This window comes from Mycobacterium sp. (assembly GCF_049608025.1).
In the GTDB taxonomy this organism is placed as follows: Bacteria; Actinomycetota; Actinomycetes; order Mycobacteriales; family Mycobacteriaceae; genus Mycobacterium.
In genome coordinates this window covers 92634-148886 of record NZ_JBMYXC010000002.1, presented here as the reverse complement: position 1 = coordinate 148886, position 56253 = coordinate 92634, and the positions used below count along the sequence as shown (strand labels likewise).

Here is a 56253-nt window from a genome sequence, read left to right as displayed (position 1 = left end):
CAACGGTGTGATCGGGAAGTACGGCAGGCCCAGAATGCGCGCCAACAACTTCACGTCGGCGACCATCGGGTAGATCTCTTCGGAACCGACGATGGAGCACGGCACGATCGGCGCTTTGGTGCGAAGCGCCGCGGACACGAATCCGCCGCGGCCGAAACGCTGGAGCTTGTAGCGGTCCTTGAAGTGCTTTCCCAGACCCTTGTACCCCTCGGGGAAGACGGCCGTCAGTTCCCCGGCCGCCAGGAGTCGGTGGGCATCGTCGGCGCACGCCATGGTGTGACCCGCCTTGCGGGCGGCCTGACCGACCATCGGCATGTCGAACACCATGTCGGCTGCCAGCAGGCGAAGATCACGCCCCGTCGGGTGGTTGTCCCGCACCGCGACCGACGTCATCAGCCCGTCGAACGGCAGGACACCGGCGTGGTTGGCCACCACCAGCGCAGCACCGGACTCCGGCAGGTTCTCAACGCCGCTGACTTCGACGCGGAACCATGATTTGAACAACACTCTGAGCAAAGGCAGGAATATTGCGTCGTTGAGGTGTGGATCGAAGCCGAACTCGTCGACGTCGTAGTCCCCCACCATGCGTTTGCGCACGAACTCCGCGACCGCGGCGATGCCCTTGGCGAGCTCGTTGGGCACCCCGGCCTCGGGCGGCCCCTCCGCGCCAACGCCTCGGTGCTGATCGATTTCGCGTACCACGGCGGCGATCTGCTCGGCCGACGCGTGGTTGCCCGGTTCGGCCAGCAGCGACGGATGTCGACGCGAACGATCGACACGCAGCGCCGTCGTCCGGCGCGCAGCTCCGCTGCGTCCCGAATTCGAGTGCAGCGGAATCACTTTCGCTCGTGGTTCACCCGCCACTGGCATTTCCTCTCGCCATCCTGCTTTTCGAAGTGAAGTCTAGCGCCCCCAGCGCTGAGCCGCCGAAACCGCGCGGTCCTCGGCGGACCGGATCCAGCGCGGATCGATGATAGGCGTCAGTCCACGCCCGCGCACATAGTCGTCGAAAGCTTCGGCCGTCGTCCACTTGGTCTCGTAGCCGAGTTCGCCGCGCATCCTCGTAGTATCCATGACGCGCCCGTAACTCAGATAATCGAGTTGCTCGCGATGGAATTCTGTGTTGCGGGCCGCGCGCCACAGCGAATCCGCGGCCACCAAGGTCGAACGCGGGACCGGCAGCGCCAGCCGCCCCGACCTTCGAATGGCCTGGCTCATCATGATGATTCCCGACGCACCGACATTGAAGGTGCCCGCCTTACCGGCCACCGTGGCCCGCTCCAGCGCGCCGAGCGCATCCTGCTCATGCAGGAGCTGCAGTCGCGGGTCCTGGCCGATGATCGTGGGCACCACCGGACCGGCGAGGTAACGGGACAGGGCGGTGTCCATAGCCGGACCGATCATGTTGGCCAGCCGCAGGATCGTGACCGCAATGTCGGGTCGGCGCCGACCGAGGCCGCGCGCGTAACCCTCGGTGTCGATGCTGTCGCGAGCGAACCCCTCCCCGGGCGGCCGACGACGGCTGCTGCTCTCGGTGAACAGCACCGGGTCCCGGGAGTTGGAGCCGTATATCTCCGATGTCGACTTGAGGACGACGCGGCGCACCGCCGGCGCCTTCTGGCAGGCCGCGAACAGCTGAATAGCACCCATCACGTTGAGCTCTTTGAGCGCCGTCCGGTCGCCGGCGCGGGGCGAGTAGGACGCGGCCGCGGCGTGCACCACGGTGTCGACGTCCCCGTTGCGGATGACTTTGGCGATGAACGGGTTGCGAATGTCAGCGCGGACGAACTCCGCTCGACCCATCCTGCGGAGCAGATCTTTGCTCGGCGCGATCGCGTCCACCGCGATGACGCGATTGATCAACGGGTTCTGGACCAAGCGCGCGACGAGATAGCCGCCCAGGAATCGGCATGCGCCGGTAACCAGAACGACCTTGGGATAGTCGAGTGTGTCGGGAACGTCCGATCCCCCGGAGTTTCCCCCGGATCGGCCCGCAGAATCCATCGGGACAGCCTAACGATGGGCCGGAGGACCTACTTGCCGAGTTTTCTACGCTGCACCCGGGTGCGACGCAGTAGCTTGCGGTGCTTCTTCTTCGACATGCGCTTGCGCCGCTTCTTGATGACAGAACCCATGAACTCCGCTACCTAAAGTTGTTGTGACGATCTTTCGGACACCGTTGGTGTCGATGTCAGTCTCGACCAGTCATCCTACCCGGGCGGCCCGGGTTAGCGAAAAACGGATGCGCTGGCATCCGCAAACAGGGTCAGCCCGCGTCGAAGTACGAACTCTCAAGCATGTCGTGAACTGCCTTGGCATGCACGCGGAACGAACGCCCCACCCGCACTGCGGGCAGTTCGCCGTTGTGCACCAGTCGGTACACGGTCATCTTGCTGACCCGCATGAGGCTCGCCACCTCGGCCACAGTCAGAAATTGCGCTCGAGGCGGCTGGTCTTCGGTCTGCCCGGCATCAGGAGCCGACTTTCCGTTGGCCGAATCCCGCGCCGACGGCCCGTTCATAGACGTCATCGCAACCCAATCCATCAGGCGCAGGCAGTTCCAGCGGCTTCCCCACCGTTGGCACCAACCCGTGCTTACCAATGGGAGAATAGCGTGGCAGGTGGGGTTTCTGCGACGGGTGTGGGGTAATCAGTTCGAAATTGATTAACTACTCAAGTGTAATTTCCGAGCCGCTCAGAGCGCTGTTTGGCGGCATTCACCGCGTTGGCCACAGCTGCCCGCAAACCGCCTCGTTCGAGTTCGCGCAGACCAGCGGCGGTAGTGCCACCCGGCGAGGTAATGGTGGCGCGAAGCTGGGCGGCCGCGGTATCGGCCGCCAGCACCATCTCCGCGTCGCCGTCGGGTGGGGCGGCGTCGTGGCGATCGAGGAGCATGGCGGCCGATCCCGCCATCGTGTGCATCGTCAGCTTGGTGGCCACCGACCGGCTCAGGCCGGCGTCCACCCCGGCATCGACGAGCGCCTCGACCATCAGAAAGAAATACGCGGGCCCCGACCCGGACACCGCGGTAACGGCATCGATCTGGGCCTCGTCCACGGTGAGCACCTCACCAACCGCCCGGAAAAGCGTCGAGACCTCCTTGACGTGCTCGTCGGTGGCGAATCGGCCCGAGGCAAGCGCACTGACTCCGCCACGGACCTTCATCGGCGCGTTGGGCATGACCCGCACGACCGCCGAACCGGCGGGCAGCTTGTTCTCGTAGTAGGCAGTGGTGATCCCGGCCGCGAGCGTGACGACAACCTGCTCGGCAGCATTACTCTCCAGTTGGGCCGCGGCCGCGGCGATCTCGCCCAGAACGTCCTCCACATCCGCGGGCTTGACCGCGACGACAACGTAGGCGGCCGTGCCGACCGCGTCCGCGACTGTCGTCACCAACACCGAGTACTTCTCTGAGAGGTACTTCGCGCGCGCAGGATCCTGCTCGGCCACGACCAGGTCCTTGACCTGTCTTCCGGCGCTGAGCAGTCCCTCCAGGAGCGCCTCGCCGATACTTCCACCGCCAATGATCGCGATTCTGGCCATGCCGGAAAGCATTGCACGGCGGCGCCGGGATCAGACGCCGGGCCACCTCACGCGTTGGGCGGCACCATCGCCAGTTGACGACTCTGCACGATGATGCGCCCCTCGCAGTCGACCACGGTGTGGTCTTCGTCGAACCACTGCTGACCGATCTGGGTCGTGGAGCACATCACCCGCAGCCAGCCGTCGGCCGGCAGCGCACGCAGGTAGGCCGTCAGCTGCACCGTCGGGGCCCACCCGTACCTATTGACGGCCCAGGTCACCGGGGCCGACACGTCGGAGCACAGGAGGGCGAACAACAGGTCCGGGGCGGCGCCTTTGGGCCGCACCCAGTACTCGATCACCGGCGGTCCGCCGTCCGACCGGGGCGCAAAAGTCGTCAGCGACGGCCTGATATCGCAACCGTGCGCCAGGTGTACGACGTCGGCCATCCGATGGCCCGGCCCGATCGGTTCGAGGCCCGGCGGCGGGTCCGGAGTCATCAGGGACACCACCGGGTTGACCGACAGGAGGGGCGGCACGTGGTGTTCGGGGGTGCCCATCGTGATCGCGACGCGCAGGGCGGTCCTGGTCTGCTCTCGGGGCGAGCGCCCATCGCCGCGTTCGCGTTGCTGCAGCGTTACGTCGACAAGGCCCACCCGCCGGCCACGCTTGCGCACCGTCGTTACCACCTGCATAGGGCCCGGATCTGGCGCCGACAGGAAGCTTCCCGACACCGCGATCGGTTCGGCGCCGTCGGAGCCGAACTCGGCGCGGGCCGCGTTGGCGCACAGCGCCAGCATCGCGCCGCCGTGCACCTTCGGCCCGATCGTCCAGTGTTCGTTCAGCACGCCCTCGTACACCCCGTCGCCCGCTGAGGTCAGCGTCATCGCGTCGGCGAACAGGGCGGAACTGGTCATGTGGCGGCCTCGGATTTCAACGGAGCAGATGCGCCCTGGCGAACTGCAACGACTCGGCGAGTAACGCCTCGCGCTCGGCGCCGTTCCGGGCGCCGGAGGTGGTTACTTCGAGGATGACATGCCCGGCGAACTCCCCGGCGGCCAGTGTCTCGCAGATCTCCACGGTCGGCTGGGTGCCGCGGCCCGGCACGAGGTGCTCATCGGCCGACGCGCCACTGCCGTCGCACAGGTGCAGATGGACCAGCCCGCCACCCATTCGGCGGGCCATGTCGACGGCATCGGTGCCCGCTGTAGCGGTGTGGGACAGATCCAGCGTGTAGTGCGCGTGGCCGCCGTCGAGGGGGTCATAGGACGGCGCGAACGCCGAGATTCCCGGACCCGGGTTGCCGCCTCGCTTGCGCATGCGTTCGATCGAGGTCTGCCCCGCCCCGAAGAATCTGTCGGCGCGGAACGGGAACATGTTCTCCACCGCGACCATCACCTCACCGGCTGCCTCGAGCTCGGCAACCTGATCAGCGAACCCCTCGGCATAGCGGCGCTGCCAGCGAAATGGTGGATGGACAACCACCGTCTGCGCCCCGAGCTGCTCTGCGACGCGAACGCTGCGTTCGAGCTTCAGGATCGGATTGGCGCCCCACACCCGTTGGGAGATCAGCAGGCAGGGAGCGTGGACCGACAGCACGGGCATCCGGTAGCGCTTCGACAGCTCCGCTATGGCCGCAACGTCTTGGCTCACCGATTCCGCCCACACCATCAACTCGACGCCGTCGTAGCCCAAACGGGCGGCGTAGTCGAAGGCGGCTTCGGTCCTCAGCGGGTAGACCGAAGCCGTGGAAAGACCGACCTTGATGGCGGGGCGCACGGTGCTCTATCCGGTCTCTTCTGACTCAGGCAAGATCCGTCAGCCCGATTGCAGTAGCGCCAGCGGGCCGAGTGTGACCAGCGCGCCGACGGCCACCGCGATCAGCGTGCTGCCGATGTCCTCGGTCTTGCGCACCACTCGCACGGCAACCACCAGACCCAGGATCACCAGCACCGACAACACCAACGCGACGATATTGTTCCACCTCCACAGTTGATCGAACGCGACGAACAGACCAGCGCCGAACAAGACCGCGAAGATGCTCTGCCCCACGATCCACAGTCCGTGTACGAAGGCCGACATCCGCCGCGGTTCGCCGTACTCACCGTCTCGCCCCTCGTCGAGATCCTCCGAGCCGTCAAGGCCCCCCACCTCGGCGAGGTCGACGTCTTTTTGGGCGGGATGAATCCCTCGCCGAGCGAGATCGTCGGCGACGGTCTGGCCGCCGAACAACGGTTCCTGGGTGGATCGCAGGTAGGACGGCAACTCCTCACCGTCGTCGGTGAAGGTTGCGGCATCGTCGTCGAGATCCCCGAGTTCGGGGGGCAACAACAGATCTGCCTGTGCGCGGAGACGATCGGTCTCATCGCCGTCCTCAGGTGGGTCCGGATTCATCTGCTCGGCATCTGCAGCCGCGGAATCCTCGGGCGTATCGATGGACTCCTCGGGCTTCTCCGCCGAGTCGGTGAACTCCGCTGACTCCGTGGCTTCGGTTTCCTGCTCGGCTTTCTTCGACTTCTTTGACTTCTTTGACTTCTTGGCCGACTTACGGCCAAAGCCGAAGCGCCGCGGTGGCGGCTCGGAAGCGACCGGGTCGGGATCGCCGCGATGCTCGACCGTTGCCGCAAACTCGGCGACCGCGTCGGCATAGTCGTCGTCGACATCGTCGCCGGCAGATGCCTGCGCGATCACCTCATGGCTGTCGGTGTTCCCATCCTGCTCCGGGACCTCGAGGTTGTCGGTGTCCTGTTCAGGGACTGCGGAAACCTCCAACTCCTCGTCGACCTCGTCGACCGTGTCCTCGGGGCCCTCGACGGCGAGATCCTCAAGGCCCTCATCGACCGTCACCTCGGGGCCCTCGACGGCGAGATCCTCGGGGCCCTCGTCGACCGCATCCTCGGGGCCCTCGTCGGCGAGTTCCGGCCGAACAGTCTCCGCCTCGGCATCGATGTGGTCGACCGCTCCGTTGGCCGACGGGACCGCATCCGTGTCGGTCTCTTCGATCTGCTCTTCTACCGCGGTCGCCGGCGCGGACGGATCGGGATCGTCGGGGCCGATGATCGGAATCTCACCGGTGAGTTCAGCGACGGTGACGGCATCGGTGTTACCGCGTCGGCGGCGGCGTTTACGTTTGCCGCCGACCGGGGGTGCACCGATCGAACCGTTCTTGGCCAGCAACTCAGCGACCGAGATCGGCCGGGTGCTGCTGTGGCTGTCATCTGATCCAGTCATCGCCTGTCGCCTTTGAGCGTCGTTGCTTCACTGTCCAGCATTGCGTAAGGGCACCCTCCGCGAGGCCGATTCCCCGCCGCCGCCGGCCTTGGCCGCTTTCCCAGCGCCGCCGACCTTGGCCGATTTCCCGGCGCCGCCGACCAAAGCCGTCCCGTCGGCCTCGCTGTCGAGTTTCCGCAGAATCAATCCCTCTCGCAATGCCCAGGGACAGATGTCCACGCTCTCGATACCGAGTACTTTCATGCTCGCCTCTGCCACCAGAGCGCCCGCGACGATCTGCGGCGCCCGATCGGCGCTCACCCCTTCTAGTTCCGCACGGTCGGACGCGGTCATCCTAGAGATGAAATTTATGAGTTGCCGAAGACCGGACGCCGTCAGCGTCCGTTTGACCCGCGGTCCTGCCCCCGAAGGCGCCGCACCGGTCAACCGAGCCAGCGAGCGGAACGTCTTCGACGTGGCCACCGCCAGATCGGGATTGCCCGCCTCGGCGATCGCTATTCCAGCCTCCGACAGCTCGGTGGCCAGCCAGTCACGAAGCATGGCCACCCGCCGACGGCCCGGGGGATCGTCCGGCAGCCATTCCCGCGTCATCCGGCCCGCGCCGAGCGGCAAGGACAAGGCAATGTCGGGCTCTTCGTCGACGCCACTGGATAGTTCCAGCGATCCGCCCCCGATGTCGATGTTGACGATGCGTCCGGCGCTCCAGCCATACCATCGACGGACCGCCAGGAACGTCAGCCGGGATTCATCGACACCGCTGAGCACCCGCAGCGCCACTCCGGTCTCAGCCTTCACCCGGGCCAACACGTCCTCGGAGTTCTTCGCATCGCGCACCGCGGACGTGGCGAACGCCATCAGTTCCGAGCACCCCGAGCTGGTAGCGATCTTCGCGAACTCGTCGATGGTGCCAACCAGCTTGTCGGCCCCCCGGCGCGTGAGCTTTCCCGAGTTGTCGGTGGCCTCCGCCAGCCGCAAAGAGGCTTTGGTGGAACTCATCGGCGTCGGGTGCCCGCCGCGGCGTGCGTCCACCACCAAGAGATGGACGGTGTTGCTGCCCACGTCCAGCACGCCTAATCGCACTCAACCAACCTAATGGGTCTACCGTGGAAAACCGTGACTGGATCACCTGGTGAGGTCGAATTGGATTTCGCCCGCGAATGGGTGGAGTTCTACGATCCCGACAATCCCGAGCATCTGATCGCCGCGGACATGACGTGGCTGCTGTCCCGCTGGACCTGCGTATTCGGCACCCCGGCCTGCCAGGGCACTGTCGAAGACCGGCCTGACGACGGCTGCTGTTCGCATGGCGCTTTTCTGTCTGACGACGACGACCGCGCCAAACTCGACAACGCCGTCACATTGCTCACCGCCGAGGATTGGCAATACCGCAAGAAGGGTCTGGGAAAAAAGGGCTATCTCGAAATGGACTCCTACGACGACAAGCCCAACCTGCGCACCCGAAAGCACAAGGGCGCCTGCATCTTCCTCAACCGTCCCGGCTGGCCCGGAGGCATCGGCTGCGCCTTACACAGCAAGGCACTCAAGATCGGCGTGGAACCCCTGACCCTCAAACCGGAAGTCTGCTGGCAGTTGCCGATCCGGCGCAACCAGGAATGGGTCACCCGCCCTGATGGCACCGACGTGCTCAAGACGACGATCACCGAGTACGACCGGCGCGGTTGGGGCGAAGGCGGCGCCGATCTGCACTGGTACTGCACCGGCGACCCGGCGGCCCACGTCGGCGCCAACCAAGTCTGGCAGACCTACGGACCCGAGCTCACCGAATTGCTGGGCGAGAAGGTCTACGCAGAGCTGGCCGCAATGTGTAAGCGCCGCAACGGTTTAGGCCTCATCGCCATCCACCCGGCCACCCGCGCAGCCGATTAGCCGGGATTTCGGTGCACTTCGTCACGCTGAGGATGACGAAGTGCACACAGGTTCCCGGCGAGAGGGTCTCATCCCTCCAGTTTGTAACCCAGGCCGCGCACTGTGACCAGAAGCACCGGGTTTGCCGGGTCTGACTCGATCTTGCCACGTAACCGCTTGACGTGAACGTCGAGAGTCTTGGTGTCACCGACATAGTCAGCTCCCCAAACGCGGTCGATCAGCTGACCGCGGGTGAGCACTCGACCACTGTTTCGCATCAAATACTCCAGGAGATCGAACTCCTTGAGCGGCAGGGTAATCGAGACCCCTTTGACACTGACCACGTGCCGCTCCACATCCATTCGCACCGGGCCGGCCTCAAGCACACCGTCACCGACGCCGGTGTCGTCGGCGTCAGCGCCGCGCCGCAGCACCGCCCGAATGCGTGCGATCAGCTCACGTGCCGAGTACGGCTTGGTCACATAGTCGTCCGCGCCGAGTTCAAGTCCGACGACCTTGTCAATCTCACTGTCCCGGGCGGTCACCATAATGACCGGCACGCTCGACCGCGACCGCAACTGCTTGCAGACGTCGGTGCCGCTCATCCCCGGCAGCATCAGATCCAGCAGCACGATGTCTGCGCCCGCTCGCTCGAATTCAGCTAGCGCAGAGGGTCCGTCAGCCACTATCGTCGCCTCGAAGCCCTCCTTGCGAAGGAGGAACGCCAGGGGATCGGCCAACGACTCCTCATCCTCCACGATCAGCACACTGGTCATCGATGTACTAGTCCTCTCGTTCGTCGTGATCATCAGAGTCGTCCCCGTCGAAGTAGTCAGGATCGAAGTAGGCAGGGATGGAAAGAGTGAAGGTCGAGCCGGTACCCGGCTGACTCCACAGCCGAATAGTGCCGTTGTGATTGGCGGCGACGTGCTTGACGATCGCCAGCCCCAGCCCGGTGCCTCCGGTTGCCCGGGTCCGAGCCTGGTCGACGCGAAAGAATCGTTCGAAAACCCGCTCCTGATCGGCGGGGGCGATCCCGATGCCGCGATCGGTGATCGCAATTTCGATACTGTCGCCGCGTCGGCGCCGACTCACCGACACCGATGATCCGTTCGGTGAGTATGCGATCGCGTTGGAAACCAGATTCGCAATCGCGGTCACCAGCAATCCCTGGTCGCCGAGTACCCGAAAACCCGTAGGCTCATCGGTGTTCACCGCGATGTCGGCGTTGTCGGCTGCAACCTTGTGGCGTGACAGCGCCTCGGCGACCACGGTGTCGACGTCGACGTCCTCGAGGTCGGGTAGTCGCTCGGCGCCCTGCAACCGCGACAGTTCGATCAGCTCGCCCACCATGTCGGCCAGCCGATGGGACTCGGTGACCATCCGGTGGGCGAAGCGGCGGACCGTTTCGGGGTCGTCGCCCGAGGCCAGGATGGCCTCGGCCAGCACACCCATCGCCCCGACGGGTGTCTTGAGCTCGTGGCTGACATTCGCTACGAAATCCCTGCGCGTCGCTTCCATCCGGGCGTGCTCGGATTGGTCGTCCACGTAGACCACCGCGAACCGCCGGTCATCCTCGGTCAGCAACCGGACATGGCCGCGCACGGACAGCCCGGACCTGCCCGGCCTGCTGCGTTTGCGCGGAGGCAGGTCGACTTCGCCGTCCTCACCGGTGGCCAACGTGCGCTGGGCGGCCAGCCAGGCACGATCGTCGATCAGCCGGTCGTGCACCAAGCCCAGTTCGGTGGCACGTTCGTTGGTGTAGACCACGTCACGATGGGTGTCGACGACCACTATTCCCACCGGGGACTGGGCCACCACGTGCTCGAGCAGCTGCGAGACGGTGATGCCGGACTGGGGAGCGGCCCGCCGATCTCTGCGTTCCCGCAGGCGGGGGGCAACCACCGCACCGAACACCACTCCGATCGACAATGCGAGCAGTGCCACGATCGCTGCAAGCAGCAGCGCCGATATGACACTCACGCGAAAAGCGTACGCATTCGATGCACGTCATCCCAGCCGCGCGCGGCCAATTCGGGACACGTCACAGAACCGAACGCAGATGTTCGGGCTGGTGTCCCCCACTGTTCACGCATTGTTCTGTTCACTCGGTGGTCTCCGGTGTGGGACACCGGTGCAGATCGGCCGCCTATTTGGCGCCCTGGGCGGCCACCGCCGCCGCGCCCGCCGCCGCAGCCTGGGGATCCAGGTACACACCCCCGGCAAGAGTCGGAGACAGGTTCTCGTCCAATTCGTAGCGCAACGGGATACCAGTGGGGATGTTGAGGCCGACCACGGCCTCGTCAGACATCCCGTCCAGGTACTTGACCAGCGCACGCAGCGAATTGCCGTGCGCGGCGATCAAGACCGTCTTGCCCGCCTTGAGGTCGGGAACGATCACCTCGGTGAAGTAGGGCACGAAACGCTCGACGACGTCCTTGAGGCATTCGGTCACCGGCGCCCCGGAAATGTCGGCATAGCGCGGATCGCTGTCCTGGCTGAACTCACTGCCCGCCGCAATCGGCGGCGGCGGGGTGTCGTAGCTGCGCCGCCAGGCCATGAACTGTTCCTCGCCGTACTTGGCCTTGGTCTCGGCCTTGTCCAGGCCCTGCAGGGCCCCGTAGTGACGTTCGTTGAGGCGCCAGTCCCGGTGCACCGGGATCCAGTGCCGGTCCGCTTTGTCCAGTGCGACGTTGGCGGTGGTGATCGCGCGCCTGAGCAATGAGGTGTACACCACATCGGGAAGTCGGTCCTCGAGCTTGATGAGCTCACCCGCCCGGACCGCTTCAGCCATGCCCTTTTCGGTCAGGTCGACGTCTACCCAGCCGGTGAAGAGGTTCAGCGCGTTCCACTCGCTCTGGCCGTGGCGGAGGAGGATCAGCGTCGAGGTATCTGCCATGAGCCGAATCATCTCACGATCAGCTTCCGGTGCGCTGCCCGTGCCGCGGACCGCGGATCAGTTCTCGTCGTGGTCCTCGATGAGATGCTCGAAGGCTCGCAGATTGGTCAGCGATTCGCCGCGCGACACCCGCCATTCCCACTCTTTCTGAATGGACGACCGAAAACCCAACTCCAGCAATGTGTTGAAGTCCGTATCGACCGCCTCAAGTACCTGCCCAAGCACCCGGTCGATCTCCTCGGCGGTGACCGAGTACAGCGCCATCCGGCCGACGAGATAGATGTCGCCGGTGTTGTCCAGGGTGTATGCGACCCCGTACAGCCTGCGATTGCGCTTGAGCAGGAACCGGTAGACGCCCTCGTGGTTCTCGTCGGGTTTGCGGCAGACGAACGCCTCCACCCGCAGCGAGTGCTCGCCGACGGTCAGGATGGTGTTGGTCTTGAGCCGGCGCTCGCCCGGCAACTCGACGACCAGTCCGGGCAGGCTCCCGCGGGCACCCTTGTGAAGGGTGTACCGCAGATCGTGCTCTTTGAGGGTCTTCTCGATCAGGTCCTGAACGTGACCACTCATGCGCGCACACCCCGCCGCATCGAGAAGCGGCGTCCGCTTCGTCGCGCCCGGTGCGGGCCATGATGGCGAGCACGGTGGTCGGCCATCGCCTGCCCATAACTGCCCAGCAGTGCATCCACGGTGTGCGCCCACGAGAAGGTGGCAGCGTGCTCGAGGGCCGCGCGCCGCATGGCCGCTGGATCTCGACCGACGATGCCGCCGATGGCCTTCGCCCAATCCTCGGCGTGGTGTCCCTGCACCAGCGCACCGCTCACACCGTCGCGCACCGCCACCGAAAGTCCGCCGACGGCAGCCGCCACCACCGGCGTGCCACAGGCCTGCGCTTCGACGGCAACCAGACCGAAGGATTCCGAATAGCTCGGTACCGCAACAACGTCAGCGGCCTGGTAGACCCGCGCGAGGTCGTCGCGGGACTGGGGCGGAAGGAACGTCACGCGGTCGGTGATGCCCAACTCCGCGGCGAGTTGCACCAAACCGTCGGGGGAGGCCGGGCCGCCGGCGGCGGAGCGCGGAATCAGACCGGACCCGGACGGCCCGCCGGCGATCAGCACCTGGATCCCCGGCAGTAGCGCGGCCGCGCGCAGCAACACGTCGGGAGCCTTGAGCGGCTGAATGCGCCCCACGAACGCCACGACCGTCGCCCCGGCGTCCAAAGCGCCCAGACCAAGCGCGGCGCGGGCGCGCTGCCGATCACCGGGCGCGAAGTTCTGCAAGTCGACTCCCGGATGGACGACATCGATACGGCCCGGATCGGCCTGATGCAGCGAAACCAATTGCTGCGCTTCGTGTTCAGTGTTGACGACGAGCCGATCAGCCTCGTCGACCACCTGCTGTTCCCCGACCGACCGTAGCGGCGGTTCGGGTGAGTCGCCTTCGGCGAGCGAGGCGTTCTTCACCGCGGCGAGCGTGTGGGCGGTGTGCACCAGCGGCACCGCCCAGCGGTCGGCCGCCAGCCATCCGACCTGTCCGGAGAGCCAGTAGTGAGAATGAACGACGTCGTAGTAGCCGGGCTCGTAGGTGGCTTCCGCGCGCAGCACACCCGCGGTGAAGGCGCACAACTGCGTCGGCAGGTCGTTCTTGTCCAGCCCTTCGAAGGGTCCGGCCACGACGTTGCGTACCAGAACTCCGGGGGCCACCCGGACGATCGGCTGGTCGGCTGACGAGGTGGCCCTGGTGAAAATTTCCACGTCAACGCCACGCCGGGCCAATTCCAGCGCCGTCTGCAGCACGTATACGTTCATGCCACCCGCGTCGCCAGTGCCCGGCTGGGCCAGCGGAGAGGTATGCACAGAAAGCACCGCAACCCGGCGTGGCTCGGGCAGTCCGCAAGGCGGACCGGGCAGATCGGTCGCTAGACGCACACCGTCATGTTTACACCGCCGCCTCGAGTCCGCCGCTCACGCACTCACCTCGAGCCCGCGACGGGTCGGTGGACGGCGGGACTACCCGACCGTTCCGGCTGGTCGCCGCCAACTCGGCTGCGGCGTTTAGGGTGACGTACATGACGACTCCCTCAGATGGCCGCAGGGTCGCCGTGGTCACCGGAGCCAGCGCCGGAATCGGCGCAGCGACCGCAAGAACTCTTGCTGCACAGGGGTTTCATGTGATCTGCGTGGCCCGCCGCGAAGCTCCGATCAAGGCTCTGGCCGCCGAGATCGACGGGACAGCGATTGTGACCGACGTTACCGATACCGCCGCGGTGGCGGCTCTGGCGGGCCGACTGGACCGGGTGGATGTGCTCGTCAACAACGCCGGCGGGGCACGGGGGATGGAATCGGTGACCGACGCCGACACCGAGCACTGGCGCTGGATGTGGGAGGCCAACGTATTGGGCACACTGCACGTCACCCGCGCGCTGCTGCCCAAGTTGATCGACTCCGGCGACGGGCTGATCATCACCGTCACCTCCATCGCTGCGGTGGAGATCTACGACAACGGGTCGGGCTACACCTCCGCCAAGCACGCGCAGGGCGTGCTGCACCGCACCCTGCGCAGCGAGCTCCTGGGAAAGCCGTTGCGGTTCACCGAAATAGCACCGGGGATGGTCAAGACGGACTTCTCCTTGCGCCGGTTCGGCGGCGACGCGGCACGCGCGGAGAAGGTCTACGAAGGCGTGACCCCGCTGGTGGCTGACGACATCGCCGAGGTGATCGGATTCGTCGCCGGCAGACCCTCACACGTCGACCTGGATTTGATCGTGGTCAGACCGCGCGACCAGGTCAGCGGAGCCAGCGGACCCAGGTTCAACCGGTCCTGATCCGTGACAGCGCCTTAGCGGCCGGGCCGGCCATTGGCCGGCTTCGGCGCATCCGAGGGCGTCGCGGGCGCAGCATTGGGGAGGTGATCCGGGCCCTGCGTTCCGGACAACGCCGACATCGAAACCCAATCGTCCCAGTCCACGGTCCAGTCCCAGATATCGCCGTCGGCGTAGGAAAGCTCGATACTGGTCCCTGTGACCTCGACGGGGTCACCGTACAGCGCGCTCTCGAAGTATGCCTGGGCATCCTCGGTCGACAAGTTGATGCAGCCGTTGGTGACATTGCTGTTGCCCTGGGCCCCGGCGCTCGACGGGTTGGCGTGGATGAACTCGCCGTTGTTGGAGATCCGCACGGCGAACCGCTCGCGAACATTGGCGTAGCCGGCAGCGGGGTTGGTCATGTAAAAGTCTTCGTACTTCTCGGTGACGACATGGATGCCGCTGCGGGTGACGTTGCGATCCACGTCCGCCTCGCCATAGCTGCACGGCAGGGTCATGATCACGCCCTCGTCGGTGATCACCTCCAGCTGATGGGACGGCGCATCGGCCTTCACGACCTGCCGGCGTCCGACAGTGAAGTCCAGCGTCGAATCGGCTGCGCCGTACGCGCCGTCGCCGAACGGCACGCCGTAGAGCTTGGCGTCGACGTGCACGGTGGTGCCCGCGGGGTAGTACTCGCGGCTGCGCCAGTGCACCCGCGACCCGGCGACCTCGTCGGGCAGCCACGCCCAGCTGCCTTCGACTTCCGGGGTGGTCGTTACCGAAAGCGCCTTCTCCACCAACGGCCTGTCCTCCTCGGCGATGGAGGCGTCGAACTGCATGATGACCGGTGCCGCGATACCGACGGTCCGACCATCGGTCAACTGAAACTGGCCGTGGACCTGATTGTCCGGGCTGACCGTGGTGAACGATCCGGCCACCGGTACCGCCGTGCCGTCGTTGCCGACGACAGCGCCGCCCCACGTGTAGGAAACCCCATAGCCCAACGGCTCGGTAATGGTGAACGTGGTGCGGTCCTGGTTGAGCGTGCCCTTGACAGCCTTGCCCCCGGGGTTCTTCAGGCTGATGTCCTGGAACCGCCCGTCCTTGACCTGAACGCCGATCCGCGCCGTCGGCACGACGCCGACCGCCGAGTCGGCGGGATCGTAGGTCAGTGTCGGCCGCCCCGACGCGTCTGCGGAGGGCTTGCCGCCGTCGTTCATACAGGCGGCGAGCGCACCTGGTGCAACCAACCCGACTGCGATGGCGGCCAGGGCACGCCGTCTGGTGACCGACGGCCACGGGTTCATGGAGCTCACGTGAAGCCAGGGTACTTAGATATCGCACCCGATCAGTACTGGTTCGGGTGTGAGTTTGATCGCGAATGCCGCTCGGACACCGTCGCGAACCGTCCTGGCCAGGGCAAGGATGTCAGCTGTGGTCGCGTGGCCACGGTTGGTCAGCGCCAGGGCGTGCTTGGTGGACAGCCGGGCGGGCGCCGAAGCTGCCGGAAAACCCTTGCCGAAGCCGGCGCGCTCGACGAGCCAGCCGGCCGCCAATTTGACCCCGTCGGCGGCGGGATAGTTCGGGATGGGGCCCTCGACCGCCCCGCAGAGACGCTCGAACTCGGCGTGCGTCACCACCGGGTTGGTGAAGAACGACCCGACGCTCCAGGTGTCGTGGTCGGCCTCGTCGAGCACCATGCCCTTGGCGGCGCGTAAGGACAGCACCGCCGCGCGTACCCGCGCCGGGTCCGCGCGCTGCCCCGGCTCGACATTCAGCGCGGCCGTGAGTTCCCCGTAGCGCAGTGGCGCGCTGCGTGCCGCCGGGTCCAGCGTGAACTCCACCTCCAGCACCACCGATGCGGGCGAACTCTTCAAAGTGCTGGTTCGGTAGCCGAACTGGAGAGCACTCGGCGGTACCCAGCGGTCCTCCCCGGTGTGCCTGTCCAGCAGCCTGACCCGTTGAATCGTGTCGGCGATCTCGGCTCCGTAGGCGCCGACGTTCTGCACCGGCGTTGCACCCACCGATCCCGGTATCCCCGACAGGCACTCCAGCCCGCCGAGTCCGTGCGCCAGCGAGGTGACCACGACGTCGTCCCACACCGCCCCGGCCTCGGCCCGAACAATCGCGCCGTCAACCGCAACCCCGGTGTTCGCGAGCCGGACCACCGTCAGGTTCTCGAGATCGTCTGCCAGCACCACGTTGGATCCGCCGGCCAGGACCAGCGCCTCCGGGCCGAACGCGAGCAATGCGGCAACCACCTGCTCGGTGCTGGTGCACGTGACGAGCCTGCTCGCGACGGGTCCGACGCGCAGCGTGGTCAGCGGCGCGAGGGGGACGCCCTCTGCGACCGTCGCACCGCCTGTCGACGAAGTGACCACGGGCGGTAACGGTAGCCTGACCAGCTATGCCTCGTTCATTCGACATGGCCGCCGAATACGCGAGCACGGTCGAAGAGGTGCACCGGGCGTTCAGCGACGAGGGGTACTGGCGGGTGCGGCTGGGCGATTCCGGCTCCGACCACGCCACCCTCGACGAATTGGCCATCGGTGCCGACGGCGGGATCCGCGTCAGGACCACCCAGACACTGCGAGCCCGCCGGCTGCCCGGCTTCGTGACGCAATTTCACCGCGGTGACCTGAGTTTCGTGCGGGAGGAGACATGGACGCCGATGGTCAACGGCCGGGCGACCGCGGCGGTCTTCGGCGCCATCCCGGGCGCCCCTGCCGGCCTGACCGGCCACGCGGTATTGGCTCCGGCGACCGCCCAGCCGGGCTCGCGGATCGCGTTCTCGGCCACCGTGGAGGTCCGGGTTCCACTCGTGGGCGGCAAGATCGAGAACTTCATCGGCAGCCAGCTCATTCACTTACTGGCCGCCGAGCAACGCTTCACCACGGGGTGGATCAACGAGAACGGCTGATCGACACGCTTTAGAATCGCTTTAGACTTCGGGGTCATGGCCAACCGTGCGGGCGCGCCACTCGGGGCGATCACCCGGGGCACCACGGGTCACAACCGGCTGCGCCGCAGCGACCGCTGGCTGGTGCACGAGCCGCGAGTTCGCAACGCGTTGCAGTCAGCCACCGACCCGCTCGTCGTCGACCTCGGATACGGCGCGCTTCCGGTGACCACGCTGGAGCTCGCGATGCGGCTGCGCTGGGTCCGCTCCGACGTCCGCGTGATCGGCCTCGAGATCGCGCCCGAACGGGTGCGGATCGCCCGGGCCGCAGCGACGCCGGGTGTCGAGTTCGCGCTCGGCGGTTTCGAATTGGCCGACCACCGGCCAGTGTTGGTTCGAGCGTTCAACGTGCTGCGTCAGTACCCCCGGGAAGCAGTGCCCGATGCATGGGCGGCGATGCGACGGGGGTTGGCGCCCGGAGGACTGGTCGTCGACGGCACCTGCGATGAACTGGGCCGCCGATGCTGCTGGGTGCTTCTGGACGCGACCTCGGCGCTGAGCCTGACGCTGGCGTGCGACCCGTTCGCCATCGAACGACCCTCTGATCTGGCCGAGCGCCTGCCCAAGGTGCTGATACACCACAACGTGGCGGGCCAGCCGATCCACGCATTGCTGGCGGCCGCGGACCGCGCATGGGCCAGTGTCGCCGGCCATGGGGTGTTCGGACCGCGAGTACGGTGGCGCGCGATGATGGAACTTCTTGTCGCAGAGGGTCTTCCAGTGAAATCGCCGCGGCGCACCCTGCGCGATGGGGTGCTCACGGTGCCCTGGTCTGCCATTGCGCCGATCGCTTGAGCAGCCATCGACCGGCACCCAGGCCTCAATCCTTTTCCGCGACGATCCTCCAGTTCAGGTCGGCGATCTTGGCTCGCTCGGCCGCATTCCAGGCCTGTCCGCCCTTCTGCAGCAACTCAAGTGATTCCGTCGCCCATTCCGGTGCGACACCCACCGCCGCGAGAGCCTTGACCACATGCCCGCCCCGGCGGATCAACGCAGTCTTCTGCTCGCACAGCGGCCACGCTTCGCTCTTCGAGGGCGCCGAGACCAAAACCCGGAATCCGGCCCGCTCCAGGGCAGCGCACACGTCGGCCGGATACATCGATTGGGTCGCGGCGAGCGTGGGCAGGAAAAGCCTGTGCAGCGCCACGTGCTCCTCGTTGTCCCAATCGAAGTACGGCGTCAGCAAGTATTCCGAGCAGGCATAGCGCGCCCCCGGCTTGAGGACGCGGTACATCTCTCGCGCATGGGCGTCCAGCTCGTCCTTCTTGAAGAAGGGCCAGACGGCCTGGAAGGAGAAGCACCCGTCGAAAGACTCGGATTCGTATTCCAGCGGTTGATGGTGGTCCCCGAACTTGAAGTGCAGCCGGTCGCTCATGCCGCATTTGGCGGCCCAGTCATCGGCGTTTTCCAGTTGATTCGGGTCGATGTTGTAGCCGGAGACCTGCCCCCCGGTCATCGTCGCGAAGTGGTGGGCTATCCGGCCCCGCCCGCAACCCATATCGAGGAGGTGTGAGTTCGCCGCATCCTGCAGATCCAGCTCGTGCAGAACGGCCTTTTCGGTCAAGAGCTGGTTGGCATAGAGACCTTCGGACTCGTCCAGCATCGGCGGGATGTAGAGCTTCTCCAGATCGAACACCGACAGCAGGTTGTTGAGAACCTTGTAATAGTCCGCAACCGCTTTCGTCTCATCTGCTGTCTCGGTCGGCTCGCCCGCCTGCATGCGCTGGAAGAACTTGTAGGCGTCGATGCACGCTTGCTTGTCCTCTTCGGGCAATGTGGCCAGCCTCTTGATTCCGGTGAACGACGAGTTGATCCGGTACCAATTCAATTTCTCCAACTTCCCTGACCGATAAAGTGATTCAACTGATCCGGACCCGAAGTGAAGCAAGTCCGTCGACGAGCCCATTGGACCGGTACACCGGTTCAGCGGCGAGCGCGAGCTGAGAGTACCGCTGGAGCAGGCCAGAGAGGATGACGTCCAGCTCCATGCGGGCCAGGCTGGCACCCAGACAGAAGTGTGCCCCCACGCCAAAGGCGAGATGCGGGTTGGGATTGCGGTCGACCAGGAACCGGTCTGCGTTGTCAAAGACCAGCTCGTCGCGATTGCCCGAGGGGTAGAGCAGCGCGACTCGATCACCTGAGCCCAACGCGGTCCCGGCGACAACGGTGTCCCGAGTGACCGTGCGCATCATCACCCTGGCCACGCTGGTCCAACGAAGGATCTCCTCGACCGCCCTCGACACCGGAACGGAGTGGTCCAGCAGACGAGACAACTGATCGGGATGAGTGGCCAGCGTGAGGATGCCCCTGCTGGCCGTGTGCCGAGTGGTCTCGTTGCCGGCCACCATCAACGCGGTTGCGAACATCGCCAGAGCGTCGCGGTCGAGAGCCTCGTCGCCGGAGTTGGCCAGCGCGGACAGTAGATCGCTGCCCGGGTTGGCAATCCGCGCTGCCACCTGGCCGTCGACATACTCGCCCCAGGACAGGAAACTCCCGGTAGCGGACTCCAGGACCCCGGGCTCATCGAGACGCCCGCCGGCGTCCATCATCGCGTCAGTCCAACCGCGGATCATCTCGAGATCGGAGGCCGGCAGGCCGAGCATCTCCGAGATGATTTGGAGCGGTATCGGTGCGGTCAGGGCGTCGACCACGTCGACGGGCTCCCCCGGCCGGATCGCGTCCAGCGCGCGGTCGACGTACATCCTGGTTCTCCCGCGCAGTCCGGCCACGTAACGCGCGGTGAACTGACGAGACACCGTGCGCCGCAGCCGGGCGTGTTCGGGGTCGTCCATGGTGACAAAAGACAGCGGCACGGAGTCGAAGTAGGTGACACCGCCGGCTGAGGAAAAAACGTCCGTGTTGTGGGCCACGGCGTTGATGTCGGCATGTCTGGCCACGTAGTAGAGACCGTTGTGCTCATCATGGACCAGACCCTGCGCAGCTCGCAGTGCCGCGTGACGGCTGTTGCGCTCGGCCAGGTCCAGATTCAGGTCGCTGATGTCGAAGCGCTCGGTGGTCTGCATGGAAGATCTCCCGTCGGCGATGGCAGCCACTCTAAGGCATCTGCCTGATTTTTCCGTCTCGGAAAGCATAAAAGACCGATTAAGCAACGATATGCTAATGCATATGACTCATTCGTCTGCCTCCACACAGGCGACGTTGCTGCGCGTCGCTGAGCGGCTGATCGCCGTCGGAGGCCTCACCGGGCCATCTGATCGAGAGATCATCGCCGCAGCGAAGGTCGGCAACAAGTCGGCGATCAAGTACCACTTCGGATCCCGCCGCGGCCTGATCGACGCGATTCTCGCCGAACACGGAGAGGTCCTCCGGGTCCGGAGAGCGCTGGCTTTCGAGGAACTCACGGTGAACCGGGCTACCACCGACCTGTTCCAGCTCAGCCGGGTCGTGGTCGAGCCCTACGCCAGCTTCCTGGCCGACGGCCCCAGTCAGTGGGCCTACCTCGCGGTGGCGCAATCAACCCTGGAGGACGCGCGAGAACAACCCGAAGACTTGCCGGCGCGATTCCGGGACCCGCTCATTCCCCGCCTGATCGAGCTGATGCTCACCCAGATCCCGCTGCCGGCCGAATTGTCGGCCGAACGTGCGCTTGTCGGGATCGGGCAGGTGATCGCCAGCGTCGGCGCGCGGGCCCGACAGCAACTGGTCGATGTGCGCAGGCGCCCCCTCAGCGGAATCGAGGTGTTCTCCGCGAACCTGGTGGACATGCTGCACGGCTCGCTGATCGCCCCGGCCTCCGCGCAGACGCTGCGAGCGATCGGCGAGGGCGGCGGGGGCGGCGAAGCTGTCGCCAGAGAGGTGGGCGCGTGAACGCAGGTGCCGACCGATCAGGCTCGTTCACCATCGAGGGACATCGGCTCACTCTGCCGGCACAGTTCCGGGCCGGTTCCTCGATGGTGGGAGTCTTCGTCGTACCGACGGCCCGAATACGGCCGCGCCTGGTGGGAACCCCGTTTCTGCCCGCGGAGATCGCGCCCGGGCGAACGATGATGGGGCTCAATTGCGTCCGCTATACCGACAGTGACTGTGGCGCCTACGAGGAGATAGCGTTCACGGCGTTTGTTCGCCGGCACGACGGTCCGGCCCTGCGGGTTCCCTACGCCTCCACCCTGCGCGATCTGATCAGCGGAAATATCGGTTCCTCCGCCTGGCGGTTGGCCGTCACCACGACTCTCTCCCGTGATGCCGGACTGCAGATCTGGGGATTCCCCAAGACAGTGGAGGACCTGGTGTACGACCAGCGCCCCGGTGCGGCCACCATGAAGTGGTTGGACAACGGGCGCGAGGTGCTGCGGTTCACGGTGCCCACCGCAGGCACCCGAACGGCCCGGGAGATCACCCCGCCGGTCTATTCCATGTTGAACGGGGCTGCCCATGTCGGGAGGCTGACCCAGAACTACCGCAAGGTTGGCTACCACCGCCGCGGCGCCTCCCTGATAGTCGGCACCAATCACCCGGCAGCCGACGAACTACGCAGTCTCGGTCTCCCCAAGCGCCCGTTGATCACGGTGTCCCACGGCGCACTGAGTTTCTCGATGAGTGGATCCGCGCCGCTATGACCGGACGAGTTCGTCGTCCCGCTCGAACCGGTCGGCGTCGTCGAGCGCATCGTCCAGATCCTCTGCCACCTGAATGTCGAGGCCACGCAGGCGGGCCGCGGGTGTCACGAGAGCAACCAACAGGTAGGTGACCAGCGACGCGGCGAACGCGATGAAGGTCGGCCAGCCGTCGAACGTGCCGTCGAAGACCCCGTTGTCGATGTAGAGGATGGTGTTGTCGACGCCAAAGATCGTGGGCGTCATCACAAAGAGCACGAGTCGCACCGTCAGACCCACCGCGATGGCAGCCATCGCGGCGGCGATAGTGCCCCTGCGCCACACCAGCCCGAGGACGAACGGCACGATCAGACACGCCAGCAGCAGGTCGAAGGCAAGGGTGAGCAAGATGCCGGTCTGCTTGACGTACAACGCGAACAGAATCGAGATGATCGTCATCGGCAGCATCATCAGCCGGGTGGCCCGCAGCAGCGGATCGGACTTCCCGGCGACGTGCACCCGCCGCACACCGCCGATATTGCGCACCGCAACCGCCGCGGTAGCCAGGATGGCGCCGTTGGCGGTGCTCATCGACGCACCGACGATGCCGGCCAGCACGATGATCGTGAGGAGCAGCGGAGCGTACTGATCCAGCAGCACGAACAGCACGGGGCCTTCGGTGCCTTCGGGGAGAATGGCGGTCGAAGCGAGCGCGATGAGCGCGAACGGGATTCCGATCGTCGCAGCACCCGCCGCGCCCACAAAGCAGGCGCGTCGGGCGATCTCGGGACTCTTGGCAGCGAAAATCCGCTGCATGAAGTCGATCGCAACGATGTCACCGATGCCCAACGCGATCAACGTCGCCCAGTTGATGGTGGCACCTTGAGCGGGGTCGGTGAGCTGACCCATGTCGAAAGGGTCCATGCCCTCGGGGATCGTGAGCCCATAGGCCACGGTCACCCAGATGAGCGTGGCGATGGAACCGACCAGAATCAAGCTCATCTGGACGATCGCGGTGTAGGCGTCGGCGATCATGCCGCCGGCACCGGTGTAGGCCACCACGATGACAGCGATCGCGACAACGCCGACCCAGTAGGGAATCCCCATGAAGTAGTTGAACAGATAGCCGCCAGCCACCAGGTTGCCTGCGACCAGGATGCAGAACGCGAGGATCAGCAGCGCCGAAGCCGCCTTCTCCACCGATTGACCGAAACGCAGCCGGAAGTAATCCGGCAGGGTGGTCAACCCCATCCGGTTCATCGGCTTGGCGAAGAACAGTCCGGTGAGCAGCAGACACAAGGCCAGGCCCAGCGGCAGGGAGGCGCCGGCCCAGAAACCGAACTGCGACGCCAAATCGGTGTTGCCGAGAGTCGCGTTGGTATCGACCGCCTGGCCCATCAGCGCCGCGCCGACGAGCCACAGCGGCAACATGCGTCCGGCCACCAGGAAGTTCGAACTGTCCCCGCCGACTTTGCGCGCGACGATGAAACCAACGAGGGTGACGACAGCGATGCTGACGCCGACACCGAGAAGAATCATGATGGAGCCTCCTGAAAGAACGCCGGAGTCTCCCGGGCTTTTGTCCCGCCGTGGAACGACCCGGCATCGCCGTCGGGTCGCCTGCGTCTCTCGGACCAGGCCCGAACCCGGTAACCGGGGTCGGCGGAACCCTAGACGCGCCCCACATGCCAATGTGAGTCCCAGCTAGGAAAGACCCACTCGGTTACGTCGGGTAGCGCGGGCCGTTAACGCCGTGTTTCCTCTCAGCGATGGACACGGCTTCACACCTCTGCCAACAATGGTCGGCAGGAGCCGTGCGAACAGCTCCCCGGACGAGGTGCCCAAGCGCCGGGCGGACGCCGGTCAGCCCAAGACGGCGCGCGAGGAGCACGTCATGCCCGACTCCGCCGGAGATGCCGGAAAGAACGACCGCCCCGATCTCGCCCTTCCCAACGCCCAGGGCGCCTGGGCCCAGCAGGCCGAGGCGAGACTCTCGGACCGCCGACTGCACGAGGAAATCGAACGCGGTCTGAGCTTTGGCCTGGAAGCCGCCCCGTCGATCAACGACCGGACCATCTCGACGTTCGTCCGCGGCGAGAAGCCGCACTTCGCCGGCGAGCGCGGCACGTTCCTGAAGTGCCCGTTCATCGAGGACGTCAACGAGGTCGACGACGCCGAGGTGGCCATCTTCGGGGTGCCTCTGGACGCGGGCGCCACCTACCGGCCCGGCACCCGGTTCGGTCCGCAGGGGATCCGGCGTTCGACGAACCTGTTCGGCACCTACAACTACGAATCCGGCGTCGACCTTCGCGAACAGCTCAACATGGTCGACATCGGTGACGTGTTCACCATTCCGGGCAATCTGGAGAAGTCCTTCGATCAAATCAGCCAGGCGATGGCGCACGTCGTGCAGAAGGGCGTCATGCCGATCGTGCTGGGCGGGGACCACTCGATCGGCTTTCCGACCATCCGGGGCATGGCGCCCTACCTGGACGGCAACATCGGCATCATCCACTTCGATCGCCACGTCGACACCCAGGAAACCGACCTCGACGAGCGAATGCACACCACCCCCTGGTTCCATGCGACCAACATCAAGAACGCGCCTGCTACCAACCTGGTCCAGATCGGTATCGGCGGGTGGCAGAGCCCTCGGGAGGGCGTGAAGGTGGGGCGCGACCGCAAGTCGACGGTGATCACCGTCGGAGACGTGGAAAGAGTAGGCATAGAAAAGATCGCCGAGACCGCCCTCGAGATCGCCTGGAAGGGCGCCAAGGCGGTGTACCTGTCGTTCGACATCGACGTCATCGACGCCGGCTTCGTGCCTGGGACAGGCTGGCCCGAACCGGGCGGCCTACTGCCGCGCGAGGCGCTGAACCTGGTGAAGATGGTCTCCGAGCCGGGGCTGGCCGGCATCGAGGTCGTCGAGTGCTCGCCGCCCTACGACTGGGCCGAGCAGACCGCCTTGCTGAGTTCGCGCGTAATCCTGGACAGCCTGGCCGCGCAGGTGCGTACCGGCAAGCTCGGCAAAAAGCCCGCCTCGCTCAACCGGCCGGCCTGGGGTCCGTAGCAGCGGCCACGTCGAGGCGTACTGACGTAGATTCTGTGGCGTGCAAGCCCCGCGAACACGGTTCGCCAGTTGCGGCGACACCGACATCGCCTACCAGGTCATCGGAGATGGCCCGGCTGACCTGTTGGTGTTTTCGGGTCCGCCCATACCCGTCGACTCGGTCGATGACGACCCGGCAATGTTCCGCTTCCATCGGCGCCTTGCCTCGTTCAGCCGCCTGATCAGATTCGATCAGCGCGGAGAAGGTTCCTCCTCACCTGCCCCTTTGGACGCTATCGGACCCCAACACTGGGCCCAGGACGCGCTGTCGGTTCTCGACGCAGTCGGTTCCGAGCAGGCAACGGTCCTGGCTTCGTCGTACTTCGCAGCGAGCGCGTTTGTCCTGGCGGCCGAGCACCCCGAACGGGTGCGCGGTCTGGTCATCATCAACGGCGCGGCCCGCACGATGTGGGCGCCGGATTACCAGGCGGGCGCCCGGGAACGAACCACCCATCGGTTCTCAACGGTGGGACTGGACCCCGACGCCGTCGAGAAGGGCTTTGATGCCTTGAAGGTGGTCGCGCCATCGGTGGCCGGCGACACCGGGTTCCGTAAGTGGTGGGATATGGCCGGCAACCGGGCGGCATCTCCGAGAATGGCGCGAGTGCTCCACAAAATCCTGGCCGAGGTCGATGTGCGCGACACCCTGGCGCAGATCACCGCTCCGACGCTGCTCATCAGCCGTGCGAACTCGGAGTTCGTACCGGTGGACCACGGCCGCTATCTGGCCGAGCACATTGCGGGGGCACGCTACGTGGAGTTGGCCGGAACCGACGCGTTGTACTGGGTCGGGGACACCGCGGCGATGCTGGATGAGATCGAGGAGTTCATCACCGGCGCTCGCGGCGGATTCGACACCGAACGGGTGCTGACCGCGATCGTCTTCACCGACATCGTGGGCTCGACCGAGCGCGCTGCGGCCCTCGGCGATGATCATTGGCGCCATCTGCTCGACCAGCACGACAGGATCGTCCGCCGGGAGCTCGCACGGTTCCGGGGCCGAGAAGTGAACACCGCCGGTGACGGGTTCGTGGTGACGTTCAGCAGTCCGAGCGTCGCCATCGAGTGCGCAGAGGCGATCGTCGACGCGGTCCGCGAGATAGGCGTGGAGGTGCGGGTGGGTATGCACGCAGGCGAGGTCGAGGTGCGTGGAAGCGACATCGCCGGGATGGCCGTGCACATCGCAGCGCGCGTCGCGTCCCGCGCCGGGCCCGGGCAGGTGCTGGTCTCCTCCACGGTGCGCGAGATCGTCACCGGATCGCGCCGCACATTCACCGATGCCGGCGAATACCAACTCAAAGGCGTTCCGGGTCGTTGGCGGCTGCATACGCTGGTTCGCGAAGCGGCCCCGGTCAGTCAGTGAGTCTCCGGGGAACAGGGAAGGTCCACACACCCACGCCGGTCGCGGGCTTGCCAAACAGCAGCACCCTGGCGTAGGAGGGACGAATGCGCTCCGACTTGCGTGTGGCCCTGGCTCAGATCCGCAGCGGCACCGACCCAACCGCCAATCTCGGCCAGGTCGAGCAATTCACCTTGCGGGCCGTTGAGGCGGGCGCGTCGCTCGTGCTGTTCCCCGAGGCGACCATGTGCCGCTTCGGGGTTCCGCTCGCTCCCGTCGCCGAACCCATGGACGGGCCGTGGGCCTCTGCCGTGCGCGCGCTGGCGCACCGCGCGGGCGTCGTCGTCGTCGCGGGCATGTTCGTCCCGGCAGGCGACGGCCGAGTCACCAACACCCTGCTCGCGACGGGTCCCGGGGTGGAAGCCCGCTACGACAAAATCTACCTCTACGACGCGTTCGACTTCGCCGAGTCCAAGACGGTGGCACCCGGCCGTGAACCGGTCGTCATCCAGGTCGACGGCACCTCGGGACCTGTTTCTGTCGGCCTGACCCTGTGCTACGACATCCGCTTCCCCGAGCTCTACGTCGAGCTGGCCGCCCGCGGCGCCGAGCTCATCACCGCGCACGCCTCCTGGGGCACCGGGCCGGGCAAGCTCGATCAGTGGACGCTGCTGGCACGCGCCCGCGCGATCGACACCGCAGGTGTGGTCGCCGCGGTCGACCAGGCTTATCCCGGTGACGAGATAGCCAAAGTGGGGCCTACCGGTGTGGGCGGCAGCGTCGTGGCCTCCGCGCTGGGCGAGGTACTGGCTTCGGCGGGCGCCGAACCGGAGTTATTGGTCTGCGACGTCGACCTCGAAGCGGCCCGCCAGGCTCGCAAGACGGTCGCGGTAATGAGCAACCGCTCAGAGTTCAATCACCTCGGTAGGGCACAATCGCTGAGGTGACCGATCCCTGGGACCGCCAGCCGCAGCAGCAGCCCAGCCCACCGCAGCCACAGTCTCCGCCCAATCCGGCCCAGGCTCCCGCTCACCCGGAGGAGGACTCGTCGTTGCGCGCGAAATTCAAGAAGATCTTCAGCGACCCGCTGTCCATCGTCCTGGTCGTGGTGATCGTGCTGGCGCTGGTGTTCGCCGGTCTGCTCGGCGGTGAACTGTACGCCCGCAACCGTGCTGACTCGGTGGTCGCCAAAGTCGTCTCGTGCGTGGTAGAGGACGACGCCAAGGCCTCGTTCGGGGTTTTGCCGCCTTTTCTGCTCCAACACGTGTCGGGTAGCTACACCCGCATCCACATCGAGACTGCCGGCAACCAGGTGCGCGAGGCCCGGGGGATGAAACTCAAGCTGGACATCAACGATGTCCGCATGGCGGACTCCCCCACATCGAGTGGTTCGATCGGCTCGATGGTGGCCAACATCACCTGGTCCGCCGAGGGCATCAAGCAGACAATCCAGGGGGCGATCCCCCTGATCGGCAGCTTCGTCACCGGCGTGAGGACCGACCCGACCGCCGGAACGATCGAGCTCGAGGGGGCGCTGGGCAGTATCACCGCGCGACCCACTGTTGTCGACGGCGGCATCTCGCTTCAGGTGCAGAACGTGACCGGGCTCGGCTTCACCTTGCCGCGCGAGATTGTGCAGCCGGCGTTGGACGCGTTCACCTCGCAGCTGACCCAGGACTATCCGATGGACATCCGCGCCGACTCCATTCAGGTCACCGACACCGGGGTGGTCAGCCAGTTCTCGGCGAGCAACGCGTCGATTCCGAAGCAGACGGAAGATCCCTGCTTCGTCGGACTGTGATGGTCGGACTGTGATGGTCGGACTGTGATGGTCGGGCGGTAGCTGTCGGCCTGTGATGGTCGGGCGGTAGCTGTCGGCCTGGAGGTTCAGCCCAGCCCGTCGAGCACCGCGCGGGTGCCGGACAACCCGAGTCGTGTCGCACCCGCATCGAGCATGCTCGTAGCCTCTGCAGCCGTGCGAATCCCACCGCTGGCTTTGATGCCGAGCCGGCCCCCGACGGCGCCGGCCATCAGTTCGACGGCACGGGTTGATGCTCCCCCGCTGGGATGAAACCCGGTCGAGGTCTTGACGAAATCAGCTCCCGCATCCTCGACGACCCGACAGATGTCGACAAGCAGCGGCTCACCCCGCAACTCCAGCAGGGCAGCCGACTCCACGATGACTTTGAGCACCGCGTCGGGAACCGCATCGCGCACCGCGACGATGTCGGCCCGCACCAGGTCGAGCACGCCCGAGATGGCGGTACCGACATCGATCACCATGTCGATCTCCACCGCACCTGCGGCAACCGCCAATCGGGCCTCGTCGGCTTTGACCGAAGACAGGTGCTTACCCGAGGGGAATCCCACGACCGAGGCGATGACAGGACCGTCGGCCAGCGATCCGGCCGCCGAGACCATCGGCGGCGAAACGCACACTGCGAAGACCCCGAGTTCAGCGGCTTCAGCGAGCAAACCGACGATATCGGCCTCGGTAGCCTCCGGTTTGAGCAGCGTGTGATCGACGACCGCCGCCACCTGGGCGCGGGTGTACGAACCCATCAGAAGGGCTCTTCGGTGCCGCCCGGGTTGCAGCCGGCGGCCACCATGTCCTCATCAGAGACTTCGGGCCGCCACGGTTCGAGGTTCCAACTGGTCTTTCCGGGCTCGAACAACTCGGCGAACCGCCAGTGACAGATGAACTGTTCTCTCATACCGGGCATCGCGGCCTGCTCGTCGAGCGTCAACACCTCGGCCCACGCTTCGGCGGCCTGGGCGCTGGTACCCGGCCTGCCTGACAGGTCCCGAGCCGATCCGGTCGGGTACACCCGCAGACTGGACAGGTCGCCCCACTTGGCCCACGTGACATGGTCGACATAAGGCGGCGGCGCGACGACCGGGGCGGCCGCAGCGTTGGGTGCCGACACCATGGGTGCCGACACGATGGGCAGCGCAAAGACCGCCATCGCGGTGACGAGAATCCGCCGCACTAGTGCGACTTCCCTTGAATTTCGAGGATCTTGGGCCGAACGTCGACGAGGTACACACCGGAGGCAACCGCGGCGATGGCCACCCCGATGATGCCGAGCGCGAGCGCCAACAACGCGCTGACGCCCAGGATCACCAGCCAGACCGGCTTGGTCAGCTTTCCGGTCGCGGTGTACGCATCAGGTCGCTGGATCGCCGCGTGCACGAACGAGTAGATCGCTGTCACCAGGACAGCGAGCTGTAAAGCGACGAGGACGTAACTCACCAAGCTTTGGAGCTCCACGCTCGACAGCCTAGGCGGGTTACGTCCCCTGGTCGACTTGCATCACCCCAGGCGCGCCTTCAGCGGCGCACCTGGGGCTGATGACTACTTCTGGGTGACCTTCTTGGCCGGGGCCTTCTTAGCCGGGGCCTTCTTGGCCGCAGCCTTCTTAGCCGGGGCCTTCTTGGCCGCGGCCTTGGCCGGAGCCTTCTTGGCGGCCTTCTTCACCGGCGCAGCAGCCGACTCGGCCTTCTTGGGCAACTCGACGCCGACCAGCTTGGCGGCGCGTTCACCGACCGCGCGGGTCTGTGTCGCAACACTGCCCAGGGCTTCCTGGGTCAGCTCGACGGCCTGGTCGGTGTAGCCCTCGACGCGGTTGGCCGCGTCTTCCACCGCCGGCTGGCTACGCAGGCGCTCCAGCGCGGCCTCGCCACGCTCGATCAGCTTGTTGTAGGTCGACTGCGCGGTCTCGGCGTAGTTCTCGGCAAGCTTGCGCACCTCGTCGGAGGTCAGCCGATCGCGGATATCGCCGAACTGGTTGGGCAGTTCTTCCTGCAACTTGTTGATGCGCGCACGCCTCTTCTCGACACGGGCCTCGGCATCGGTGCGGGCTTCGCCGGCACGATCACGCAGCGTCGCGACGATCTCGTTGACACGCTCCAGGGCCAGGTCCGCAGCGCCGACGGCGGCGAGCAGCGGAGCCTTCAGGTCCTCAACTTCGAGCTGGTTCTTGTCAGCCATGATTATTTCCTCTCGTTTCACCGTTGGGGGTTGGTCTGTGTTGATTGCGTCAGTTGCAGACGGCTGTGGAGGCCGCCGGGTGTTTGGTCAGTCGTCGGCTCCTCATCTGCTTGGCTAACGTTGTTCTCCGCTGCCCCGGCTGCCTCCGCAGCTTCGATAAGGGCTGCCTCGTTCTGTTGACAGAACGACGTATAAATGTCGAGCAACACCTGCTTCTGCCGCTCGTTGATCGCCGCGTCGACGATCACTGCGTCGCGAACCTCGCTGGTCGTCGAGGGTTCGAGAATGCCCGCCCGGATGTAAAGCACCTCGGCGGAGACCCGCAGCGCTTTGGCGATCTGGTTGAGCACATCGGCGGAGGGTTTCCGCAATCCCCGCTCGATCTGGCTGAGGTAGGGATTGCTCACACCGGCCTTCTCGGCCAGTTGCCGCACCGAGACCTGCGCAGCTTCACGCTGGCTCCGGATGAAACCACCGATGTCCTGTGCCGCACTGGACACGACAGCAGCAAGCTTTTCATCCTGCGGCATGGGTGCCCCCTTCCGTCGCATTTGGCATCGGCTCAGTGCAAGCCGCAGCGACAAAAACAACCGTACGGCGGGGTGCTAACTTTTGCAAGCACTTGTTAGCGCAGGTCAGAACAGTAGCTGCGCCACCGAATAGATGACCAGGCCGGCCAGTGCCCCGACCACGGTGCCGTTGATGCGGATAAACTGCAGGTCACGGCCCACGTGAAGTTCGATTCGCCGGCTCGCCTCGTCGGCATCCCAGCGCTCGATGGTCTCGGTGATGATGGCTGTGATCTCCGTCCCATACTCACTCACCAGGTGTTGCGCGGCCCGCACGATCCAGTTGTCGACCTTGTCGCGCAGCTCCGAATCGTCGCGCAGGGACTCCCCGATGTGCACCGCCGAGTCGGCGATGCGGGCCCGCAGGGTGGAGTTCGGATCGTCGACGGACTCCATCAAGATGCGCTTGGCCGTCGTCCAGGCAGTCTCGGCCGCGTTGGCCACCTCGTCACGGGCCATGATCTGATCCTTCACGTTCTCCGCGCGTTGGATCGTTGCCTCGTCGTTCTGGAGGTCGGCGGCGAACTCGAACAAGAACTTGGTAGCCGAACGGCGCAGTTCATGGTCGGGATTGCGACGGACCTTGTCAGTGAAGTCCATCAGTTCGCGGTGGATCCGATCGCCGATCAGGCCGTCGACCCAACGAGGCGACCACGAAGGCGAGTCGCGCTCAATCACCCGCTCGATGACCTCTCCGGCGTTCAGTGACCACTCGAAGGCGCGGTCAGCGAGCAGTTGGATCAGCGCTTCCTGCCGCCCGGCCTCCAGCAGGGAAGCCAGCACCCGACCGATCGGCGGGCCCCACTGAGGCTGGGCAATGCGCTTGACGATCATCCGGTCGAGCACCTGCTGGACATCCTCGTCACGGAGCATCTCGACGAGCACCCGCAGCACTGTCGACGCCTCCGCCGCGACCCGCTCGGCGTGCGCGGGCTCCGACAGCCACTTACCGATCCGGCCGGCTACCTGAGCATCACCCAGTTTGGTCGCCACCACTTCGGGCGACATGAAGTTCTCCCGGACGAAGTCGCCCAGGCCCTCACCGAGCTGATCCTTCTTGCGCTTGATGATCGCCGTATGCGGGATAGGGATACCCATTGGATGCTTGAACAGCGCGGTGACCGCGAACCAGTCAGCAAGCGCCCCGATCATTCCGGCTTCTGCGGCTGCCCGGAGGTAGCCGACCCAGGGCGCGGCGCCGTGGGATTGCGCCCAGCTGCAGACCAGGAAGATGACCGTGGCGCCGAGCAGGAAGCTCAACGCGACTATCTTCATCCTTCGCAGGCTGCGTCTGCGTTCGCCGTCGGCGGCTGAGTCGGCGCCAACCAGCGTTTCGGCGAAGCTGGGACGCTTGCCGGGTGCCGGACCCCGAGCCGACCCGCCGGCGACATCCGGACCCCGAGCCGGCCAGCCGGCGACATTCAATCGATGTGCCACGCCCCCATCATCTGCTATTCCGGCATCCACCGGTTGCGAAGTTGTCAGCAGCCTGCACCTAAAGCCTGCACCCGCACCCTGTCGCCGTATCATCGATACGGACTAGGGAATGGATTACCGCGAACGTGGCACAACACTCCCCGCCGGGGGCGGTCAAGACCGATGGGCGTAAACGACGCTGGCATCGGCACAAGGTCGAGCGACGAAACGAGCTGGTCGACGGAACCCTCGAAGCTATCCGCACCCTCGGCAGCAACGTCAGCATGGACGAGATCGCCTCGGAGATCGGGGTGTCCAAGACGGTGCTCTACCGGTACTTCGTCGACAAGAACGACCTCACCACCGCGGTGATGATGCGCTTTGCCCAAACCACCCTGATCCCCAACATGGCCGCGGCACTGTCGTCGAACCTGGACGGCTACAACCTCACCCGCGAGATCATCCGGGTATACGTCCACACCGTCGCCAGCGAGCCCGAGCCCTACCGGTTCGTCATGGCCAACAACGCAGCCAGCAGGAGTAAGGCCGTCGCCGATTCCGAGCAGATCATCGCCAGGATGCTGGCGGTGATGTTCCGCCGACGGATGATCGACGAAGGGATGGACACCGGCGGCATCGGCCCGTGGGCGTTCCAGACCGTCGGCGGCGTGCAACTCGCTACGCACTCGTGGATGTCGAATCCGCAGATGACCTCCGACGAGCTGATCGACTACCTCACGATGTTGTCCTGGAGCGCGTTGTGCGGGATCGTCGAAGTGGGCGGCTCCCTGGAGAAGTTTCGGCAGATGTCCCATCCGTCGCCGGAGCTTCCGCCTCGGCTGCTTGACTAGGAGCATGAGCGAGCTTTCGGACTTGCCGTCGTTGTGGTCACACGAACCGCGCGTCGAGTTGATGTTCCGACCCGGGGACAGGGTCAGCGACATCGACGCCCGATCGACTCCCGGGTTTCGCGGAAAGAAGGCTGACGCGCCCACTCTGCAGGAGGAGCGCAACGTGCGCTTCGCCGAACTTCAGGAGATGCTCTACGCCAACAGCCGCTCCGGCGACACCCGGTCGGTGCTGCTCGTGCTGCAGGGCATGGACACCGCGGGCAAAGGTGGCATCGTCAAGCATGTTGTGGGGGGAGCCAATCCACAGGGCATCGATTACACGAGCTTCGGTAAGCCGACAGCCGAGGAACTGAGCCATCACTATCTGTGGCGAATCCGCAAGGCACTGCCCACCGCTGGACACATCGGTGTCTTCGACCGTTCCCACTACGAGGACGTGCTGATCGTGCGGGTGCACAACCTGGTGCCACCGGAGGTGTGGGAACCCCGCTACGACGAGATCAACGCCTTTGAACGCGACCTTGTCGACGGCGGCACGACGCTGGTGAAGGTCGCGATGTTCGTGTCGCTCGACGAGCAGAAAAAACGATTGGCCGAGCGACTCGAGCGCCCGGACAAGTACTGGAAGTACAACCCCGGCGACATCGACGAACGCTTGAAATGGCCGCAGTACAAGCAGGCCTATCAGGCGATGCTGGATCGGACGTCCACCGACTACGCGCCCTGGCACATCGTGCCGTGTGACCGGAAGTGGTACAGCCGGCTTGCCGTCACCGAACTGCTCATCGAGGCCATGAAGCGGCTCAACATGTCCTGGCCACCGGCGGATTTCGACGTGGCGGCCGAAGAGAAGCGGTTGGCCGCTTCCTAACCCTTGACCAGCGTGAATTGACCGACGTTGGTGATGCCGCGACGGAAGAAGTCCGCGCAACCCGTCAGATAGTGCATGTAGCGGTCGTACACCTCGGTTGAGGTCATCTCGATCGCCGCCGCTTTGTTGGCTTCCAGGTTGGCTGCCCATATGTCGAGCGTGCGGGCGTAGTGCGGCTGGAGAAGGTGCGTGCGCTCCAGAGTGAATCCGGCGCCGGCGGCGAGCTTCTCGATGTCTTCCACAGCGGGCAGCTGCCCACCGGGGAAGATCTCGGTGCCGATGAACCGCATGAACTTCAGATCGCTGATGGTGAGCTTGATGCCGTTGTCACGGAAGAACTTCTGCGTGTGGGCCAGAATCGTGTGCAGGAGCATGCGGCCATCGGCAGGCAGAATGCTGTAGGCACGCTCGAAGAACAGCGGGTAGCGCTCGGCCTTGAAGGCCTCGAACGCACCGATCGACACGATCCTGTCGACCGGCTCGTCGAACTCCTCCCAGCCCTGCAGACGCACCTCCGCGGAACGGCTGGTCGGCAGCTCGGCAAGCATCGCTTTGCTGTACTCGAACTGGTAGCGGCTCAGAGTGATACCGATGACGTTGACGTCGTACTTCTCGATCGCGCGGCGCAGCGCGCCACCCCAACCGCAGCCGACGTCGAGCAGCGTCATGCCCGGCTCGAGATTCAGCTTGCCGAGAGCGAGGTCGAACTTCGCGATCTGCGCCTCATCGAGCGTCATGTCCTCACGTTCGAAGTACGAACACGTGTAGCCCATGGTCGGCCCGAGGAACAGCGCGAAGAATTCGTTGGAGACGTCGTAGATCGACTGCGATTCCTCGTAGTAGGGCGAGAGTTCCGGCGTGGCACCCGACATACAACAACCCCTTGCCAGTTTTATCCACCGGTCAGAGTCGGCGTCCGGGCGCGACGTGGGCGTTAACGCCTGCGCACCAGACCGCGAGCTGAACCGGCAAGTCACACTTAGTGGTGATGAAAGATTAACCAACAGCCCGGGCAATTCCAAAGTGACACCCTGGCCTGGGCTGATGGGACTGGGCTGATCGGTCTGGGCTGATCGGCCGGTAGGTGTATCCGTCAGCAGGTGTATCAGTAGGTGTAGAAGCCCTTGCCGGACTTCTTGCCGAGCTGTCCTGCCTCGACCATGCGCTGAAGCAGAGCCGGGGGGCCGTACAGCGGTTCCTTGAACTCGTCGAACATCTTATCCGCGATCAATTTCAGCGTGTCGAGGCCGATCAGGTCCGATAGCCGCAGGGGCCCCATCGGATGGGACAGCCCCGCAACGACGGCTGTGTCGATGTCCTCGACCGTGGCGACGCCTGCCTCGGCCATTCGGATCGCCGAGAGCAGGTAGGGCACCAGCAGCGCGTTGACGACGAACCCGGACCGGTCGGTGCATCGCACCACCTGCTTGCCGAGCTTCTCGCTCGCGAACTTCCCGGTGCGCGCCGCGGCCTCGTCGGTGGTGACGAGTGTGCTGACCAACTCGACCAGCGGCAATATCGGCACCGGGTTGAAGAAGTGCAGCCCCAGCACGCGGCCCGGATTCTGGGTGGCCGCCGCGATCTTCATGATCGGGATGCTCGAGGTGTTCGACGCCAGCACTGCGTCCGGGTCGGTGATCACCGAGTCGAGTTCTGCGAACAACTTCGCTTTGACGCCCTCGTCTTCGATGATCGCCTCGATGACCAGTTGGCGATCAGCCAGATCGGCCAGGCTGGTGGTGAATCCCAGGTTGGCCAGCGCGGCATCCCGGTCGGTGGCGGAAAGCTTGCCCTTGGCGGCTGCGCGGTCCAGCGACGTGGTGATCCGGGCTTCGCCCGCGGCGGTGAGTTCCTCGGTGGGCTCGTAGACCAGGACTTGCGCGCCGGCCTTGGCACACACCTCTGCGATGCCTGCGCCCATCTGCCCGGCGCCGACGATTCCTACTCGCTCAATATCTGCCCGTTCAATGTCTGTCACGGTGCCCCACATTAACCGCGAGCAGACGCAAACTCGCACGCGCGGGGGGCGTTGTGTGCGAGTTCGCGTCTGCTCGACGGAAGCTGCCTAGTGCAAGCTGCTCAGTGGAACTGGCCCTCTTCGGTCGAGCCCGCCAGCGCGGTCGTCGACGAAGTCGGGTCCACCGTGGTGGCGATCCGATCGAAATAGCCGGCGCCGACCTCTCGCTGGTGCTTCGTCGCTGTGTAGCCCCGCTCCTCGGCGGCGAACTCGCGCTCCTGCAACTCGACGTAAGCACTCATCTGGTTGCGGGCGTATCCGTGCGCCAGATCGAACATCGAGTAGTTGAGGGCGTGGAAACCGGCCAGCGTGATGAACTGGAACTTGAAGCCCATCGCGCCCAGTTCGTTCTGGAACTTCGCGATGGTCGCGTCGTCGAGGTGCTGGCGCCAGTTGAACGATGGCGAGCAGTTGTAGGCCAGCATCTGGTCGGGGAACTCGCCCTTGACGCCCTCGGCGAATTTCTTGGCCAACTCCAGATCCGGGGTGCCGGTCTCCATCCAGATCAGGTCCGAGTACGGCGCGTAGGACTTGGCGCGGGCTATGCAGGGCTCGAGGCCGTTGCGCACCCGGTAGAAGCCCTCCTTGGTGCGCTCGCCGGTGATGAACGGCTGGTCTCGCTCGTCGACGTCAGAGGTGATCAGCGTGGCTGCCTCGGCGTCGGTGCGGGCAATGACGACCGTCGGGACGTCAGCCACGTCAGCAGCGAGCCGGGCGGACGTCAACGTGCGGATGTGCTGTTGAGTGGGGATGAGCACCTTGCCGCCGAGGTGGCCGCACTTCTTCTCCGAGGCGAGCTGGTCCTCCCAGTGCGAACCGGCGACACCCGCGGTGATCATGGCCTTCTGCAGCTCATACACGTTGAGTGCGCCACCGAAGCCGGCCTCACCATCAGCGACGATCGGGGCCAGCCAGTTCTCGACCGACCGGTCGCCCTCGACCTTGGCGATCTGGTCGGCGCGCAGCAGCGCGTTATTGATCCGGCGGACCACCTGCGGCACCGAATTCGCCGGGTAAAGGCTCTGGTCGGGGTAGGTGTGACCACTCAGGTTCGCGTCACCGGCGACCTGCCAGCCGGACAGGTAGATGGCCTTCAGACCCGCACGGACCTGCTGCACCGCCTGGTTGCCGGTCAGCGCGCCCAGGGAGTTCACGTAGTCCATGTCGTGCAACTGCTCCCAGAGCACCTCGGCACCGCGTCGGGCCAGCGTGCTCTCCTCCACGACGTGGCCCTGCAGGGCGACGACGTCGGCGGGGGTGTAGGTGCGGGTGACGCCCTTCCAGCGGGGGTTGTGGTCCCAGTCGTGCTGGATCTGCTCGGGTGACTTCGGCGTGCCAACGGTCGACATTGACTGCTCCTTCTTATTACATTTCGCTGAGGGCCACTTGAGCCCCCGCGGTTGTTAACATTCCCGACGCCTTCACCGGCGTGCTACCTAGCAGGATGCACCACCACATAACCGCAGGTCCACCCGTTTCCATTGCCAACTTTCGCCAACCAACAGCGATAAATTGCAAAGATTGCGAAGACGACCAGGGTTACAGCGGCTCAGTAGCTACTCATTGGTAACCCAATATTCGCAGGTCAGTACGCTTGTACTGTTCAGCCGGCGTGATTCAGAGGGCGAAGAGCGAGGCGACGGCTTTGGTCTCGTCACCGACGGCATATGTGAGCGTTGTAACAGTGCGGTCGGCCAGGTCCGGGCCGAACCGGTCGGTCGATCCGGCCGGATGCACGTGGGTGATGATTTCCAAGTTGTCGCCGAGCGCCACCGGAAGATCGTGCTCGATGGTCACGCGCAGCGGCCGAGTCAACAAGTCGGGGTGGTCGGCCAGGTAGTCCTCGACGACGCTCCAGTAGACCGAGTTGTTCACGTGGTCGAAAATGTCGATGTCGCTCACGCGGACCGGGTAGGCCCGGACGTCCACAGCGTCTTCGCGGCTGCCGGCCTTCAGGTAGGCCTTCCACCTCAGCCGGTCGACCTCGGTAGTGCGCTGCAGACCCTCGATGAAGTCGTCGGCGATACGCGCCGGCCCCTGGGTTTCCCGGTTGATGTTGATCCAGAACGCCTCTGATTCCATCAGGCCGCCATTCCGCAGTCCATCGATACGAACCCGCATCTCGCACCACCGGTTGGACGTTCCCGAGCACCAGCGCCGCAACCGCAGCATGTCCTTGAACTCGATGGGTCTGATCAGGTCGACCATCGTGCGCCGCACGATCCACATGGGGTGGGTTTCCTCGAAGCCCATCTCGCGAAGCTGGTCCGAGCCGACATCCTGGATATGGCGGGCCGCTGCGTCGAACTTCAGCCGACCCACCCGGTCGATGTCGGCTACCCGCAGCGGCCACTGGATGTCGAACACGTCTGGGTGCGGATCCGGTACCTGCATCATTGCCTTGCCCAGGCCTGCCTGGAGGCCCCTGGCCGGACCGGCGGTACTCACGGACCCCGATATTGCCACACCTCCCCCGATTGCCGATGACGGCCGATTGCCAACGATGCGAAGGGCGCCTTCGCAACTGTGCTAGTCCCGACTAAACTGGTTTATCGTGGCCAGAACGTTCGTCGGCGCCCGCGTGCGGCAGCTCCGCAGCGAACGCGGATTCAGCCAGGCCGCACTGGCACAGATGCTGGAGATCTCTCCCAGTTATCTCAACCAGATCGAGCACGACGTCCGGCCGCTGACCGTGGCGGTGCTACTACGCATCACCGAGGCGTTCGGCGTGGACGCGACGTTCTTCGCCTCCCAGGACGACACCCGGCTGATCGCCGAGCTGCGCGAGGTGATCATGGACCGCGACCTCGACGTCACCGTCGACCCGACCGAGGTCGCCGGCATGGTCGGCGCGCACCCGGCGCTGGCGCGCGCCATGGTCAACTTGCATCGCCGCTACCAGCTGGCCACCACCCAGCTCGCAGCGGCCACCGAGGATCGATTCAACGCGGGCAGTGCCGGCGCGGAAGGAAGCGGCTTCAGCCCAGGGTCGGGATCCATCACGATGCCGCACGAAGAGGTGCGCGACTACTTCTACCAGCGCCAGAACTACCTGCATGAACTCGATACCGCAGCTGAGGGGCTCACCGCTGGAATGCGGATCCAGCGGGGCGACCTCGTTGGAGACCTCGCCGACCGGCTACGCATCGTGCACGGAGTCAGAATTGTTCGTCGTATCGACCTCGACCAGGGAGTTCTGCACCGGTTCGACCCAGGGTCGAAAACGCTCGAGATCAGCGCCCACCTGTCGTCGGGCCAGACGGCATTCAGAATGGCCGCCGAGCTGGCCTACCTGGAGTGTGGCGAACTGATCGACAAGCGGGTCGACGAAGGCCACTTCACCAGCGCGGAGTCCCAGCGCCTGGCGCGCTTGGGACTGGCGAACTACTTCGCCGCCGCCACGGTGCTGCCGTACGGACAATTCCACGAAGTAGCAGAGAAGTTCCGTTACGACGTCGAGCGGCTCTCCGCGTACTACTCGACCAGTTACGAGACCATCTGCCACCGGCTGTCGACGCTTCAGCGGCCGTCGATGCGTGGCGTCCCGTTCTCGTTTGTCCGCGTCGACCGAGCCGGGAACATGTCGAAGCGCCAGTCCGCCACAGGTTTTCACTTCTCCTCGAGCGGCGGAACATGTCCGCTGTGGAACGTCTACGAGACGTTCGCCAACCCTGGCAAGATCCTCGTGCAACTCGCCGAGATGCCCGACGGGCGCAGCTACATGTGGGTGGCGCGGACCGTGGAGCGGCGGGCGTCGCGATATGGTCAGCCGGGTAAGACGTTCGCGATCGGCCTCGGCTGCGAACTGCGCCACGCGCAGCGGCTGGTCTACTCGGAAGGACTCGATTTGGTCGGCGCCCCGAATGTCCCGACAACCCCCATCGGCGCCGGCTGCCGGGTGTGCGAGCGCGACAACTGCCCGCAGCGCGCGTTCCCGGCGCTGGGCCGTGCCTTGGACATCGACGAACACCGCTCGACGGTGTCTCCGTACCTGGTGAAGCTGTCGTGAGCACGCGGGACGAACGCGCGCGCGAAGAGCCGGCCCCACCCGCCCGAATCGAGCCCGGCGGCTTCCGCGAGTTGGGGCCGATCGGCTGGGTGATCGCCAATCTCGGCGCGCGGGGAATCCGGGCACCACGGTTCAGCCTGTTCAACGTGCTCGGCCGCCACCGGCTGCTGTTCCCGGTGTGGCTGCCGCTGTCGGGCTACCTTCTCTACGCGGGCAAGCTCTCTAGACGCGACGCCGAGACGGTCATCCTGCGGGTGGGCCATCTGCGCGAATGCGAGTACGAACTGCAGCAGCATCGCAGGCTGGCCCGCAGCCGTGGGCTGGACGCCGAGGTACAGGCCAGGATATTCGAGGGGCCCGACGCCGAAGGGCTCACCGACCGGGAGCGGGTGCTGATCACCGCCACCGACGAGTTCGTCGTCACCCGCGGGGTGTCGCCGCAGACGTGGCAGGCACTCGCCGGGCATTTCACCCAGCCGCAGTTGATCGAATTCTGTCTGCTCGCAGCTCAATACGACGGGCTCGCCGCGACCATCAGCACGCTGGGCGTGCCGCTGGACTTCCCGGACTGACCGAGCCGCTACAGGTACGTCACACCCAGCACGGTCAGCGACAGCAGCACCGGTGACACCGTCAGTGCCCACAGGAAGACCGCCCAGGCTTCACCCGTGCGCGTCTGCTGTTTCCACTGCCGCCAACCCACCATGCCGGCGGCGATACCGACGGCCAACGACACCGCGGCGATGACCAACACCCAGGTGGATCTGTCTGTCGACGCGATAGCAGCGGAGATGCCGACCAGCCACAGGATGTGGCCGACCACCAACCCGCCGATACCGGCGACCAAGATGGCTCTCAATTAGAAGTTGATCATGTGGCCGGCCAACCCGTGGAAGCACTCTTGCAACGCTTCCGACATCGTCGGATGCGTGTGCACGTTACGGGCCAGTTCGTTGATGGTCAGATCCCACTTCTGGGCCAGCGTGAGCTCTGGCAGCAACTCGGAGACGTCGTGCCCGATCAGGTGCCCACCGATCAGTTCGCCGTACTTGGCGTCCGCGATCAGCTTGACGAAGCCACTCGGGTCGCCCACCCCGTGCGCCTTGGCATTGGCAGTAAACGGGAACTTCGCGACCTTGACGTCATAGCCCTCCTCGCGGGCCTGCTCCTCGGTGAGTCCGAAGCTGGCGACCTGGGGCTGACAGAACGTCGCGCGCGGCATCATTCGGTAGTCACCGAGCGCGAGCGTCTCGGCGCCGGCGATGGTCTCGGCGGCCACCACACCCATTGCCTCGGCCACGTGCGCCAACTGCAGCTTGGCGGTGACATCGCCGATCGCGTAGATGTGACCCACATTGGTGCGCATGTAGTCGTCGATGCCGATCGCCTTGCGGTCAGTCAGCTGCACGCCCGCCTTGTCCAGGCCGTACCCCTCGACGTTGGGCGCGAAGCCGATGGCCTGCATCACCCTGTCGGCCTTGAGTTCCTCGGACTTGCCATCCTTGCTGATCGTGACGGTGACCGAACCCCCGTTCCCACCGTCGGTGATCGACTCGACCTTGGTGCCGGTGAGGATCTTCACGCCGAGCTTCTTGTACTGCTTCTCGATCTCCTTGGAGACCTCGGCGTCCTCGTTGGGCAGTGCGCGCGGCAGGAACTCGACGATGGTGACGTCGACGCCGTAGTTCTTCAGGACGTAGGCGAACTCCATGCCGATCGCGCCGGCACCGGCGATGATGAGCGATCCCGGCAGCTCACGGTCCAGTATCTGATCCTCGTAGGTAACGACGTTCTCCGACAACGACGTGCCGGGCACCAGCCGGGTACTGGAGCCGGTCGCGATGATCGCGTGGTCGAATTCGACGGTTTCGGTTCCGCCCTCGTTGAGGTCGACCTCGATGCTGTTGGGGCCGGTGAACGCGCCATAGCCATGAATCTCGGTGATCTTGTTCTTCTTCATCAGGAAGTGCACTCCCGTGACGCGGCCGTCGGCTACTTTGCGGCTGCGATCGAATGCGGCGCCGTAGTCGAAACTCACCTCACCGCTGATGCCGAACTGCTTGGCTTCCTTGGCGAAGATATGTGCGAGCTCGGCATTGCGCAGCAGGGCCTTCGACGGGATACACCCGACGTTGAGGCATACGCCGCCCCAATACTTTGGCTCGACGATGGCGGTTTTGAGTCCTAGTTGAGCGGCGCGAATGGCTGCGACGTATCCGCCGGGGCCGGCTCCGAGAACAACGACGTCATAGTGGGTCACGATTTCCTACCCTAATGGCCGAGGCTCGAACCTCACCGCTTTATCGTCGTCCGACTACCAACACCGTCGAACTCCTCACCGCGGCTCGTCCCTCACCGCTCTATCGTCGTCCGACTACCAACACCGTCGAACTCCTCACCGCGGCTCGTACCTCACCGCTCTATCGTCGTCCGACTATCGGCTGATCCAACCGAACACGTATCCGCCATACAGAACCGCGGCCGCCGCGGTCGACGCGTACGGTGCCGACATCAGCGCGATGGCTGTTGCCGATGCCACCGGCCGGTTCTGCACCATGGCGCTGAGCAGACTGCCGACGATGCACGACACCAGGTAGACCAAGACCACGAAGACCGGCATCGTCTTGTCCAGCGATTGGTACCACCAGTAGTACAAGCCGAGCCCAGCCGCAGCTGCGACGATCCACACGCCGGCCACGATGAGCACCAACCTCCACCGATTGAGGTAGTGGTCGACGCTGGGAGCGATCATGCCTTGTGCGTGTTCAGGCGGCTGAACCGCGGGTTCGATCGGCTGCGTGGGCTCGTCTATGAGCCCCTGCGCGGTGACCGAGCCGGTGAACTCGGGCATGAACGGCTGGGTGTTCTCACCGATGAGCCACTGCCGATCGCCGTCAGGCACTGGAAACCACCTGGACCGCGGCCAGTGTTGCGAACCACCCCGGCCCCATCGCGAGCAGTAAAGCTCCCACTGCGGTGATCCAGCGCCTGCCCGACACCATGATCGTCAGCAGACCGACCACAGTGGGCACGCCGATCACCAGGGCGATGACGATGTCGGGCCGAACCGGCGCAGTGACCTCGACACTGGCAGCGACCGCAGCGATGATGCCGGCGGCGACACCCACGATCATCACCCCGGCTAACACCGATGCGCGCGGCAGCGGAATCACGTCCTCGACGATAACGCCGCACGGGCTACAAACCCGGGCGGCGCGCGGGTCGAGCGTGGGTCAGGACCCGGTGACCGGGCGCGAGCTGGGGTTAGCTCCCACCTGCGGGCAGGCATCTGGGGCCTCCGCGACGACATGGGTACCGTTCGACGGCGGGCACACACCACGCTCGAAGTCCACGCCAGTCACCGGTGGCACCCCGGCCAGAGCTTTGTTCTCACCGTCGGTGAACGCGCGGCCGCGGGACAAGAATCTCATTCCCTCGGGGGCCTCCAGGCTGAACCCACCGCCCCGGCCCGGCACCACGTCGATCACCAACTGGGTGTGCTTCCAGGCGTCGAACTGGGGACCGGAGATCCACACCGGCACCCCGTCACCGATGTCGAGGACTGCCAGCAGGATGTCTCGGTCACCCACCAGAAAGTCGCCGTCTGGGTAGCACATCGGCGAGGAGCCATCGCAGCAGCCGCCGGACTGATGGAACATCAGCGCGCCGTGGCGGCTCTGCAGAAGACGCAACAGGTCCACAGCGGCCCCAGTGACCAAGGCCCGGTGCGGGACGCCTGGAAAAGGTTGCGGTGCAAGCATGGTTGTCTCCCCGGCCGCTGTTCTCGCAGTATCGTCGCCCACCACCGTAGTTTCCCGACCAGTATCGCGACGCGTGCTCACCATCTGGGCCCCGCAACTGAGAGGTGGCCGAGGGACGGCGACGGGCAGCCGCCACAATGGCTGCTGTGGCAGACACGCCTGATGTGGCAGAGACCCAACAACCCGACCCGTACCTCTGGCTCGAAGAGATCAGCGGCGACGATGCGCTGACGTGGGTCCGAGCACACAACGAAACGACCATGACCCAACTCGGTGGCGATCGTTTCGAACAGATGCGATCCGACGCCCTGGAGGTGCTCGACACCGACGCCCGGATCCCCTATGCGCGCCGCCGCGGCGAATACCTCTACAACTTCTGGCGTGATGCGGCCAACCCACGCGGGCTGTGGCGGCGCACCACGCTGGAGAGCTACCGCACCGAGCAACCGGACTGGGACGTCATCATCGACGTCGACCAATTGGCAACCGATGACGACACCAACTGGGTGTGGGCGGGTGCCGACGTCATCGAACCGGATCATTCACTGGCACTGATCAGCCTGTCTCCGGGCGGCTCGGACGCCGCCGTGGTGCGCGAGTTCGACATGCACACCCGAGAGTTCGTCGACGGCGGTTTCCAACTACCAGAGGCCAAGTCGCAGATCAGCTGGCAGGACAGAGACACCGTCCTGGTGGGTACAGATTTCGGGGAGGGCTCCCTGACCGACTCGGGGTATCCCCGCGTGATCAAGCGATGGCGGCGCGGCCAGCCGCTGACGGCCGCCGACACCGTGTTCAGCGGTGCGCCGACCGACGTCATCGTCGCGGCAAGCGTCGACCGGACCGTCGGCTTCGAACGCACGGTGATAAGCCGGGCGCTGGACTTCTTCAACGAGGAGGTCTACGAGTTACGGGACGGCGAGCTGATCCGTATCGATACGCCGACCGATGCAAGCATCTCGGTGCACCGGGACTGGCTGATCATCGAATTGCGCACCGAATGGAGCTACCGCCTCGGAACCGGCGACAGAACTTATCCGGCCGGCTCGCTGCTGGCGGCCGACTACGACGAGTTCCTCGCGGGCACAGCCGAATTGCAGGTGGTATTTGCTCCCGACAAGCACACCTGCCTGCACCACTATGCGTGGACGCGCGACCGTCTGATCGTCGTCACGCTCGCCGATGTGGCCAGTCGGGTGGAGGTGTTCACGCCTGGAACCTGGACTTCCGAACCGGTGCTGGGCCTGCCGGAGAACACCGAGACCACGATCGTCTCGGCTGACAGCCTGGGTAGCGAGATTTTCGTCGACTCGGCGGGCTTCGACACTCCATCGCGTCTGCTGTACGGAGCATCCGGTCAAGCGCCTCTCACACCGGTCAAGCGGGCTCCGTCGTTCTTCGACGCCAACGACATCGACGTGACGCAGCACTTTGCCACTTCCGACGACGGCACCGCGATCCCGTATTTCGTGGTCGGCCGTCGGCAGCCCCAGGGCCCGGGCCCCACGCTGCTCGGCGGGTACGGCGGCTTCGAGGTGTCGCGTACCCCAGGCTACGACGGGGTGCTGGGCAGGCTGTGGTTGTCCAGAGGAGGCACGTATGTGCTGGCCAACATCCGTGGCGGCGGCGAGTATGGACCCACCTGGCACACCCAGGCCATGCGCGCCGGGCGCCACCTGGTGGCCGAGGATTTCGCCTCGGTTGCAAGGGATCTGGTGTCGCGCGGTATCACCACTGTCGAGCAGTTGGGGGCGCAGGGTGGCAGCAACGGCGGCTTGCTGATGGGCATCATGCTCACCAAGTACCCCGAGTTGTTCGGCGCACTTGTCTGCAGCGTTCCACTGTTGGACATGCGGCGCTTCCATCTGCTGCTGGCAGGCGCCTCCTGGGTCGCCGAGTATGGCGATCCGGACAATCCCGAAGACTGGGAGTTCATGTCGAAATACTCTCCGTACCAGAATATTTCGGCGAACCGCCACTATCCACCTGTGCTCATCACCACGTCCACCCGCGACGACCGGGTGCATCCCGGTCATGCGAGGAAGATGACTGCGGCACTGGAAGCCGCGGGACAGCCGGTTCAGTACTACGAGAATATCGAGGGCGGTCACGCAGGCGCGGCAGACAACGCCCAGACCGCGTTCCGCGCTGCGCTTGTCTACGAGTTCCTCCTGCGCACCCTGCAAGGAACCGGCCGCAGGTGACTACGCTGGAGGACGACCCCACTACCCGAGGAACAACATGAGCTGGTCAACGAACGATATGCCCGACCTCCAGGGCAAAGTCGCCGTAATCACCGGAGCCAACGGCGGGTTGGGACTGGCCTCCGCGAAGGCGCTGGCCGGCAAGCGCGCGCACGTGGTGATGGCGGTTCGCAACCAGGCCAAGGCAGCCGACGCGCGCGCCGAGATCCTCGCGGCACACCCCGACGCCTCTCTGGAAATCGTTGAACTCGACCTCGGATCGCTGGCCTCGGTCGACAAGGCCGCCGACGAGATCGCCGCCAAGCACGACCACATCGACATCCTCATGTGCAACGCGGGCGTGATGGCCATGCCGCAAGGGACTACCGAGGACGGCTTCGACACCCAGATGGGCGTCAACGTGCTCGGCCATTGGGCCCTGATCGCCCGCCTGCTCCCTATCCTGGTCGCAACGCCCGGTGCGCGCGTCGTGACCCTGTCGAGTACCGCCCAACACATGGGCCGGGCCATCGACCCCGCCGACCCGCACATGCAGAAGAACTTCGACGAGTGGCGCATGTACGGCCAGACCAAGCTGGCCATGCGCCACCTGGCCGTCGGCCTACAGGCCCAGTTCGACAGTGCCGGCGTCGACGCCAAGGCGCTGTCCGCGCAGCCGGGAATGACGAACTCCGATCTGCAGACCACCACGATCCAGGCCCAAGCCGGGGCCGGTCGGCTGGGCAACTTCTTCGAGAAGTGGACCAAAGCCGCGGGCATGTCGACCGATCGCGGTGCGCTGAGCCAGCTGCGGGCGGCCGTCGATCCGGAGGCTCCCGGCGCCGGGTTCTACGGGCCGCTGTTCGGGACGCACGGTCCCCCGGTCCGCAAGCCGTTGATCCGGCCGGGCGGCGAGGGCGCCGTCGAAGCCCTGTGGCGGGTCGCCGAACGAGAAACCGGCAGGAAGATCGACGTCAGCGCCGCCGCAGGCTGACCTTTTGCCGGGTCCCCTACTCATTGCCAGACTGGCCGGTAGCGCCGATTCCACCGACGGCGTGCGCCCCCGTCGGACACACTCTTGATCCATGGCGACAGATTTCGAGACCCTGCTGTACAAGACCGATGGTTCGGTGGCGACCATCACCCTGAACCGGCCCGAGCAGCTCAACACGATCGTTCCCCCGATGCCCGACGAGCTCGAAGCCGCGATCGGGCTCGCCGAACGCGATCCCACGGTCAAGGTCATCGTGCTGCGCGGCGCCGGCCGGTCGTTCTGCGGTGGCTACGACTTCGGCGGCGGTTTCCAGAAGTGGGGCGGACCGATGAACACCGACGGCCGGTGGGATCCGGGTAAGGATTTCGCCGTTGTCAGCGCCCGGGAGACCGGTCCCACTCCGAAATTCATGGCGATCTGGCGGGCCTCCAAACCGGTCATCGCCCAGGTGCACGGCTGGTGCGTGGGTGGCGGCAGCGACTACGCGCTGTGCGCCGACCTGGTCATTGCCAGCGACGATGCGGTCATCGGCACCCCGTACGCCCGCATGTGGGGCGCGTACCTGACCGGTATGTGGCTGTATCGCCTGTCCCTGGCGAAGGTGAAGTGGCACTCGCTCACCGGTGAACCACTCACCGGAAAGGAAGCCGCCGCTATCGAACTCATCAACGAATCGGTGCCGTTCGAGCGCCTGGAGGCCCGCGTCGCCGAGGTTGCCACCAAACTTTCGCGCATTCCACTGTCGCAACTCCAGGCGCAGAAGCTCATCGTCAATCAGGCCTACGAGAACATGGGACTGGCGTCGACCCAGACACTCGGTGGAATTCTCGACGGCCTGATGCGCAACACCCCCGACGCCCTGACGTTCATCGACACCGCGAACACCGAGGGCGTGCGGGCGGCGGTCCAACGCCGCGACGGCCCGTGGGGCGATTACAGTCAGGCACCCCCGGACAGACGACCAGATCCGACCCACGTGATCGAGCCCTGACTCGTGCCTGCGGCGAAAGTCATTGACGTCCAACAGCTTACCTTCAATTATCCCAAGACCGACGAGCCTGCCGTCCGGGCGATGGATTTCGCCGTGAGCCAGGGTGAGATCTTCGGTTTCTTGGGCCCAAGCGGCGCTGGCAAGTCCACCACCCAGAAACTGCTTATCGGCCTGCTGCGGGACCATGGTGGACAGGCCCTGGTATGGGGAAGGGATCCGCAGGCCTGGGGACCGGACTACTACCAGCGCATCGGGGTCTCCTTCGAACTGCCCAATCACTACCTCAAACTGACCGGTGCCGAGAACCTGCGCTTCTTCGCCTCGCTGTATGAGGGAAGCACGCTGGACCCAGCACACCTGCTCGATGCCGTCGGCCTTGCCGAGGCGGCTGATACCCGAGTGGGTAAGTACTCCAAGGGAATGCAGATGCGCCTGACATTCGCCCGGTCGTTGATCAATGATCCCGAGTTGCTGTTCCTGGACGAACCGACATCAGGCCTGGATCCGGTGAATGCGCGCACGGTCAAAGACATGATTCTGGATCTGAAGAAGCGCGGCCGTACCATCTTCCTCACCACCCACGACATGGCCACCGCCGATGAACTCTGCGATCGGGTGGCGTTCGTCGTCGATGGCCGCATCGTGGCTCTCGACAATCCCGCCGAATTGAAGATCGCCCGCGGGCAGCGCTTGGTGCGAGTGCAATATCGCGGCCCGCAGGGCGATCTGCAGACCTCGGATTTCCCCATGGACGGCCTTGCCCGGGATCCCGAATTCCATACCGTGCTGCGCGATTGTCATCTGGAAACGATTCATAGCAAGGAGGCCAGCCTCGACGACGTATTCGTTGATGTCACCGGCAGGAGCCTCGTGTGACAAGGTGGCTGAGCGCATTACGGTGGGAGGCCACCACGCAGATAAGGCAGCGGTTCGTCCATGCCGCGGTAATCTCCGGTCTGCTGTGGCTGGCGGTGTTACTGCCGATGCCGGAGCAGTTGCGTCCGATCGTCGAGCCCTACGTGCTGGTCGGCGACATCACCATCATCGGCTTCTTCTTCATCGGCGGTTCGGTGTTCTTCGAGAAGCAGGAACGAACTCTGGGCGCGGTGATCTGCAGTCCACTGCGATTCTGGGAGTACCTCTCGGTGAAAATCACCGTGCTCATGGCAGTTTCACTGTTCGTTGCCCTGGTCGTAGTAGTCGCGACCCGCGGCGCGGGTATCTTCCTGCTGCCGGTGGTGACCGGCGTCGTGCTGGGAACGCTGGTGATGCTGCTGGCCGGGTTCGCGTCGTCACTGCCGTTCTCGTCCGTCAGCGACTGGTTCCTGTCGACGACGGTGCCCCTGGTAGTCATGGCGCTGCCGATCCTGTACCTGTCCGGCGTGTGGCCCAGTCCCGTGCTGTATCTCATTCCGACACAGGGGCCACTGCTGTTGTTCGGGTCGGCATTCGATCAACTGACCCTGGCGCCGTGGCAGGTCACCTACGCCCTGGTGTATCCACTGGTGTGTGCCGCAGGCCTGTACTGGCTTGCGAAGTGGTTGTTCGGCCACTACGTCATCGAAAGGTCCGGGGTGCTGTGATGGTCGCCAGGTCAACGGCCCCGCTCCTGAACCCCCGCGCCTGGGCCGCGTTCGGCCGCAACGACACTCGCGGCACCTTCCGTGACCCGCTGCTGGTCGGGCTGGTGCTGGCTCCGGTGATCTGGACCGTTGGCGTGGCCGTGCTGGTGCCACCGCTGACCGAGACGTTGGCCCGGCGCTACGACTTCGACCTAGTGCCCTACTACCCCTTGGTGATTACCGCGCTGCTGCTGTTGACCAGCATCATCATCGCCGGCGGACTGGGGGCTTTTCTCGTCCTCGACGAGATCGACGCCGGCACTCTGACCGCCCTGCGGGTGACCCCGGTGTCGCTGAGCAGCTTCTTCGCCTACCGCGCCGCCACAGTAGTGGCCGTCACCACCGTCTACGTGGTGACTACGATGTCGTTCAGCGGAATTCTGGCACCCGGACTCGTGCCTGCGCTGATTCCCATCGGCATGATCGCCGGCCTGTCGTCGGTAGTTACCCTGCTGCTCATCGTCGCGGTGGCGAGCAACAAGATCCAGGGCATCGCCATGGTGCGTCTGCTGGGCATCGTTATCGCCGGATTGCCCTGCCTGCCTTGGTTCGTCGACTCGGCCTGGAACCTCGCTTTCGGCGTGCTGCCGCCCTATTGGCCGGCCAAGGCATTCTGGGTCGCCAACGAGCACGGCACCTGGTGGCCCTACCTGCTGGCGGGCCTCGTCTACAACCTGGCCCTCATCTACCTGTTGTTGCGGCGGTTCATCGCCAAGAACACCACCTGATCGAGGCTCGCCTACTCCGGTCGCCGCCGCAAGCCGCCGATCCCGGCCGCGATAGCCCCGAGGACCACCAGTCCGGCGCCGCCGAGAAGCGTGATGTTGAGCCATAGATGCAGGCTGTCCTCGGCGTGAGCCACCATGACCTCAGCGACGGTACGGATATCGCCGGTCGTGCGATTCAGTGCGCCCTCGACGTCGCGACGTCCAACCTCGATCCCGGCCCACCCGGCTGCCCCTACGAGGAGGGCCGAGACCCCAAGAGCAATAAGCGCTTTGCCTCGTGATCGGGCCGCGAGGAACGTCAGGGCAGCGAGTAGCGCGGTCACCAATGCCATTGCGCCACTGGCCCACGGGCCCCAGGTTGCCAGCCACCGAAGCTTTCCGGGCTGCAACTCGGGTGTGTTGACGGTGATGGGCACCGTCATCGTCTGGGGTACCTGGAGATCAAGGCTGCCGAGCGTTGCAGCGAAAGAAGGGTCCAACAGCATCGGCGCGACGTCGATCAGCCACTGGTCGGTGGAGTTTCCGCTGGGAACTGCCCCGGTGAACATCCACCGGTGCGCAATCCGGTTCGCTTGGGCGAATTGGCCGGGGAATCCGCTGTTTCGGGTGTAGGCGACCGCGACCTGGTCGACCAGTTCTGGGTTCAGCAGGTATCCGTTGTCGGCGCCCAGCGTGATCACCTGTTCGGTGAGCTCGCCGGCCATCGCTTCCTGAAGTCGCTGATCCTGGGCGGCCGTCGCCGCCAACGCGGCATAGCCGTCCTCGTCAACGATGGTCAGTTGTGCCCACAGCGCGGGCACCGCAATCGCCAGCGCAACTGTCGTGAGGAGCCAGAGCATCAGGGCAACCAGAAACCGCAACGGCCCTCCTTGCCGGACGCGCGGCCGACCTCAACTCAGCTGGTCGGCCTGGTTGACTACTTCGCCCCGCGCCGGGGGCCGATCAAGGCGAGCTTGGTCATCAGCGTGTTCATCCGACTGAGCGCCTTGTGGGAATTGTTGTAGTAGTTGCCGCCGGCGCCGACGTTGCTGCGCGGGGACACAATCACTTCCTGGCGACAGAACTTGCGCAGACCCTCAGCACCACCGAAGCGCACACCCATACCCGAGTTCTTCCAGCCACCCATCGGTGCGGTCGTACACATCAGGTTGGAGATTACGTCGTTGATGTTGACGGCGCCGCACTCCAACTGCACTGCAACGGCTTTCGCGCGCTCTACATCGCGGGAAAACACCGCGGCGGACAGCCCGTACTCACTGTCGTTGGCCAACCGGATGGCTTCGTCGACGCTGGCGACCTTCATGATCGGCAACGTGGGGCCGAACGTCTCCTCGGTCATGCACGCCATCGAATGATCCACGTCGACCAGCACGGTGGGCGGGTAGAAGTTGCCTGAATCCGCCGGACGTTCGCCACCGGTCAGTGCCTTCGCGCCCGCGGCCAGTGCCTCGCGGACATGTCGCTCGGTGACTGCCACTTGACGACCATCGATCAACGCGCCGAAGTCGTAGCCCTCGCCCGCGCCGTTCTTCAGCTTCTCCACGTCGCGCACCACGGCCTCGACGAACTGGTCGTACACCGACTCGAGCACATAGACCCGCTCGACCGACACGCAGGTCTGCCCGGCGTTGAACATCGCGCCCCACACCGCGGCGTGCGCTGCCAACTCGATGTCGGCGTCTTCCAGCACGATCATCGGGTCCTTACCGCCCAGTTCCAGGCTCACCGGCGTCAGTCGGCGCGCAGCGCGCTCCATCACTTTGACGCCGGTCGCGCTCGATCCGGTGAACTGGATGAAGTCGGAGTTGTCGATAACCGCCTCCGATGCCTCGCGGCCACCCTGCACCAGTGCCAACACCTCGGGCGCACCCGAGTCCAGCCAACCGCGCAGCAGCAGTTCCGCGGTCAGCGGTGTGCGCTCGGACGGCTTCAACAGCACCGCGCACCCGGCGGCGAGCGCGGCGATGGCATCCATCAGCGCGTTGGCGACCGGGTAGTTCCACGGCGCGATGATGCCGGTAACCGCGCGAGGCCGGTAGTGCACGGCGATCTTCTTGATCGCCAGGAACGGCAGCGATGCCGGGCGAGACTCCGGCGCAAGCAACTTCTCCATCGTCTTGATGTAGTACGAGGCGATCATGATGATCAGCGGCACTTCCTGGGCGGCATCCACCGCGGACTTGCCGGTCTCCTCGATCAACAGTTGCTCGATCTCGGCGCGATGCTCGCCGAGCCACACCGCGTAGCGGGCCAGCACCTTCGCTCGCCCCTTCGGGCCGCGTGCCTCCCATTCCTTCTGCGCGGTGCGCAGACCAGCCGCGACGTGGGGTACGTCAGCGGGGTCCGTCCAGCGCACTTCGCCGGCAATCGACCCCGTCGCCGGGTTCTTGACGGTGCCGGTGCCGGTGAACGGACTGGGCAGTTCCACATCGGGCGTCGCAGTCATCAGTCCATGCTAGCCACTCCTGCGATCCAGGTCGACGCGGGGTTGACACGTGTCAAGTTCGATGGCTCAGGGGTTACTCGCCCGCGATACCCCTGAGGTAGGCCGCCTGACCGAGGTGCTGTGCCGCATCGTCGATGATGCTGACGAGCCGCGCGCTCGCGGTCACCGGTGGGGTCCACCGCTCGTCCACGACCCGGGCCAGTTCGTCGGGCGATATCGAGGCGATGTACTCCAGCGACACCTTGTGCACGGCGTGGTAGTAACCGCCAAGCAGCTGCGCTGATGCGCGCACCTTGGCCACCTCTTCGGGGGTGTGACCATAGCCGTGCGCGTCGCGCGGCAGATCGAGGGCGAACCGGTCCACCCAGCCGTCGCGAAACCACACCTGCTCGATGTCTGCGATATCGCACAATTGCGCGTCCTGGATGCGGGCGCTGTGCCAGATCAACCAGGCGATCGTGTTGGCCTCTGGCGTCGGCCGATAGTAGGCAAGGGCTTCGGTGAGCCCGTCGGTCAGCTCGTCCACGTGCTCGATCAGGCGGGTGAAGGAGTCGCGGAGCAACTCGTGGGCCGCGGAGGTGGCGGCGTCAACCATGCGAGCCGGCACCGTTGGTTCCAAATCCGTCGATCATGAATTCACCGTACATTCGAGCCATGACATTCGACCTAGTCATTCGTGGCGGAACCATCGTCGACGGTCTCGGTGGCGAGCCGTTCGTCGGCGACGTGGCCGTACGCGACGGCGTCATCGCCGCCGTCGTCGGTGCAGACCAACCCATCGGCACCGCCGACCGGGTTCCGGACGCGGCGGGAGCCCGCGAGATCGACGCGACCGGCCTGCTCGTCACACCCGGCTTCGTCGACCTGCACACCCACTACGACGGTCAGGCCATCTGGTCGGACCGCATGACCCCATCGTCGGCGCATGGCGTGACGACCGCCGTGATGGGCAACTGCGGTGTCGGCTTCGCGCCGTGCCGGGCCGAGGATCACGACACGCTCGTCGATGTGATGGCCGGTGTCGAGGACATCCCCGGGGTCGTCATGGTCGACGGCCTCCCGTGGACGTGGGAGACGTTCCCCGAGTTCCTCGATGAACTCGACGGCCGATCGAGGGACATCGACGTCGCGGCCTTCCTGCCGCACTCACCGTTGCGCGTCTACGTGATGGGCCGACGGGGCGTCGAGCGGGAACCCGCTACAGCGGAGGATCTGGCCCTCATGCGCAAGCTCGCCGCCGAGGCGATACAGGTCGGCGCGCTGGGCTTCGCGTCGTCCCAACTAACCCTGCACAAGAGCGAAAGTGGCCATCCGATACCGAGTTATGGCGCCGCCCATGCCGAATTCGAAGCTATCGCCGAGGGCATCAAGGACAGTGGCGGCGGCTTGCTTCAGTTCGTACCCGACCTCGTCGCCGGTGACTACGAACCCGCGTTGAAGACGGTGTTCGACGTCGCCGAAGACGTCGGCCTGCCGGTGACGTTCACCCTTGCGGTCGGCAACGCCGGTGACCCCGTCTATGCCGACGCGCTCCTCATGGTCGAGAAGGCTAATCGCGATGTCGGGGCAACCGGGCCCCGCGTGACCGCGCAAGTCTTCCCGCGCCCCATCGGCCTGGTGATCGGCCTCGAGTTGTCCGGCAACCCTTTCGTGCTCTACCCGAGCTACCGGGAGATCGCTCACCTACCATTGGTTGAGCGCGTCGCAGAGATGCGTAAACCCGAAGTGCGGGAACGCATTCTGGCCGATAAACCGGCCAGCGACGGACATCCGCTGATGTTCGCCACTCAGGCCTGGGACTGGATGTTCCCGCTGGATGACCCGCCGAACTACGAGCCCGAACCCTCCCAGAGCATCGCAGCGCGCGCCGACGCCCGTGGGGTGAGCCCGCTCGAAGAGGCGTATGACCGGGTGCTCGACGACGACGGTCACGCGATGCTGCTCATCACGCTGGCCAACTTCCGCGATGCCTCACTGGACACCGTCGCCGAGTTGATCCGGCGCGACGACGTGGTACTCGGACTGGGCGACGGCGGCGCGCATTACGGAATGATCTGCGACGCGAGCTTCCCCACCTACATGCTGGCGCACTGGGCCCGGGATCGCGCATCGGGCCGTCTGACCGTGGCCGAGGCGGTGCGCGAGTTGACGTCAGTACCCGCCCGGGTCGCGGGCCTTGCCGACCGTGGCCGCCTCGCCGTCGGCTACAAGGCAGACCTCAACGTCATCGACCACGCCGCTCTGACCCTGCACAAGCCGGTGATCGCCTACGATCTGCCCGCAGGCGGCCGCCGGCTCGACCAGACCGCAGACGGCTACGTCGCGACCGTCGTCTCCGGCGAGGTGATCGCCGAGAACGGAGTGCCCACCGGGTACCTTCCCGGAAAGCTGATCAGGGGCCGCCAAGCTTCCCCCGACCGAGCGTGAAGCCATTCGCACGGCGGACCGCGAGCGTGCCGATAACTTCACGCCCGCCGCTGAGCGCCCCACGCTCACTGAGCGCCCGCACCCACTGAGCGCCCGCACCCACGCACGAAAAAGCCCGGCTCGCATGTGAGCCGGGCTTTCCCGTGTTCGTGAAATGCAGCTTCGGACTAGAAGTCCATGCCACCCATGCCACCGGTCGGGTCGCCACCCATGGGTGCAGCGGCGGCCTTCTCCGGCTTGTCGGCCACGACGGCCTCGGTGGTGAGGAACAGCGCCGCGATGGACGCCGCGTTCTGCAGCGCAGAGCGGGTGACCTTCACCGGGTCGGCAACGCCGGCCTTGAGCAGGTCCTCGTACTCCACGGTCGCGGCGTTCAAGCCGTGACCGGCGGGAAGGTTGCTCACCTTCTCCGCGACGACACCCGGCTCCAGACCACCGTTGAGGGCGATCTGCTTGAGCGGGGCCGACAGCGAGACCCGGACGATGTTGGCCCCAGTGGCCTCGTCGCCCTCCAGTTTCAGCTCGTCCAGCGAGGGCGCCGATTGCAGCAGGGCCACGCCGCCACCGGCGACGATGCCCTCCTCGACGGCGGCCTTCGCGTTGCGGACGGCGTCCTCGATGCGGTGCTTGCGCTCCTTGAGCTCCACCTCGGTGGCAGCTCCGGCCTTGATCACCGCAACACCGCCGGCCAGCTTGGCCAGACGCTCCTGCAGCTTCTCGCGGTCGTAGTCGGAGTCGCTGTTCTCGATCTCGGCACGAATCTGGGCCACCCGGCCCTGGATCGCGTCGGCATCGCCGGCACCCTCGATCACGGTGGTCTCGTCCTTGGTCACGACGACCTTGCGGGCGGTACCCAGCATCGCGATGTCGGCGGTTTCGAGGGACAGACCGACCTCTTCGCTGACTACCTGACCACCTGTGAGGATCGCGATGTCCTGCAGCATGGCCTTGCGACGGTCACCGAAGCCCGGAGCCTTGACGGCGACGGACTTGAAAGTGCCGCGGATCTTGTTGACCACCAGGGTCGACAGGGCCTCGCCCTCGACGTCCTCGGCGATGATCAGCAACGGCTTGCCGGCCTGGATGACCT

General features: G+C 65.4%; 59 protein-coding genes, 1 pseudogene and 1 riboswitch (2 of these 61 running past the window's edge). Of the genes and pseudogenes, 21 read left to right on the top strand and 39 right to left on the bottom strand.

Going from position 1 to position 56253, the window contains the following annotated elements; genetic code table 11:
- From ACPGXI_RS01545 to ACPGXI_RS01505, 9 genes are all read right to left on the bottom strand, one after another.
- A protein-coding gene (locus tag ACPGXI_RS01545; protein WP_526649089.1) for a lysophospholipid acyltransferase family protein crosses the window boundary here: on the bottom strand, positions 1-870 show its 5' portion. Its footprint begins 207 nt before the window's first position; only the first 870 of its 1077 coding nucleotides appear in the window; it begins with the start codon at positions 868-870; its stop codon lies beyond the left edge, outside the window.
- A 33-nt stretch (positions 871-903) separates the two neighbouring features.
- On the bottom strand, positions 904-2004 hold the full coding sequence (locus ACPGXI_RS01540) for an SDR family oxidoreductase (RefSeq protein WP_526649087.1): 1101 nt from the start codon (positions 2002-2004) through the stop codon (positions 904-906).
- Positions 2005-2033: 29 nt separating this feature from the next.
- Complete coding sequence (locus tag ACPGXI_RS01535) at positions 2034-2135, bottom strand: 30S ribosomal protein bS22 (RefSeq protein WP_003402602.1); 102 nt, start codon at positions 2133-2135, stop codon at positions 2034-2036.
- Between the two features lie 131 nt (positions 2136-2266).
- Complete coding sequence (locus tag ACPGXI_RS01530) at positions 2267-2530, bottom strand: helix-turn-helix domain-containing protein (protein WP_526649085.1); 264 nt, start codon at positions 2528-2530, stop codon at positions 2267-2269.
- Between the two features lie 143 nt (positions 2531-2673).
- On the bottom strand, positions 2674-3543 hold the full coding sequence (gene proC / locus ACPGXI_RS01525) for a pyrroline-5-carboxylate reductase (RefSeq protein WP_526649083.1): 870 nt from the start codon (positions 3541-3543) through the stop codon (positions 2674-2676).
- Positions 3544-3590: 47 nt separating this feature from the next.
- On the bottom strand, positions 3591-4439 hold the full coding sequence (locus ACPGXI_RS01520; protein WP_526649081.1) for an acyl-CoA thioesterase: 849 nt from the start codon (positions 4437-4439) through the stop codon (positions 3591-3593).
- A gap of 16 nt (positions 4440-4455) precedes the next feature.
- Entirely contained in the window at positions 4456-5301 is an 846-nt protein-coding gene (locus tag ACPGXI_RS01515) for a sugar phosphate isomerase/epimerase family protein (protein ID WP_526649079.1), read from the bottom strand.
- Between the two features lie 39 nt (positions 5302-5340).
- On the bottom strand, positions 5341-6294 hold the full coding sequence (locus ACPGXI_RS01510; protein WP_526649161.1) for an Rv0497 family membrane protein: 954 nt from the start codon (positions 6292-6294) through the stop codon (positions 5341-5343).
- 486 nt (positions 6295-6780) lie between these two features.
- Positions 6781-7833, bottom strand: a complete 1053-nt coding sequence (locus ACPGXI_RS01505; RefSeq protein WP_526649077.1) for a Ppx/GppA family phosphatase — start codon at positions 7831-7833, stop codon at positions 6781-6783.
- A 12-nt stretch (positions 7834-7845) separates the two neighbouring features.
- On the opposite strand from ACPGXI_RS01505, the gene ACPGXI_RS01500 reads away from it, so the two are divergent.
- Entirely contained in the window at positions 7846-8640 is a 795-nt protein-coding gene (locus ACPGXI_RS01500; protein ID WP_526649075.1) for a DUF3109 family protein, read from the top strand.
- Positions 8641-8708: 68 nt separating this feature from the next.
- Here the strand turns inward: ACPGXI_RS01500 and ACPGXI_RS01495 are convergent, their stop codons facing one another.
- The 6 genes from ACPGXI_RS01495 to ACPGXI_RS01470 all read right to left on the bottom strand — a co-directional run bounded on the left by ACPGXI_RS01495 (position 8709) and on the right by ACPGXI_RS01470 (position 13591).
- Positions 8709-9395: a response regulator gene (locus tag ACPGXI_RS01495; RefSeq protein ID WP_526649073.1), complete on the bottom strand. Its 687-nt coding sequence runs from the start codon at positions 9393-9395 to the stop codon at positions 8709-8711.
- Positions 9396-9402: 7 nt separating this feature from the next.
- Positions 9403-10602 carry a sensor histidine kinase gene (locus tag ACPGXI_RS01490; RefSeq protein WP_526649071.1) on the bottom strand — a complete coding sequence of 400 codons (1200 nt, stop codon included), beginning with the start codon at positions 10600-10602 and terminating at the stop codon, positions 9403-9405.
- A gap of 166 nt (positions 10603-10768) precedes the next feature.
- The gene (locus tag ACPGXI_RS01485; protein WP_526649069.1) at positions 10769-11518 is read right to left on the bottom strand and encodes a phosphoglyceromutase; all 750 of its coding nucleotides are present in this window, start codon (positions 11516-11518) and stop codon (positions 10769-10771) included.
- 57 nt (positions 11519-11575) lie between these two features.
- Positions 11576-12088: a YbjN domain-containing protein gene (locus ACPGXI_RS01480; protein WP_526649067.1), complete on the bottom strand. Its 513-nt coding sequence runs from the start codon at positions 12086-12088 to the stop codon at positions 11576-11578.
- Entirely contained in the window at positions 12085-13449 is a 1365-nt protein-coding gene (gene mshA, locus ACPGXI_RS01475) for a D-inositol-3-phosphate glycosyltransferase (protein ID WP_526649065.1), read from the bottom strand. Before mshA ends, ACPGXI_RS01480 begins: the two co-directional genes overlap by 4 nt.
- Before the next feature lie 10 nt (positions 13450-13459).
- Positions 13460-13591, bottom strand: coding sequence for a hypothetical protein (locus tag ACPGXI_RS01470; protein ID WP_526649063.1), 132 nt, complete (start codon positions 13589-13591; stop codon positions 13460-13462).
- On the opposite strand from ACPGXI_RS01470, the gene ACPGXI_RS01465 reads away from it, so the two are divergent.
- The gene (locus ACPGXI_RS01465; RefSeq protein ID WP_526649061.1) at positions 13590-14345 is read left to right on the top strand and encodes an SDR family oxidoreductase; all 756 of its coding nucleotides are present in this window, start codon (positions 13590-13592) and stop codon (positions 14343-14345) included. The two genes, ACPGXI_RS01470 and ACPGXI_RS01465, sit on opposite strands and share 2 nt — an antisense overlap.
- Before the next feature lie 14 nt (positions 14346-14359).
- Here the strand turns inward: ACPGXI_RS01465 and ACPGXI_RS01460 are convergent, their stop codons facing one another.
- A complete protein-coding gene (locus tag ACPGXI_RS01460; RefSeq protein WP_526649154.1) occupies positions 14360-15634 on the bottom strand; it encodes an Ig-like domain-containing protein in 1275 nt (424 codons plus the stop codon).
- A 24-nt stretch (positions 15635-15658) separates the two neighbouring features.
- On the bottom strand, positions 15659-16708 hold the full coding sequence (locus ACPGXI_RS01455) for a UDP-N-acetylmuramate dehydrogenase (RefSeq protein WP_526649059.1): 1050 nt from the start codon (positions 16706-16708) through the stop codon (positions 15659-15661).
- A 26-nt stretch (positions 16709-16734) separates the two neighbouring features.
- Between ACPGXI_RS01455 and ACPGXI_RS01450 the strand changes: the two genes are divergently transcribed.
- Together ACPGXI_RS01450 and ACPGXI_RS01445 are read left to right on the top strand one after the other, a co-directional pair.
- Positions 16735-17247: a DUF2505 family protein gene (locus ACPGXI_RS01450; RefSeq protein ID WP_526649057.1), complete on the top strand. Its 513-nt coding sequence runs from the start codon at positions 16735-16737 to the stop codon at positions 17245-17247.
- 36 nt (positions 17248-17283) lie between these two features.
- The gene (locus tag ACPGXI_RS01445) at positions 17284-18081 is read left to right on the top strand and encodes a class I SAM-dependent methyltransferase (protein WP_526649055.1); all 798 of its coding nucleotides are present in this window, start codon (positions 17284-17286) and stop codon (positions 18079-18081) included.
- A gap of 25 nt (positions 18082-18106) precedes the next feature.
- On the opposite strand, the gene ACPGXI_RS01440 is transcribed toward ACPGXI_RS01445, so the two are convergent.
- Positions 18107-19114 (bottom strand): SAM-dependent methyltransferase, encoded by a 1008-nt coding sequence (locus tag ACPGXI_RS01440; protein ID WP_526649053.1) that lies wholly within the window; start codon positions 19112-19114, stop codon positions 18107-18109.
- A gap of 31 nt (positions 19115-19145) precedes the next feature.
- Positions 19146-20309: a cytochrome P450 gene (locus ACPGXI_RS01435; protein ID WP_526649051.1), complete on the bottom strand. Its 1164-nt coding sequence runs from the start codon at positions 20307-20309 to the stop codon at positions 19146-19148.
- 103 nt (positions 20310-20412) lie between these two features.
- Between ACPGXI_RS01435 and ACPGXI_RS01430 the strand changes: the two genes are divergently transcribed.
- Entirely contained in the window at positions 20413-21114 is a 702-nt protein-coding gene (locus tag ACPGXI_RS01430; protein WP_526649049.1) for a hypothetical protein, read from the top strand.
- The gene (locus tag ACPGXI_RS01425; RefSeq protein WP_526649047.1) at positions 21111-21863 is read left to right on the top strand and encodes a hypothetical protein; all 753 of its coding nucleotides are present in this window, start codon (positions 21111-21113) and stop codon (positions 21861-21863) included. The genes ACPGXI_RS01430 and ACPGXI_RS01425 overlap by 4 nt, the downstream gene beginning before the upstream one ends.
- Here ACPGXI_RS01425 and ACPGXI_RS01420 read toward each other — a convergent pair.
- Entirely contained in the window at positions 21858-23378 is a 1521-nt protein-coding gene (locus ACPGXI_RS01420) for a high affinity choline transporter 1 (protein WP_526649045.1), read from the bottom strand. The genes ACPGXI_RS01425 and ACPGXI_RS01420 overlap by 6 nt on opposite strands.
- A gap of 27 nt (positions 23379-23405) precedes the next feature.
- Positions 23406-23524, bottom strand: a riboswitch (guanidine-I (ykkC/yxkD leader).
- A 209-nt stretch (positions 23525-23733) separates the two neighbouring features.
- On the opposite strand from ACPGXI_RS01420, the gene ACPGXI_RS01415 reads away from it, so the two are divergent.
- The 4 genes from ACPGXI_RS01415 (at position 23734) to ACPGXI_RS01400 (ending at position 28088) form a co-directional block, all read left to right on the top strand.
- Positions 23734-24909: an agmatinase family protein gene (locus ACPGXI_RS01415; protein ID WP_526649043.1), complete on the top strand. Its 1176-nt coding sequence runs from the start codon at positions 23734-23736 to the stop codon at positions 24907-24909.
- Positions 24910-24949: 40 nt separating this feature from the next.
- Complete coding sequence (locus ACPGXI_RS01410; protein WP_526649041.1) at positions 24950-26311, top strand: adenylate/guanylate cyclase domain-containing protein; 1362 nt, start codon at positions 24950-24952, stop codon at positions 26309-26311.
- A 95-nt stretch (positions 26312-26406) separates the two neighbouring features.
- Positions 26407-27234 carry a carbon-nitrogen hydrolase family protein gene (locus ACPGXI_RS01405; RefSeq protein ID WP_526649151.1) on the top strand — a complete coding sequence of 276 codons (828 nt, stop codon included), beginning with the start codon at positions 26407-26409 and terminating at the stop codon, positions 27232-27234.
- Positions 27231-28088 (top strand): LmeA family phospholipid-binding protein, encoded by an 858-nt coding sequence (locus tag ACPGXI_RS01400; protein ID WP_526649039.1) that lies wholly within the window; start codon positions 27231-27233, stop codon positions 28086-28088. Before ACPGXI_RS01405 ends, ACPGXI_RS01400 begins: the two co-directional genes overlap by 4 nt.
- A gap of 86 nt (positions 28089-28174) precedes the next feature.
- Here ACPGXI_RS01400 and deoC read toward each other — a convergent pair whose 3' ends face one another.
- The 6 genes and pseudogenes from deoC to ACPGXI_RS01370 form a co-directional block, all read right to left on the bottom strand.
- Positions 28175-28852 (bottom strand): deoxyribose-phosphate aldolase, encoded by a 678-nt coding sequence (deoC, locus tag ACPGXI_RS01395; RefSeq protein ID WP_526649149.1) that lies wholly within the window; start codon positions 28850-28852, stop codon positions 28175-28177.
- Entirely contained in the window at positions 28849-29277 is a 429-nt protein-coding gene (locus ACPGXI_RS01390; protein WP_526649037.1) for a DUF2599 domain-containing protein, read from the bottom strand. Before ACPGXI_RS01390 ends, deoC begins: the two co-directional genes overlap by 4 nt.
- Positions 29277-29558 carry a DUF2516 family protein gene (locus ACPGXI_RS01385; protein ID WP_526649035.1) on the bottom strand — a complete coding sequence of 94 codons (282 nt, stop codon included), beginning with the start codon at positions 29556-29558 and terminating at the stop codon, positions 29277-29279. The genes ACPGXI_RS01390 and ACPGXI_RS01385 overlap by 1 nt, the downstream gene beginning before the upstream one ends.
- A 102-nt stretch (positions 29559-29660) precedes the next feature.
- Positions 29661-29798, bottom strand: a pseudogene (locus ACPGXI_RS01380) (hypothetical protein); the annotation flags it as partial.
- Between the two features lie 497 nt (positions 29799-30295).
- Positions 30296-30808: a helix-turn-helix domain-containing protein gene (locus ACPGXI_RS01375; RefSeq protein ID WP_526649033.1), complete on the bottom strand. Its 513-nt coding sequence runs from the start codon at positions 30806-30808 to the stop codon at positions 30296-30298.
- Between the two features lie 105 nt (positions 30809-30913).
- Positions 30914-32284: a DUF445 domain-containing protein gene (locus tag ACPGXI_RS01370; RefSeq protein WP_526649032.1), complete on the bottom strand. Its 1371-nt coding sequence runs from the start codon at positions 32282-32284 to the stop codon at positions 30914-30916.
- A gap of 125 nt (positions 32285-32409) precedes the next feature.
- Between ACPGXI_RS01370 and ACPGXI_RS01365 the strand changes: the two genes are divergently transcribed.
- Together ACPGXI_RS01365 and ACPGXI_RS01360 are read left to right on the top strand one after the other, a co-directional pair.
- Complete coding sequence (locus tag ACPGXI_RS01365; RefSeq protein ID WP_526649030.1) at positions 32410-33114, top strand: TetR/AcrR family transcriptional regulator; 705 nt, start codon at positions 32410-32412, stop codon at positions 33112-33114.
- Between the two features lie 4 nt (positions 33115-33118).
- Entirely contained in the window at positions 33119-33985 is an 867-nt protein-coding gene (locus tag ACPGXI_RS01360) for a polyphosphate kinase 2 family protein (RefSeq protein ID WP_526649028.1), read from the top strand.
- On the opposite strand, the gene ACPGXI_RS01355 is transcribed toward ACPGXI_RS01360, so the two are convergent.
- From ACPGXI_RS01355 to ACPGXI_RS01340, 4 genes are all read right to left on the bottom strand, one after another.
- Positions 33982-34857: a cyclopropane mycolic acid synthase family methyltransferase gene (locus tag ACPGXI_RS01355; protein WP_526649026.1), complete on the bottom strand. Its 876-nt coding sequence runs from the start codon at positions 34855-34857 to the stop codon at positions 33982-33984. The two genes, ACPGXI_RS01360 and ACPGXI_RS01355, sit on opposite strands and share 4 nt — an antisense overlap.
- A gap of 233 nt (positions 34858-35090) precedes the next feature.
- Entirely contained in the window at positions 35091-35954 is an 864-nt protein-coding gene (locus ACPGXI_RS01350) for a 3-hydroxyacyl-CoA dehydrogenase family protein (RefSeq protein ID WP_526649147.1), read from the bottom strand.
- A 110-nt stretch (positions 35955-36064) separates the two neighbouring features.
- Positions 36065-37351 (bottom strand): isocitrate lyase, encoded by a 1287-nt coding sequence (gene aceA / locus ACPGXI_RS01345; protein WP_526649024.1) that lies wholly within the window; start codon positions 37349-37351, stop codon positions 36065-36067.
- A 268-nt stretch (positions 37352-37619) separates the two neighbouring features.
- Positions 37620-38399 carry an acyl-[acyl-carrier-protein] thioesterase gene (locus ACPGXI_RS01340; RefSeq protein WP_526649145.1) on the bottom strand — a complete coding sequence of 260 codons (780 nt, stop codon included), beginning with the start codon at positions 38397-38399 and terminating at the stop codon, positions 37620-37622.
- 157 nt (positions 38400-38556) lie between these two features.
- Between ACPGXI_RS01340 and ramB the strand changes: the two genes are divergently transcribed.
- Positions 38557-40011, top strand: coding sequence for an acetate metabolism transcriptional regulator RamB (ramB, locus tag ACPGXI_RS01335; protein ID WP_526649022.1), 1455 nt, complete (start codon positions 38557-38559; stop codon positions 40009-40011).
- Entirely contained in the window at positions 40008-40583 is a 576-nt protein-coding gene (locus ACPGXI_RS01330; RefSeq protein ID WP_526649020.1) for a carboxymuconolactone decarboxylase family protein, read from the top strand. The genes ramB and ACPGXI_RS01330 overlap by 4 nt, the downstream gene beginning before the upstream one ends.
- 8 nt (positions 40584-40591) lie before the next feature.
- Here the strand turns inward: ACPGXI_RS01330 and ACPGXI_RS01325 are convergent, their stop codons facing one another.
- The 5 genes from ACPGXI_RS01325 to ACPGXI_RS01305 form a co-directional block, all read right to left on the bottom strand.
- On the bottom strand, positions 40592-40870 hold the full coding sequence (locus tag ACPGXI_RS01325; RefSeq protein WP_526649018.1) for a hypothetical protein: 279 nt from the start codon (positions 40868-40870) through the stop codon (positions 40592-40594).
- On the bottom strand, positions 40871-42271 hold the full coding sequence (lpdA, locus tag ACPGXI_RS01320) for a dihydrolipoyl dehydrogenase (RefSeq protein WP_526649016.1): 1401 nt from the start codon (positions 42269-42271) through the stop codon (positions 40871-40873).
- A gap of 174 nt (positions 42272-42445) precedes the next feature.
- The gene (locus ACPGXI_RS01315; RefSeq protein WP_526649014.1) at positions 42446-42913 is read right to left on the bottom strand and encodes a hypothetical protein; all 468 of its coding nucleotides are present in this window, start codon (positions 42911-42913) and stop codon (positions 42446-42448) included.
- Complete coding sequence (locus tag ACPGXI_RS01310; protein WP_526649012.1) at positions 42906-43184, bottom strand: putative holin; 279 nt, start codon at positions 43182-43184, stop codon at positions 42906-42908. The genes ACPGXI_RS01315 and ACPGXI_RS01310 overlap by 8 nt, the downstream gene beginning before the upstream one ends.
- A 60-nt stretch (positions 43185-43244) precedes the next feature.
- Entirely contained in the window at positions 43245-43772 is a 528-nt protein-coding gene (locus ACPGXI_RS01305; protein WP_526649010.1) for a DUF779 domain-containing protein, read from the bottom strand.
- A 137-nt stretch (positions 43773-43909) separates the two neighbouring features.
- Between ACPGXI_RS01305 and ACPGXI_RS01300 the strand changes: the two genes are divergently transcribed.
- The 6 genes from ACPGXI_RS01300 (at position 43910) to ACPGXI_RS01275 (ending at position 50290) form a co-directional block, all read left to right on the top strand.
- A complete protein-coding gene (locus ACPGXI_RS01300; RefSeq protein WP_526649008.1) occupies positions 43910-45976 on the top strand; it encodes a prolyl oligopeptidase family serine peptidase in 2067 nt (688 codons plus the stop codon).
- Between the two features lie 37 nt (positions 45977-46013).
- Positions 46014-46949, top strand: coding sequence for an SDR family NAD(P)-dependent oxidoreductase (locus tag ACPGXI_RS01295; protein ID WP_526649006.1), 936 nt, complete (start codon positions 46014-46016; stop codon positions 46947-46949).
- Positions 46950-47040: 91 nt separating this feature from the next.
- A complete protein-coding gene (locus ACPGXI_RS01290) occupies positions 47041-47940 on the top strand; it encodes a crotonase/enoyl-CoA hydratase family protein (RefSeq protein WP_526649004.1) in 900 nt (299 codons plus the stop codon).
- A 3-nt stretch (positions 47941-47943) separates the two neighbouring features.
- Entirely contained in the window at positions 47944-48816 is an 873-nt protein-coding gene (locus tag ACPGXI_RS01285; RefSeq protein WP_526649002.1) for an ATP-binding cassette domain-containing protein, read from the top strand.
- On the top strand, positions 48813-49523 hold the full coding sequence (locus tag ACPGXI_RS01280; protein WP_526649000.1) for a fluoroquinolone export ABC transporter permease subunit: 711 nt from the start codon (positions 48813-48815) through the stop codon (positions 49521-49523). Before ACPGXI_RS01285 ends, ACPGXI_RS01280 begins: the two co-directional genes overlap by 4 nt.
- Positions 49523-50290: an Rv2686c family ABC transporter permease subunit gene (locus ACPGXI_RS01275; protein WP_526648998.1), complete on the top strand. Its 768-nt coding sequence runs from the start codon at positions 49523-49525 to the stop codon at positions 50288-50290. Before ACPGXI_RS01280 ends, ACPGXI_RS01275 begins: the two co-directional genes overlap by 1 nt.
- Before the next feature lie 11 nt (positions 50291-50301).
- On the opposite strand, the gene ACPGXI_RS01270 is transcribed toward ACPGXI_RS01275, so the two are convergent.
- The 3 genes from ACPGXI_RS01270 to ACPGXI_RS01260 all read right to left on the bottom strand — a co-directional run bounded on the left by ACPGXI_RS01270 (position 50302) and on the right by ACPGXI_RS01260 (position 53331).
- The gene (locus ACPGXI_RS01270; protein ID WP_526648996.1) at positions 50302-51150 is read right to left on the bottom strand and encodes a hypothetical protein; all 849 of its coding nucleotides are present in this window, start codon (positions 51148-51150) and stop codon (positions 50302-50304) included.
- A gap of 56 nt (positions 51151-51206) precedes the next feature.
- Positions 51207-52736, bottom strand: coding sequence for an aldehyde dehydrogenase family protein (locus tag ACPGXI_RS01265; RefSeq protein WP_526648994.1), 1530 nt, complete (start codon positions 52734-52736; stop codon positions 51207-51209).
- Positions 52737-52809: 73 nt separating this feature from the next.
- The gene (locus ACPGXI_RS01260) at positions 52810-53331 is read right to left on the bottom strand and encodes a mycothiol transferase (protein WP_526648992.1); all 522 of its coding nucleotides are present in this window, start codon (positions 53329-53331) and stop codon (positions 52810-52812) included.
- A gap of 59 nt (positions 53332-53390) precedes the next feature.
- On the opposite strand from ACPGXI_RS01260, the gene ACPGXI_RS01255 reads away from it, so the two are divergent.
- Positions 53391-55163 (top strand): N-acyl-D-amino-acid deacylase family protein, encoded by a 1773-nt coding sequence (locus ACPGXI_RS01255; RefSeq protein ID WP_526648990.1) that lies wholly within the window; start codon positions 53391-53393, stop codon positions 55161-55163.
- A 167-nt stretch (positions 55164-55330) separates the two neighbouring features.
- Here the strand turns inward: ACPGXI_RS01255 and groL are convergent, their stop codons facing one another.
- Positions 55331-56253, bottom strand: the 3' portion of a protein-coding gene (groL, locus tag ACPGXI_RS01250) for a chaperonin GroEL (protein WP_526648988.1). Its footprint extends 709 nt past the window's final position; only the last 923 of its 1632 coding nucleotides appear in the window; the start codon falls outside the window, past its right edge; its stop codon occupies positions 55331-55333.

Excerpts from the sequence above, each read along its gene's own strand:
- ACPGXI_RS01540 (WP_526649087.1), bottom strand. The coding sequence starts at position 2,004 with ATGGATTCTGCGGGCCGATCCGGGGGAAACTCCGGGGGATCGGACGTT.
- ACPGXI_RS01535 (WP_003402602.1), bottom strand. The coding sequence starts at position 2,135 with ATGGGTTCTGTCATCAAGAAGCGGCGCAAGCGCATGTCGAAGAAGAAG.
- ACPGXI_RS01530 (WP_526649085.1), bottom strand. The coding sequence starts at position 2,530 with ATGACGTCTATGAACGGGCCGTCGGCGCGGGATTCGGCCAACGGAAAG.
- proC (WP_526649083.1), bottom strand. The coding sequence starts at position 3,543 with ATGGCCAGAATCGCGATCATTGGCGGTGGAAGTATCGGCGAGGCGCTC.
- ACPGXI_RS01520 (WP_526649081.1), bottom strand. The coding sequence starts at position 4,439 with ATGACCAGTTCCGCCCTGTTCGCCGACGCGATGACGCTGACCTCAGCG.
- ACPGXI_RS01500 (WP_526649075.1), top strand. The coding sequence starts at position 7,846 with ATGGGTCTACCGTGGAAAACCGTGACTGGATCACCTGGTGAGGTCGAA.
- ACPGXI_RS01495 (WP_526649073.1), bottom strand. The coding sequence starts at position 9,395 with ATGACCAGTGTGCTGATCGTGGAGGATGAGGAGTCGTTGGCCGATCCC.
- ACPGXI_RS01485 (WP_526649069.1), bottom strand. The coding sequence starts at position 11,518 with ATGGCAGATACCTCGACGCTGATCCTCCTCCGCCACGGCCAGAGCGAG.
- ACPGXI_RS01480 (WP_526649067.1), bottom strand. The coding sequence starts at position 12,088 with ATGAGTGGTCACGTTCAGGACCTGATCGAGAAGACCCTCAAAGAGCAC.
- ACPGXI_RS01465 (WP_526649061.1), top strand. The coding sequence starts at position 13,590 with ATGACGACTCCCTCAGATGGCCGCAGGGTCGCCGTGGTCACCGGAGCC.
- ACPGXI_RS01470 (WP_526649063.1), bottom strand. The coding sequence starts at position 13,591 with ATGTACGTCACCCTAAACGCCGCAGCCGAGTTGGCGGCGACCAGCCGG.
- ACPGXI_RS01460 (WP_526649154.1), bottom strand. The coding sequence starts at position 15,634 with ATGAACCCGTGGCCGTCGGTCACCAGACGGCGTGCCCTGGCCGCCATC.
- ACPGXI_RS01450 (WP_526649057.1), top strand. The coding sequence starts at position 16,735 with ATGCCTCGTTCATTCGACATGGCCGCCGAATACGCGAGCACGGTCGAA.
- ACPGXI_RS01445 (WP_526649055.1), top strand. The coding sequence starts at position 17,284 with ATGGCCAACCGTGCGGGCGCGCCACTCGGGGCGATCACCCGGGGCACC.
- ACPGXI_RS01435 (WP_526649051.1), bottom strand. The coding sequence starts at position 20,309 with ATGCAGACCACCGAGCGCTTCGACATCAGCGACCTGAATCTGGACCTG.
- ACPGXI_RS01430 (WP_526649049.1), top strand. The coding sequence starts at position 20,413 with ATGACTCATTCGTCTGCCTCCACACAGGCGACGTTGCTGCGCGTCGCT.
- ACPGXI_RS01420 (WP_526649045.1), bottom strand. The coding sequence starts at position 23,378 with ATGATTCTTCTCGGTGTCGGCGTCAGCATCGCTGTCGTCACCCTCGTT.
- ACPGXI_RS01415 (WP_526649043.1), top strand. The coding sequence starts at position 23,734 with ATGCCCGACTCCGCCGGAGATGCCGGAAAGAACGACCGCCCCGATCTC.
- ACPGXI_RS01375 (WP_526649033.1), bottom strand. The coding sequence starts at position 30,808 with ATGCCGCAGGATGAAAAGCTTGCTGCTGTCGTGTCCAGTGCGGCACAG.
- ACPGXI_RS01360 (WP_526649028.1), top strand. The coding sequence starts at position 33,119 with ATGAGCGAGCTTTCGGACTTGCCGTCGTTGTGGTCACACGAACCGCGC.
- ACPGXI_RS01355 (WP_526649026.1), bottom strand. The coding sequence starts at position 34,857 with ATGTCGGGTGCCACGCCGGAACTCTCGCCCTACTACGAGGAATCGCAG.
- aceA (WP_526649024.1), bottom strand. The coding sequence starts at position 37,351 with ATGTCGACCGTTGGCACGCCGAAGTCACCCGAGCAGATCCAGCACGAC.
- ACPGXI_RS01340 (WP_526649145.1), bottom strand. The coding sequence starts at position 38,399 with ATGATGCAGGTACCGGATCCGCACCCAGACGTGTTCGACATCCAGTGG.
- ACPGXI_RS01305 (WP_526649010.1), bottom strand. The coding sequence starts at position 43,772 with ATGCTTGCACCGCAACCTTTTCCAGGCGTCCCGCACCGGGCCTTGGTC.
- ACPGXI_RS01300 (WP_526649008.1), top strand. The coding sequence starts at position 43,910 with ATGGCTGCTGTGGCAGACACGCCTGATGTGGCAGAGACCCAACAACCC.
- ACPGXI_RS01295 (WP_526649006.1), top strand. The coding sequence starts at position 46,014 with ATGAGCTGGTCAACGAACGATATGCCCGACCTCCAGGGCAAAGTCGCC.
- ACPGXI_RS01290 (WP_526649004.1), top strand. The coding sequence starts at position 47,041 with ATGGCGACAGATTTCGAGACCCTGCTGTACAAGACCGATGGTTCGGTG.
- ACPGXI_RS01275 (WP_526648998.1), top strand. The coding sequence starts at position 49,523 with ATGGTCGCCAGGTCAACGGCCCCGCTCCTGAACCCCCGCGCCTGGGCC.
- ACPGXI_RS01265 (WP_526648994.1), bottom strand. The coding sequence starts at position 52,736 with ATGACTGCGACGCCCGATGTGGAACTGCCCAGTCCGTTCACCGGCACC.
- ACPGXI_RS01260 (WP_526648992.1), bottom strand. The coding sequence starts at position 53,331 with ATGGTTGACGCCGCCACCTCCGCGGCCCACGAGTTGCTCCGCGACTCC.
- ACPGXI_RS01255 (WP_526648990.1), top strand. The coding sequence starts at position 53,391 with ATGACATTCGACCTAGTCATTCGTGGCGGAACCATCGTCGACGGTCTC.